General features: G+C 63.3%; 51 protein-coding genes (1 of these 51 cut by a window edge). 25 read left to right on the plus strand and 26 right to left on the minus strand.

Annotation, left to right across the window (positions count from 1 at the left end; all coding sequences use genetic code 11):
* From AC1Z32_RS02610 to AC1Z32_RS02650, 9 genes are all read left to right on the plus strand, one after another.
* Positions 1-65, plus strand: the 3' portion of a protein-coding gene (locus tag AC1Z32_RS02610) for a DUF4381 domain-containing protein (protein ID WP_483477144.1). Its footprint begins 451 nt before the window's first position; 65 of the gene's 516 nt are visible here — the last part of the coding sequence; its start codon lies off the left edge, out of view; it ends in the stop codon at positions 63-65.
* Positions 52-1,071 (plus strand): vWA domain-containing protein, encoded by a 1,020-nt coding sequence (locus AC1Z32_RS02615; protein WP_483477145.1) that lies wholly within the window; start codon positions 52-54, stop codon positions 1,069-1,071. Before AC1Z32_RS02610 ends, AC1Z32_RS02615 begins: the two co-directional genes overlap by 14 nt.
* A 1-nt stretch (position 1,072) precedes the next feature.
* Positions 1,073-2,662, plus strand: a complete 1,590-nt coding sequence (locus AC1Z32_RS02620) for a vWA domain-containing protein (protein ID WP_483477146.1) — start codon at positions 1,073-1,075, stop codon at positions 2,660-2,662.
* The gene (locus AC1Z32_RS02625) at positions 2,659-3,972 is read left to right on the plus strand and encodes a hypothetical protein (protein WP_483477147.1); all 1,314 of its coding nucleotides are present in this window, start codon (positions 2,659-2,661) and stop codon (positions 3,970-3,972) included. The genes AC1Z32_RS02620 and AC1Z32_RS02625 overlap by 4 nt, the downstream gene beginning before the upstream one ends.
* Positions 3,973-4,010: 38 nt before the next feature.
* Positions 4,011-5,096 (plus strand): linear amide C-N hydrolase, encoded by a 1,086-nt coding sequence (locus AC1Z32_RS02630; protein WP_483477148.1) that lies wholly within the window; start codon positions 4,011-4,013, stop codon positions 5,094-5,096.
* Positions 5,097-5,204: 108 nt separating this feature from the next.
* Positions 5,205-5,891, plus strand: a complete 687-nt coding sequence (locus tag AC1Z32_RS02635; RefSeq protein WP_483477149.1) for a DUF3348 domain-containing protein — start codon at positions 5,205-5,207, stop codon at positions 5,889-5,891.
* A gap of 10 nt (positions 5,892-5,901) precedes the next feature.
* Positions 5,902-8,148 (plus strand): DUF802 domain-containing protein, encoded by a 2,247-nt coding sequence (locus AC1Z32_RS02640; protein ID WP_483477150.1) that lies wholly within the window; start codon positions 5,902-5,904, stop codon positions 8,146-8,148.
* Positions 8,145-8,792 carry an OmpA family protein gene (locus tag AC1Z32_RS02645; RefSeq protein WP_483477151.1) on the plus strand — a complete coding sequence of 216 codons (648 nt, stop codon included), beginning with the start codon at positions 8,145-8,147 and terminating at the stop codon, positions 8,790-8,792. The genes AC1Z32_RS02640 and AC1Z32_RS02645 overlap by 4 nt, the downstream gene beginning before the upstream one ends.
* Entirely contained in the window at positions 8,785-9,366 is a 582-nt protein-coding gene (locus tag AC1Z32_RS02650) for a DUF2894 domain-containing protein (protein ID WP_483477152.1), read from the plus strand. Before AC1Z32_RS02645 ends, AC1Z32_RS02650 begins: the two co-directional genes overlap by 8 nt.
* A gap of 46 nt (positions 9,367-9,412) precedes the next feature.
* On the opposite strand, the gene AC1Z32_RS02655 is transcribed toward AC1Z32_RS02650, so the two are convergent.
* From AC1Z32_RS02655 to AC1Z32_RS02690, 8 genes are all read right to left on the minus strand, one after another.
* Positions 9,413-10,411, minus strand: a complete 999-nt coding sequence (locus AC1Z32_RS02655) for a transketolase family protein (RefSeq protein WP_483477153.1) — start codon at positions 10,409-10,411, stop codon at positions 9,413-9,415.
* Entirely contained in the window at positions 10,408-11,250 is an 843-nt protein-coding gene (locus tag AC1Z32_RS02660; RefSeq protein ID WP_483477154.1) for a transketolase, read from the minus strand. Before AC1Z32_RS02660 ends, AC1Z32_RS02655 begins: the two co-directional genes overlap by 4 nt.
* Positions 11,251-11,276: 26 nt before the next feature.
* Entirely contained in the window at positions 11,277-12,605 is a 1,329-nt protein-coding gene (locus tag AC1Z32_RS02665; protein ID WP_483477155.1) for an MFS transporter, read from the minus strand.
* Between the two features lie 64 nt (positions 12,606-12,669).
* Complete coding sequence (locus AC1Z32_RS02670) at positions 12,670-13,419, minus strand: SDR family NAD(P)-dependent oxidoreductase (protein ID WP_483477156.1); 750 nt, start codon at positions 13,417-13,419, stop codon at positions 12,670-12,672.
* A gap of 95 nt (positions 13,420-13,514) precedes the next feature.
* Complete coding sequence (locus AC1Z32_RS02675; RefSeq protein WP_483477157.1) at positions 13,515-14,408, minus strand: LysR substrate-binding domain-containing protein; 894 nt, start codon at positions 14,406-14,408, stop codon at positions 13,515-13,517.
* A gap of 6 nt (positions 14,409-14,414) precedes the next feature.
* On the minus strand, positions 14,415-15,002 hold the full coding sequence (locus tag AC1Z32_RS02680; protein ID WP_483477158.1) for a peroxidase-related enzyme: 588 nt from the start codon (positions 15,000-15,002) through the stop codon (positions 14,415-14,417).
* Positions 15,003-15,050: 48 nt separating this feature from the next.
* Positions 15,051-17,660 (minus strand): PAS domain-containing hybrid sensor histidine kinase/response regulator, encoded by a 2,610-nt coding sequence (locus tag AC1Z32_RS02685; RefSeq protein WP_483477159.1) that lies wholly within the window; start codon positions 17,658-17,660, stop codon positions 15,051-15,053.
* 212 nt (positions 17,661-17,872) lie between these two features.
* Positions 17,873-18,058 carry a hypothetical protein gene (locus tag AC1Z32_RS02690; RefSeq protein WP_483477160.1) on the minus strand — a complete coding sequence of 62 codons (186 nt, stop codon included), beginning with the start codon at positions 18,056-18,058 and terminating at the stop codon, positions 17,873-17,875.
* 231 nt (positions 18,059-18,289) lie between these two features.
* Between AC1Z32_RS02690 and AC1Z32_RS02695 the strand changes: the two genes are divergently transcribed.
* Positions 18,290-19,387 (plus strand): aldose epimerase family protein, encoded by a 1,098-nt coding sequence (locus AC1Z32_RS02695; protein ID WP_483477161.1) that lies wholly within the window; start codon positions 18,290-18,292, stop codon positions 19,385-19,387.
* Between the two features lie 2 nt (positions 19,388-19,389).
* Here AC1Z32_RS02695 and AC1Z32_RS02700 read toward each other — a convergent pair whose 3' ends face one another.
* The 5 genes from AC1Z32_RS02700 to AC1Z32_RS02720 all read right to left on the minus strand — a co-directional run bounded on the left by AC1Z32_RS02700 (position 19,390) and on the right by AC1Z32_RS02720 (position 25,263).
* Positions 19,390-20,562 carry a serine hydrolase domain-containing protein gene (locus AC1Z32_RS02700; RefSeq protein ID WP_483477162.1) on the minus strand — a complete coding sequence of 391 codons (1,173 nt, stop codon included), beginning with the start codon at positions 20,560-20,562 and terminating at the stop codon, positions 19,390-19,392.
* Positions 20,563-20,564: 2 nt separating this feature from the next.
* Complete coding sequence (locus AC1Z32_RS02705) at positions 20,565-21,740, minus strand: serine hydrolase domain-containing protein (RefSeq protein ID WP_483477163.1); 1,176 nt, start codon at positions 21,738-21,740, stop codon at positions 20,565-20,567.
* 11 nt (positions 21,741-21,751) lie between these two features.
* Positions 21,752-23,158 (minus strand): dihydropyrimidinase, encoded by a 1,407-nt coding sequence (gene hydA, locus AC1Z32_RS02710; protein WP_483477164.1) that lies wholly within the window; start codon positions 23,156-23,158, stop codon positions 21,752-21,754.
* 11 nt (positions 23,159-23,169) lie between these two features.
* Entirely contained in the window at positions 23,170-23,898 is a 729-nt protein-coding gene (locus tag AC1Z32_RS02715) for a maleate cis-trans isomerase family protein (RefSeq protein WP_483477165.1), read from the minus strand.
* A gap of 66 nt (positions 23,899-23,964) precedes the next feature.
* Positions 23,965-25,263 carry an MFS transporter gene (locus tag AC1Z32_RS02720; RefSeq protein WP_483477166.1) on the minus strand — a complete coding sequence of 433 codons (1,299 nt, stop codon included), beginning with the start codon at positions 25,261-25,263 and terminating at the stop codon, positions 23,965-23,967.
* A 216-nt stretch (positions 25,264-25,479) separates the two neighbouring features.
* Between AC1Z32_RS02720 and AC1Z32_RS02725 the strand changes: the two genes are divergently transcribed.
* Positions 25,480-26,166 (plus strand): GntR family transcriptional regulator, encoded by a 687-nt coding sequence (locus tag AC1Z32_RS02725; protein ID WP_483477167.1) that lies wholly within the window; start codon positions 25,480-25,482, stop codon positions 26,164-26,166.
* Positions 26,167-26,430: 264 nt separating this feature from the next.
* On the opposite strand, the gene AC1Z32_RS02730 is transcribed toward AC1Z32_RS02725, so the two are convergent.
* A complete protein-coding gene (locus AC1Z32_RS02730) occupies positions 26,431-26,721 on the minus strand; it encodes a hypothetical protein (RefSeq protein WP_483477168.1) in 291 nt (96 codons plus the stop codon).
* A 270-nt stretch (positions 26,722-26,991) separates the two neighbouring features.
* Here AC1Z32_RS02730 and AC1Z32_RS02735 point away from each other — a divergent pair, with 270 nt between their 5' ends.
* A complete protein-coding gene (locus AC1Z32_RS02735) occupies positions 26,992-28,044 on the plus strand; it encodes a helix-turn-helix domain-containing protein (protein WP_483477169.1) in 1,053 nt (350 codons plus the stop codon).
* Here AC1Z32_RS02735 and AC1Z32_RS02740 read toward each other — a convergent pair.
* A complete protein-coding gene (locus AC1Z32_RS02740) occupies positions 27,995-29,284 on the minus strand; it encodes an MFS transporter (RefSeq protein WP_483477170.1) in 1,290 nt (429 codons plus the stop codon). The two genes, AC1Z32_RS02735 and AC1Z32_RS02740, sit on opposite strands and share 50 nt — an antisense overlap.
* A 190-nt stretch (positions 29,285-29,474) precedes the next feature.
* On the opposite strand from AC1Z32_RS02740, the gene AC1Z32_RS02745 reads away from it, so the two are divergent.
* The 6 genes from AC1Z32_RS02745 to AC1Z32_RS02770 all read left to right on the plus strand — a co-directional run bounded on the left by AC1Z32_RS02745 (position 29,475) and on the right by AC1Z32_RS02770 (position 33,960).
* On the plus strand, positions 29,475-30,356 hold the full coding sequence (locus AC1Z32_RS02745; protein ID WP_483477171.1) for an RNA polymerase sigma-70 factor: 882 nt from the start codon (positions 29,475-29,477) through the stop codon (positions 30,354-30,356).
* A gap of 127 nt (positions 30,357-30,483) precedes the next feature.
* On the plus strand, positions 30,484-30,963 hold the full coding sequence (locus tag AC1Z32_RS02750) for a carboxymuconolactone decarboxylase family protein (protein ID WP_483477172.1): 480 nt from the start codon (positions 30,484-30,486) through the stop codon (positions 30,961-30,963).
* 38 nt (positions 30,964-31,001) lie between these two features.
* Complete coding sequence (locus AC1Z32_RS02755) at positions 31,002-31,409, plus strand: cupin domain-containing protein (RefSeq protein ID WP_483477173.1); 408 nt, start codon at positions 31,002-31,004, stop codon at positions 31,407-31,409.
* Between the two features lie 99 nt (positions 31,410-31,508).
* Positions 31,509-32,516 carry a LysR family transcriptional regulator gene (locus AC1Z32_RS02760; protein ID WP_483477174.1) on the plus strand — a complete coding sequence of 336 codons (1,008 nt, stop codon included), beginning with the start codon at positions 31,509-31,511 and terminating at the stop codon, positions 32,514-32,516.
* A gap of 123 nt (positions 32,517-32,639) precedes the next feature.
* A complete protein-coding gene (locus AC1Z32_RS02765; RefSeq protein WP_483477175.1) occupies positions 32,640-33,401 on the plus strand; it encodes an SDR family oxidoreductase in 762 nt (253 codons plus the stop codon).
* 37 nt (positions 33,402-33,438) lie between these two features.
* Positions 33,439-33,960, plus strand: a complete 522-nt coding sequence (locus AC1Z32_RS02770) for an Ohr family peroxiredoxin (protein WP_483477176.1) — start codon at positions 33,439-33,441, stop codon at positions 33,958-33,960.
* A 7-nt stretch (positions 33,961-33,967) separates the two neighbouring features.
* Here AC1Z32_RS02770 and AC1Z32_RS02775 read toward each other — a convergent pair whose 3' ends face one another.
* The 4 genes from AC1Z32_RS02775 to AC1Z32_RS02790 all read right to left on the minus strand — a co-directional run bounded on the left by AC1Z32_RS02775 (position 33,968) and on the right by AC1Z32_RS02790 (position 38,389).
* The gene (locus AC1Z32_RS02775) at positions 33,968-35,335 is read right to left on the minus strand and encodes an MFS transporter (protein WP_483477177.1); all 1,368 of its coding nucleotides are present in this window, start codon (positions 35,333-35,335) and stop codon (positions 33,968-33,970) included.
* A gap of 76 nt (positions 35,336-35,411) precedes the next feature.
* A complete protein-coding gene (locus AC1Z32_RS02780; RefSeq protein WP_061122847.1) occupies positions 35,412-35,747 on the minus strand; it encodes an NIPSNAP family protein in 336 nt (111 codons plus the stop codon).
* Positions 35,744-37,489, minus strand: coding sequence for an FAD-dependent oxidoreductase (locus tag AC1Z32_RS02785; RefSeq protein WP_483477178.1), 1,746 nt, complete (start codon positions 37,487-37,489; stop codon positions 35,744-35,746). Before AC1Z32_RS02785 ends, AC1Z32_RS02780 begins: the two co-directional genes overlap by 4 nt.
* A 60-nt stretch (positions 37,490-37,549) precedes the next feature.
* On the minus strand, positions 37,550-38,389 hold the full coding sequence (locus tag AC1Z32_RS02790) for an SDR family NAD(P)-dependent oxidoreductase (protein WP_483477179.1): 840 nt from the start codon (positions 38,387-38,389) through the stop codon (positions 37,550-37,552).
* A 136-nt stretch (positions 38,390-38,525) separates the two neighbouring features.
* Here AC1Z32_RS02790 and AC1Z32_RS02795 point away from each other — a divergent pair, with 136 nt between their 5' ends.
* Together AC1Z32_RS02795 and treA are read left to right on the plus strand one after the other, a co-directional pair.
* Positions 38,526-39,419, plus strand: a complete 894-nt coding sequence (locus AC1Z32_RS02795) for a helix-turn-helix domain-containing protein (RefSeq protein ID WP_483477180.1) — start codon at positions 38,526-38,528, stop codon at positions 39,417-39,419.
* A 134-nt stretch (positions 39,420-39,553) separates the two neighbouring features.
* Positions 39,554-41,203: an alpha,alpha-trehalase TreA gene (gene treA, locus AC1Z32_RS02800; RefSeq protein WP_483477181.1), complete on the plus strand. Its 1,650-nt coding sequence runs from the start codon at positions 39,554-39,556 to the stop codon at positions 41,201-41,203.
* A gap of 65 nt (positions 41,204-41,268) precedes the next feature.
* Here the strand turns inward: treA and AC1Z32_RS02805 are convergent, their stop codons facing one another.
* Together AC1Z32_RS02805 and AC1Z32_RS02810 are read right to left on the minus strand one after the other, a co-directional pair.
* A complete protein-coding gene (locus AC1Z32_RS02805; protein ID WP_483477182.1) occupies positions 41,269-41,505 on the minus strand; it encodes a tautomerase family protein in 237 nt (78 codons plus the stop codon).
* A 69-nt stretch (positions 41,506-41,574) separates the two neighbouring features.
* A complete protein-coding gene (locus AC1Z32_RS02810; protein WP_483477183.1) occupies positions 41,575-42,285 on the minus strand; it encodes an SDR family NAD(P)-dependent oxidoreductase in 711 nt (236 codons plus the stop codon).
* A gap of 182 nt (positions 42,286-42,467) precedes the next feature.
* On the opposite strand from AC1Z32_RS02810, the gene AC1Z32_RS02815 reads away from it, so the two are divergent.
* Positions 42,468-43,190: a haloacid dehalogenase type II gene (locus AC1Z32_RS02815; protein ID WP_483477184.1), complete on the plus strand. Its 723-nt coding sequence runs from the start codon at positions 42,468-42,470 to the stop codon at positions 43,188-43,190.
* A gap of 29 nt (positions 43,191-43,219) precedes the next feature.
* Here the strand turns inward: AC1Z32_RS02815 and AC1Z32_RS02820 are convergent, their stop codons facing one another.
* Positions 43,220-43,513: a DUF1330 domain-containing protein gene (locus AC1Z32_RS02820; protein ID WP_483477185.1), complete on the minus strand. Its 294-nt coding sequence runs from the start codon at positions 43,511-43,513 to the stop codon at positions 43,220-43,222.
* A 280-nt stretch (positions 43,514-43,793) separates the two neighbouring features.
* Between AC1Z32_RS02820 and AC1Z32_RS02825 the strand changes: the two genes are divergently transcribed.
* On the plus strand, positions 43,794-44,093 hold the full coding sequence (locus AC1Z32_RS02825; RefSeq protein WP_483477186.1) for a DUF4148 domain-containing protein: 300 nt from the start codon (positions 43,794-43,796) through the stop codon (positions 44,091-44,093).
* A 47-nt stretch (positions 44,094-44,140) separates the two neighbouring features.
* Here the strand turns inward: AC1Z32_RS02825 and AC1Z32_RS02830 are convergent, their stop codons facing one another.
* Positions 44,141-45,022: an isocitrate lyase/PEP mutase family protein gene (locus AC1Z32_RS02830; protein ID WP_483477187.1), complete on the minus strand. Its 882-nt coding sequence runs from the start codon at positions 45,020-45,022 to the stop codon at positions 44,141-44,143.
* A 227-nt stretch (positions 45,023-45,249) separates the two neighbouring features.
* On the opposite strand from AC1Z32_RS02830, the gene AC1Z32_RS02835 reads away from it, so the two are divergent.
* Both AC1Z32_RS02835 and AC1Z32_RS02840 read left to right on the plus strand, forming a co-directional pair.
* Complete coding sequence (locus AC1Z32_RS02835; RefSeq protein WP_483478190.1) at positions 45,250-46,377, plus strand: alpha/beta fold hydrolase; 1,128 nt, start codon at positions 45,250-45,252, stop codon at positions 46,375-46,377.
* 194 nt (positions 46,378-46,571) lie between these two features.
* Positions 46,572-47,768, plus strand: a complete 1,197-nt coding sequence (locus AC1Z32_RS02840; RefSeq protein WP_483477188.1) for an acyltransferase family protein — start codon at positions 46,572-46,574, stop codon at positions 47,766-47,768.
* Here AC1Z32_RS02840 and AC1Z32_RS02845 read toward each other — a convergent pair.
* Positions 47,747-49,105, minus strand: a complete 1,359-nt coding sequence (locus AC1Z32_RS02845; protein ID WP_483477189.1) for an MATE family efflux transporter — start codon at positions 49,103-49,105, stop codon at positions 47,747-47,749. The genes AC1Z32_RS02840 and AC1Z32_RS02845 overlap by 22 nt on opposite strands.
* 356 nt (positions 49,106-49,461) lie before the next feature.
* Positions 49,462-50,835, minus strand: coding sequence for a sigma-54 dependent transcriptional regulator (locus AC1Z32_RS02850; protein WP_483477190.1), 1,374 nt, complete (start codon positions 50,833-50,835; stop codon positions 49,462-49,464).
* A 408-nt stretch (positions 50,836-51,243) separates the two neighbouring features.
* Between AC1Z32_RS02850 and AC1Z32_RS02855 the strand changes: the two genes are divergently transcribed.
* Positions 51,244-52,158, plus strand: coding sequence for a response regulator (locus AC1Z32_RS02855; protein ID WP_483477191.1), 915 nt, complete (start codon positions 51,244-51,246; stop codon positions 52,156-52,158).
* Between the two features lie 19 nt (positions 52,159-52,177).
* Here the strand turns inward: AC1Z32_RS02855 and AC1Z32_RS02860 are convergent, their stop codons facing one another.
* Positions 52,178-56,137, minus strand: coding sequence for a response regulator (locus AC1Z32_RS02860; RefSeq protein ID WP_483477192.1), 3,960 nt, complete (start codon positions 56,135-56,137; stop codon positions 52,178-52,180).
* Between the last annotated feature and the right edge of the window lie 115 nt (positions 56,138-56,252).

Consider the following 56,252-nt stretch of genomic DNA (forward strand, 5'->3'; position numbering starts at 1 on the left):
AGAAAGCAGAGCGCCTCGCGCGGGCCGCACGCGACTGGATCGAGCATCATCATGTGGAAGCTTGAATTCCCGTGGATGTTCCTGCTCTTGCCGCTGCCCGCGCTCGTGTGGTGGCTCGTGCCCGCATATCGCACGACGGCCTCGGCGGTGCGCATGCCGTTCTTTCAGGAAATGGCGCAAGCGGCCGGAGAAAAACCCGCGCCCGGCGGTGTGCGTCTGCGCAGCAACTGGCTTCAACGCGTGCTGATGCCCTTGCTCTGGGGGCTCCTGCTGATCGCGGCGGCGCGTCCCGTCTTCGTCGAAGCACCCGTCACGCGCGACATGCCCGCGCGCGATCTGCTGCTCGCGATCGATCTGTCTCAGTCGATGAGCGAGCGCGATTTCATCGACACCGCAACGAACGAACGCATGGATCGCCTGAGCGCGGTGAAGCGCGTGGTTGCGGATTTCATCGCGAAGCGCAAGGGCGACCGCATCGGTCTCGTCGTGTTCGGCGATGCCGCGTATCCGCAAGCGCCCCTCACGCTCGATCACGACAGCGTGCTGATGCTGCTCGACGCTATGCGTATCGGCATGGCGGGGCCGCGCACGGCGATAGGCGATGCGGTCGGTCTCGCCGTCAAGCTGATGGAGAACACGCCCGCGCAGGAGAAGGTGCTCGTGCTGCTCACCGACGGCAACGACACCGCGAGCGCGATTCCGCCCGAGCAGGCGGCGCGGATCGCGAAGCGGCATGGCATCGTCGTGCATACGATCGGCATCGGCGATCCGGACACGCAAGGCGAGGACAAGGTCGATCTCGACGCGCTCGCGCGCATCGCCAAGACGACGGGCGGCAGCGCGTTTCATGCGCTCGGACGCGAGCAGGATCTCGCCGCGGTGTACGCGGATATCGACAAGATGACGCCCGAGAAGATCAAGCGCGAGATTTACCGTCCGCAGCGCGAGTTCTATTGGGTGCCGCTCGCGCTCGCCGTGTCGATACTCACGCTGTATCACATCCTCGCGTATCTCATCGCGATGTTGCGCGCGCCGCGCCGCGCGGCGCCAATGGACGAGGCGGAGGCCTGACATGGCCATCGATCTCACCGCGTTCCATTTTCTGCGGCCCATGTGGCTTCTTCTGCTGATTCCCGCCGTGCTGCTGCCCTTCGTCTGGCTGCGCCGCAACGACGTGCGCGCGCGCTGGCGCAATATCATCGCGCCGGACTTGCTGGATCATCTGATCGTCGGCGAGAAGACGCGGCGCCGCGTGCAGCCGGTGCATGCGCTGTCCGCGCTGATCGCGCTCGGCGCGATATCGGTTGCGGGACCGACATGGCAGCAGGAGCGCCCGCCCTTCGATCAGGACAAGGCGCCGCTCGTCGTCGTGCTGGAACTCGCGCGTTCGATGGATGCGGCGGATATCGCGCCGACGCGCATCGAACGTGCGAAGCAGAAGGTGCTCGATCTCGCCGCGGCGAGAAAGGGCGCGCGCACGGGGCTTGTCGTGTTTGCATCGAGTGCGCATCTCGTCGTGCCGCCGACGGAAGATCCCGCCATGCTCGAACTCTATGTGCCCGCGCTCGCGCCCGAGTTGATGCCGCGCGATGGCAAGAACGCAGCGGCTGGCCTCGCGATTGCCGAACGCATGCTGCAAAAGAACGAAGCGGCGGGCACGATCGTTTTCATGAGCGACGGCTTCGACGATAGCGGCACCGATGCGTTTTTGCGTATCGCGAAGGCGTCGAAGCATCAGCTGCTATGGCTCGCGGTGGGCACGGAGAACGGCGGTCCGATACGCAAATCGAACGGCGAGCTTGCGATGGACGATGCGGGCCGTCCTCTCACGGGCACCTTCGATGCCGCGTCGATCCGCAAGGTCACGCAGGCGGCGTCGATTCCGCTCGCGAGCATGCGCGCCGATGACGACGACATCGAATGGGTGCAGCGCCGCGCGCAGGTCTATCTGGAAGCGGCGCAGGAAACGAAGATCGTGCCGCGCTGGAAAGAGAGCGGTTATTGGCTCGTGCTGTCGATACTCGTGATCGCGCTGTATTGCTTCAGGCGCGGATGGACGGTGAAATGGCTGCCCGTCGTATTGATTGCGCTTGCGACTACCGGTGCGCCCAGCCTGGCGCGCGCGGCTTCGTTCGAATGGCGCGATCTCTTCGCGACGCACGATCAACAAGGCCGATGGAGCTTCGAGCACGGCGATTACAAGCGCGCCGCGCAACGCTTCGACGATCCGATGTGGAAAGGCCGCGCACAATATCTCGCGGGCGACTATGCCGATGCGCTCGAAACATTCTCGCGCATGAATACGGCGCAGGCGTACTTCTATATCGGCAATACACTCGCGCATCTGAAGGACTATGAAGGCGCGGTGAAGGCGTATGACAACGCGCTCGCCCGTCGCGCCGATTTCGCCGATGCGCGCGCGAACCGCGATCTGGTGCAGAAGCTTGTCAAGGACGAGAAGGACGAGAGCGACGAATCCACGACGCTGAAGCCCGATCAGATCGACGTGCAAAAGAAGAAGGGCAAGGAGGGCAAGCGAGTGCTCGTAGAGGGGCTGCGCCCTTCGGAAGAAGCATGGATGCGCAACCTGAACACATCGCCGGCGGCGTTCCTGCATCAGCGGTTCGCGCAGGAGGCGGGAGGCGGGGGAGGCGGACCATGATGCGCCGCTTCGCCGCGACGCTCTGCGTGTGGCTCGCATGCTCGTTCGCATGGGCCGACGACGCGCCACGCACGATGCTGCGCGCGCATCTCGAACCATCGGGGCCGGTCGTGGCGGGCAGCGCGGTGAAGCTCATCGTCGATGCGCTGACGACGACCTGGTTCACCGCCGCGCCCGACTGGCCGCTCTTCGAGATGCGCGATGCATTCGTCACGCTGCCCGATGAAAACGCGCTGAACGTCAACGACACGATCGACGGCGTGCGATGGTTCGGCGTGAGCCGCGTGTATCGCATCGTTCCGCGCACGTCGGGCGCGTTCGATGTGCCATCGTTTTCGATCACACTGCATCCGGGCGGCATGAACACGCCCGTGGCGCTGCAGACGCCGCCGCTCAGGTTCACCGCGACGCTGCCGCCGGGCGCAGAAGGCATGACCTCGTTCTTTCCCGCGCCCAAGGTCACGGCAACGCAGCGCATCGAGCCCGGCGACGGCAAGCTCGAAGTGGGCGGCACGGTGACGCGCATCGTCACGCAGCGCGCAGATGCGACCGAGTCGATGCTGATCGCGCCGGTTCCGTTCGGTGATATCGAGGGCTTGCGCCGCTATCCGAAGCCGCCCGCAACCCGTAATATCTCCGACGATCGCACCGGGCTCGTCGCGGGCGAGCGGACCGACACGGTCACGTATGTCGTGAACAGGCGCGGGCGCTATGAACTGCCGCCGATCGACATCGAATGGTGGAACACGGCGACGCATCGGCGCGAAACGATTCGTCTGCCCGCCGTGCACTTCAACGCGCGGGCGGCTCATGAAAAACCGCTGTGGGAGATTCCCGCCGATGCGCTCGCGGGCGCGGCGCGCCACACGGTGATCTTCCTGAACGCGCGGGACATCGTGTATGCGTGCATCGTGCTGGCTTGCGTTGGAGCGGGCGTTTGGTTCTATCCGCGCGTCAGGATGGGGCTCGAACGGTTGTCGCGCTGGTGGATCGCGGAGCGCAGGAAGCGGGCGGAGGGCGAGTTCGCCGCGTGGCGCGCGTTGAAGCAAGCCATCGATTCAGGCGTGATGAAGCGCGTGGTTCCGGCGCTCTATCGATGGATGGATGCGAACCCGCGCTTCGCGCATCCCGCGCGCCTCGATGAACTCGGTCATGAAGCGGACCCCGCGCTGAAGGAACTCGCGAAAGCGGTCGAATCGCACTACGAAGGCGCGGACAGCGGCGTGCACGTGACGCTGCATCGCCGGGCGCGATGGACGCGTTCACGCCGCACGCGAGGCCCGGCTCTTCCGCCGCTCAATGAAGGATGATGCAGGCATTTCAATCATCGACGAGAGGGAATACGGCCATGACCCGACTGACTCAGAAGCTCGCGTGCATCGTCGCGCTCGCATTGCTGTCCACGTCGCTTGCGCTGGCTTGCACGCGTGCGCTTTATGTCGGCGACAAAGGCCTCGTCATCACGGGCCGCTCGATGGACTGGTCCGAGGACATGCGCTCGAATCTCTGGGTGATGCCCGCGGGCATCGAACGCGATGGCAACGCGGGGCCGCGCTCGATCAAATGGAAATCGAAGTACGGGAGCGTCGTGGTGTCGGGTTACGAGATCGGCACGGTGGATGGCATGAACGAGCGCGGGCTCGTCGCCAATGCGCTCTATCTCGCGGAGACCGACTACGGCAAGCCCGACCCGAAGCGCGATCCGATGTCGATCAGCCTGTGGGCGCAATACGCGCTCGACAACTTCGCGACCGTCGGGCAAGCCGTCTACGTGCTTTCGCGCGAGCCGTTCCAGATCATCGCGCCGCCTTTGCCCAACGGCAAACCGCTCACGATTCATCTTTCGCTTTCCGATGCGCGCGGCGATTCGGCCATTTTCGAGTACATCAACGGCAAGCTCATCATTCATCAGGGCAAGAAGTACAAGGTCATGACGAACTCGCCGATCTACGACGAGCAGCTCGCGATCGATACGTATTGGAAGAGCGTTGGCGGCATGGGCTTTTTGCCGGGCACGAATCGCGCGGCGGACCGCTTCGTGCGCGCTTCGTTTCTGCTCGATGCGATTCCGAAGCAGGCCGACGCGAACTACATGGCAGGCGTGCCGCAGAAGTCGTATGCGTTTCAGGCGGTGGCGAGCGTGATGAGCGTCATGCGTTCGGTGAGCGTGCCGCTCGGCATCAGCGCGCCGGAGCAGCCGAATCTTTCATCGACGATATGGCGCACGGTGTCCGATCAGCAGAACCTGATCTATTACTTCGATTCGGCCACGCGGCCGGATACGTTCTGGGTGTCGCTGAAGAAGCTCAACCTGAATCCGGGCGCGCCGGTGATGAAGCTCACGATCGATGCGGGACAGGTCTTTTCGGGCGAGGCGGCGGGCAGCTTCGTCGCGGCGCCCGCGTTCGCTTTCATGCCCGCGAAAGCGCCTTGACGGGCGCGCTCGCCGCCGCGTCGCCATGACTCGGCACGAAACGAGGCAGCCACTTCGTCGACGAAGGTAAAATACTGTCCTTTTGCCCCCGGTGATCCTGTGCAAGGCATGAAGCGCACGGCATTCAGCGGCCCGGCGCTCGTTCGCCTGCTGGCACATTTTGCCGATCTCGACGTTCAAGAACCCGCTCAATCGCTTTCGGACCGCCTGAGCCAATGGCTCGGCTGGACCGATGCGATCGCGCTGTCCACCGCGCTCGCGACCGATCCGCCCGCCGCATTCGGCGCGCGATCCGTTGCGCGCGGCGTGGAAGAGGAGTGCGCGCGCGTGCGGTCCTCGCTCGCGGGCGCCTTCGCGCGCGAGGAAGCGGCCGCGCGCCGCAGGCATCGCGCGGCGGTGCAGCCGTCGCCGGATGAGGCGCCGCCCGACTACGCGGACTTTCGCCAGCGCTATGTGTCGCTGCAGCAGGCGATGGAGTCCGATATCGGTGCGCTGCGGGCTCGCTTGCGGGCGATGCTCGCGGCGAAGTCGCAGGACATGGCGCGCCTCGCCGTCGTCGATGCCGTCATGGAACAGGCATTGAGCGCGCGCGAGCGCACGCAGCTCGCCAACGTGCCCGCATTGCTCGGCAAGCACTTCGAGCGCTTGAAGAGCGCCCACGCTTCGCAGGAAGCATCGACGCCCAGCGCATGGCTCGATGTGTTTCGCAAGGACCTGCAAAGCGTGCTGCTCGCCGAACTGGATATTCGTTTTCAACCGATCGAAGGCTTGCTCGCGGCTCTTCGCACCCGCTAACTGGCTCGCTATGCCCAGAAATCTTTTGAACATTGCTGTCTTTTCGATTGGCCTCGCCGCGGTTCTCGGCATTGGCATCGCGTATATCGCGTCGAATGCGATCGCGTTCGCCGTCACGCTCGTGATCGCCGCATGCTATCTCGCGGGCGCGGCCGAACTGCGCCGCTATCAGCAGATCACCGTCACGCTGGAGCAGGCCGTCGCGCAACTGACGAGCGCGCCGCGCAGTCTGGCTTCGTGGCTCGATACGCTGCATCCGAGCCTGCGCAATGCGGTGCGGCTGCGCGTCGAAGGCGAGCGCGCGGCTCTGCCGGGGCCGGCGCTCGCGCCGTATCTCGTCGGCCTGCTCGTGCTGCTCGGCATGCTCGGCACGCTGCTCGGCATGGTCGCGACCTTGCGCGGCACCGGCACCGCATTGCAGAGCGCATCGGATCTGACGGCGATCCGCGCGTCGCTCGCCGCGCCGGTCACGGGCCTCGGCTTCGCGTTCGGCACGTCGATCGCGGGCGTCGCAACTTCCGCGATGCTCGGCCTCTTGTCCGCGCTATGCCGCCGCGAACGCGTGCAGGTCACGCAGCAACTCGACATGAAGATCGCGACGACGCTGCGCGCTTTCACGCAGGCGCATCAGCGCGAGGAAACCTTCAAGCTGCTGCAACTTCAGACAGAGCTGATGCCAAAGCTCGTCGACCGTCTTCAGTCGATGACGCTCGCGATCGAGCAGCAGAGCATCGCGGCGAGCGAACGGCAGATTGCGAGTCAGGATGCGTTTCATGCGAAGGCGGAGACCTCGTACCGGCGGCTTGCGACATCGGTGGAGCTATCGTTGAAGCAGAGCGTCGCCGATAGCGCGCGTGCCGCGAGCGCCGCGCTGCAGCCCGTCATGCAGGCGACGATGGACGGCATCGCGCGCGAAGTCACGGCGTTGCATGGCAGCGTGGAACAGGCCGTCGCGCGTCAGCTCGAAGGATTGTCGAGCGGCTTCGAGACATCGTCGGCGAAGGTCGCGGAGATCTGGAACCAGTCGCTTGCGAAACACGCGCAGTCGAATGCAACGCTCGTCGACGAGATGAGCGGATCGCTCGACCGCTTAGCGCTGGCATTCGATCGGCGCGCGGCGCATCTCGTGGAAGGGGTGTCCGCGCAGATGGATCGCGTGTCGGGCGGGCTGGAGTCGTCGGTCGCGAAGCACGAGCAGTCGAGCGATGCGCTCGTCGCGCGCATGGATGCATCGCTGGAACGCTTCGCGCAGACGTTCGAAACGCGCTCGTCGAGCCTGGTCGATGACGTATCCGCGCGCCTCGAAACCGCGACGGGCAACCTGTCGCAAGCATGGCATGAAGCGCTCGCGCAGCACGCGCGCGCGAACGGGCATGCAGCCGAACAGAATCAGAATGCGTTGACCGCCGCCGCGGCCAGCTTCGGGCAACACGCGGCGTCGCTCGTGCAATCGGTCGATCGCTCGCACGCGGACCTGCGCGCGGAACTCGCTCAGCGCGGCGAGGAACGTCTCGCGGCATGGAGCAACGCGCTCGATACGATGGCCGCTTCGCTGGGCGATCAATGGCAGGAAACGAGCACGGTGGCCGCGAATCGTCAAAAGGACATTTGCGATGCGCTCGCGCAAGCCGCGCATGCCATGTCCGCGCAGTCGCAGGCGCATGCGAGCGCGACCATCGCGGAGATCGAGCGTCTCGTGCAGGCCGCATCCGAAGCGCCGAAGGCCGCGGCTGAAGTGGTCGCCGAGATGCGTCAGAAGCTCTCCGATTCGATGGTCCGCGATACCGCGATGCTCGAAGAGCGCAGCCGTCTGCTCGCCACGGTCGAGACCTTGCTCGATGCGGTGAATCTCGCATCGAACGAGCAGCGCGCCGCGATCGACGCTCTCGTCGATACCTCGGCCACATTGCTCGAACGCGTCGGCACGCAGTTCACCGGCACCGTGGAAGCCGAAGCCGGCAAGCTCGGTGCGATGGCCGCGCAAGTGACGACGAGCGCTGTCGAAATGGCGAGCCTGTCGGATGCGTTCGGCGCCGCCGTGCAGTCCTTCGGCGCGTCGAACGACAAGCTCGTCGCGCATCTCGAACGCATCGAGAGCGCGCTCGACAAATCGCTCGCGCGCAGCGACGAGCAACTCGCGTACTACGTCGCGCAGGCGAAGGAAGTGATCGACCTGAGCATGATGTCGCAGAAGCAGATCGTCGAGGACCTGCAGCATATCGCGGGTCAGCGCGTGGCCGGAGCGCGGGCGGCATGAACGAGGAAATCGACGGCGGCGCGGAACACGCCGCGCCGATCTGGGCCGCGTTCGCCGATCTGATGTCGGTGCTGCTGGGCGCGTTCGTGCTGATACTCGTCGGCGTGATCGGCGTGCAGTTGCAGCTCGAGAACAAGCTCGACGAAGAGGTGAAGCATCGGCAGCAGGAAACGCAGCGCCGCAAGACGCTGGAGCAGGCGCTCGCGGGGCCGCTCGCGTCGGGGCGCGTGACGCTCGTGAACGGGCGCATCGGCATTAGCGGCAATGTGCTCTTCGCGCTCAACTCGGATCAGTTGCAGCCGCAGGGCCGCGACGTGCTGAAGAGCCTCGCCGGGCCGCTCGACACCTACCTGCGCGCGCACGAGGAGATTCTCATGGTGAGCGGTTTCGCCGACGATCAGCAGGTGCACGAAGGCAACCGGCGCTTCGCGGACAACTGGGAGCTTTCGGCGAAACGCGCGTTGACGGTGATGCGCGCGCTGATCGATGCGGGCGTGCCGTCGTCGTCGGTGTTTGCCGCCGCGTTCGGCTCGGAGCAGCCCGTGAGTTCCAACGCCGATGAAGGCGGACGCGCGAAGAACCGGCGCGTCGAAATCTCGGCTGTGCCGCGGCCTTCGAACGGCGCGGTGAAGGCGCATGAGTAACGCGGCATCGGCACGCGCGATGCTCGACGCATGGCGTGCGAGCGGCGACGATCGCGCGAATCCCGTGCGCTTTCATCTCATCGATGCATTGGACCGGCGCGCGGCCGCGTATGAAGGCGAGGCGCGCCGCATGCTCGATGAACGTGTCACGCAATTGCTCGATGCGTATCAGCGCGATATCGAGCGTGCCGCTTCGACTAGCGCCGAAAACAAGGACGCTTCCGAATGCGGACCGCTCGCGATGCTCGTCGAAGACATCGCGAAGGCGTCTTCTTTGCACCGGTCATCGCATGCGGAGTTGCTCGATTACTTTCGCTCGGTGTGGTCGCGTGTCAGCGCGGAAAAGCAGTTGCGCGATTCGTTCGCGCAAGTGCCGAAGAACGCAGGGCCGCTCAATTCGAGCAGTCTCGTGCATCGGTCGCTGTCGCTGATGCGCGAGCTGTCGCCGGGCTATCTCGAGCAGTTCCTCGCCTATGCCGATGCGCTTTCGTGGATGGAAGAGATGAACGGTCCCGGCGTGATCGTCGCGAAAGAGGCCCCGGGCGCGAAGAAGAGTGGACGCAGGAAAAAATGATGAAGCGCCGCGCGATCGAAGTGAATGCGCGGCGCGAGTGAGTGCATTACGCGAGCCAGCCTTTGATCGTGTCCGCCATCACATTCGTCGAGATGCCGTAGCGATCGTGCAGCGTGGGCAATGCGCCCGCATCGAGGAATGCATCGGGCAGCGCGATCTGGCGATACGCAGGCGTCACGCCCGCCGTGAGCAAGGCGGTCGCGACTGCTTCGCCCAAGCCGCCGATCACCGTATGGTTTTCGGCCACCACCACGAGACGCCCCGAACGCTTTGCCTCGCGGATGATCGTTTCGGTGTCCAGCGGCTTGATCGTGGGCACGTGCAGCACGGCTACGTCGACGTTGTCGGCTTGCAGCGCCTTCGCGGTCTCGAGCGCGCGCATCGTCATAATGCCCGACGAGATGATCAGCACGTCGCGGCCATCGCGCACGAGCTTCGCCTTGCCGAGCTCGAACTGGTAGTCGTATTCGTCGAGCACGGCGGGCACGTTGCCGCGCAACAGACGCGCATACACCGGACCTTTGTGCGCGGAGATCGCGGGCACCATCTGCTCGATATCGAGCGCGTCGCACGGATCGATCACGGTCATGTTGGGCATCGCGCGCATCAGCGCAAGGTCTTCCGCCGCCTGATGGCTCGGGCCGTAACCCGTCGTGAGTCCCGGCAGCGCGGCGACGATTTTCACGTCGAGATTGTCTTCCGCGATCGTCTGATGGATGAAGTCATACGCGCGGCGCGTCGCGAACACCGCATACGTCGTGACGAACGGTTGCGCGCCTTCATGCGCGAAGCCCGCCGCCGCGCCCATCAGCAGCTGCTCGGCCATGCCCATCTGGTAGTAGCGCTCGGGAAATTCCTTCGCGAAGATATGCAGGTCCGTGTACTTGCCGAGATCGGCCGTCATGCCGATGATGTTCGTCTTCGTGCGCGCCTCTTCCACGAGCGCGTGGCCGAACGGTGCCGAACGCGTGAGCTGGCCTTCGCCTGCAATCGACGCGATCATCGCGGACGTCTTCAGGCGCGGCTTCTTCTCGATGGTGCTCATGCTTGTCTCCCTGCTTCGAGTGCTTCGAGCGCCAGTTGCCATTCATGGGCATCGACGCGGATGAAATGATTTTTCTCGCGCTGTTCGAGGAAGGGCACGCCGCAGCCCATCTTCGTATCGCACACGATGATGCGCGGCTTCGCTTCCTTCAGGTTGCGCGCGTTGTCGAAGGCTTCTTTCACGGCGTCGATATCGTTGCCGTCCACGCGCTGCACATACCAGCCGAATGCTTCGAGCTTGTCGACGAGCGGCTCGAAGGACATGATCTGCGTCGAAGGGCCATCGGCCTGCTGATTGTTCACGTCGACCATCGCGATCAGGTTGTCGAGCTTCCAGTGCGCGGCGGACATGAGACCTTCCCAGATCGAGCCTTCGTCGAGCTCGCCATCGGAGAAGAGCGTGTAGACGAAGGACTTCGAGCCTTTGCGCTTGAGGCCGAGGCAACGTCCCACCGCGATCGTAAGTCCTTGGCCGAGTGAGCCGCCTGACATTTCCATGCCGGGCGTGTAGCTCGCCATGCCGGACATCGGCAGGCGGCTGTCATCGCTGCCGTAGGTTTCGAGTTCTTCCTGCGGCAGGATGCCCGCTTCGAAAAGCGCGGCGTACAGCGCGATTGCATAGTGACCGTTCGACAGCAGGAAGCGGTCGCGGCCTTCCCATTCGGGATCTTCCGGGCGGTAGTTCATCGCGCCGAAGTAGGCAACCGCCAGCACATCGGCAATGTCGAGCGCCTGGCCGATATAGCCCTGGCCTTGCACTTCGCCCATCAGGAGGGCGTTGCGGCGGATGCGGTAGGCGCGCTCGGCGAGCGTCACCTCTTCGATGACGGGAGTACTCATGCGTTGTCTCCTTGAGTGAATTTGAATCAGCGGTTGACGGTCTTGGCGGGCACGAAGAACACGAGCACCGCGCCCAGCACGACAGCCACAGAGATGAAGATCAGGCCCGCGGTCGATTTGCCCGTGAAGTCGTTGAGCCAGCCGACGATCGCCGGCGAGAAGAAGCCCGCGAGATTGGCGAAGCAATTCACCGCCGCGATACCCGCCGCCGCCGACATGCCGCCGAGCACCGCGGTGGGCAGCGACCAGAATTGCGACGACGACGCGAGAATGCCCGCTGCCGCAATGCTCACGCAGACGATCGAGGCGCCCACGCCGCCGAGCAATGGCAAGGTGGCGAAGCCTGCTGCGGACACGAGCATCGGAATCGCGAGATGCAGGCGGCGTTCGCGGCGCTTGTCGGCACTCGCGCCGATCAGCGGCAGCGCGACGATGGCGCAGAGATACGGAATCGCGGTGAGAATGCCGACCCACAGCGGATCCGCGACGCCGGTGCGGCGGATGATCGTCGGCAGCCAGAACGTGAGTCCGTATTGACCCAGCACGACACAGAAGTAGATCGCGGCCATCAGCCACAGACGACGATCGCCGATGAACGCGCGGATCGACACGTGCTTGACCGTCTGCGCGTTGTCCTTTTCCACGTTGCGCTTGAGCAGTGCCTTTTCTTCGTCGCTGAGCCACTTCGCACCGGCGATGCCGTTGTCGAGATAGAAGAGGATCGCGACGCCGAGGAAGAGCGAGGGCAAGGCTTCGAGCATGAAGAGCCACTTCCATCCGGCGAGCCCGTGCACGCCCTGGAACGCATGCATGATGTAGCCGGAGAGCGGCCCGCCGACGATACCCGCGAGCGGAATCGCCATGAAGAAAAGCGAGAGCGCCTTGGCGCGGCGCGCGGCGGGGAACCAGTACGTGAGATAGAGGATCACGCCTGGCGCGAAGCCCGCTTCGGCGACGCCGAGCAGAAAGCGCAATACATAGAAGATGGTCGGCGACTTCACGAACACGAAGCTCGCGGAGATCACCGCCCACGTCAGCATGATGCGTGCGAGCCAGTTGCGCGCGCCCACTTTATGCAGAATCACGTTGCTGGGCACTTCGAACAGGAAGTAGCCGAGAAAGAAGATGCCTGCGCCGATGCCGTAGACGGTTTCGCTGAAGCGCAGATCGTTGAGCATCTGGAGCTTGGCGAAGCCGACGTTGACGCGATCCAGATACGCGCCGAGATAGCACAGCATCAGGAAGGGAATGAGGCGGCGCCCGACCTTGGCGTAGGTCTTGGATTCGAAGCTGCTTGCATCTTCCGACGATGCGAATACAGCACTTGCCGCCGGTGTGGCGAGTTTGGATTTCATCTGCGTCTCCAACCATGTTGCTGGCAAGGCGCCTCGGTTATTCCGAGTGCGCCGGTTCGTGCGATCAGTGAATCAGCATGCCGCCGTTCACATCGAGCGTGACGCCCGTGAGATACGACGAAAGATCGCTCGCGAGAAACAGGCATGCGTTCGCGATATCGGCTGCCTCGCCGAGCCGGCCGAGCGGAATGCCTTTGATGATGTCCGCGCGCATATCGGGCGTGAGCTTGTCGCCGGTGATATCGGTCTGGATGAGGCCCGGTGTGATCGAATTGACGCGGATGCCGTCGCCGCCGAACTCGCGCGCCATCGCCTTCGCGAGACCGAGCACGCCGGCTTTCGCCGCGCTGTAATGCGGCCCGCCGAAGATGCCGCCGCCACGCTGCGCCGACACCGACGACATGCACACGATACTTCCGCTCTTTTGCCTTTTCATCTGCGGAATCACGGCTTGCGACATGTTGAGCGTGCCGCGCAGGTTCACGCCGATGACGGCATCGAAGTTATCCGTGCCGATCTCCAGCGTCTTGATCGGCTGCGTGATGCCCGCGTTGTTGATGAGCACGTCGATGCGCCCGTACTTCTCGATCGTCGCGTTGGCGGCGGCGATGCACGCGGCCTTGTCGGTGACATCGCAGGCGAGGCCGAGATGACCTTCGCCCAGATCGTTCGCGGCGCTTTGGGCGTCGCCTTCCTTCAGATCCAGCACGACGATGCGTGCGCCCTGCGCGGCGAGCGCTTTGGCGGTTGCCTTGCCGATACCGCGCGCCGAAGCCGCGCCCGTGACGATCACTACCTGGTTCTCGAGCAACATCGTTGTCTCCGTGGATTTGTTTGGGTGTAGGCGAAGTTTCGTCGCCTTTGACCTGAGGATCAACGGAGTTTGGTTCAGGTATTGCTGAGAAATTTTCAGGTGTGGGTGCGACGCTCGATTTGCTCATCCATCCAGGCAAGAAACTTAGCCACCCGCGGCAGCCCCGCATTCTGACTCGGGTAAACCAGATGATGCGCCCCAACCTCAACCGCATACTCCTCGCCGAACACAGGCACTAAAGAACCCCGCTCCAGATGCACCGACGCGAGCATCGTGCTCTCCAGCGCGATCCCATGCCCCAGCGCCGCCGCTTCGAGCGACATATACGAGCGGTCGAACGAAAAATCGAACGCCTTGCGCTTCACCGCGACGCCGAACTTGCCGAACCACTGCTGCCATTGCACGAGCGGCGATTCGGAGAAGATCAGCCGCCGCTCCAGAAGATCGTCAGGCGATGACACCGGAAAGCGCTCGAGATAAGCGCGGGATGCAAGCGGCGCGATGGTTTCATGGCGCAGCGTCTTCACTTCGACATCGGTCCAATGTGCATAACCGTGACGCACATCGATATCGTAGTAACCGGACGTGAACGACACATTCTCATACGAGCACGCAAGGTTCATCTGAATGTCGCCGTTCGCTTCCTGAAACGCGGCGAGACGCGGCAACAGCCACATGAGCCCGAAGCTCGGGCTCGAATGAATCCGCAGTATCTCGACCGACGTTTCGCTCGACGCGCGCTCGGTCGCGCGATTCAGCTCAGCGAGCGCACCGGTCACATCGGAGAGATATTGCGTGCCGGTCGGCGTGAGCACGAGGCCGCGTCCGAGCCGCGTGAACAACGCACGCCCGACGATGCTCTCCAGATTCGCCAGTTGATGGCTGACGGCGGAAGGCGTGAGGCCGAGTTCGTCGGCGGCGCGATTGACGCTTTTCGTCCGCGCGACGCTTTCGAACGCAATGATGGCTTTCAGCGGAGGGAGGCGCATGGGTTCTTACTTCGGCTCCTTCGGCACACGCCCCATCAAAAAGAACTCGTCATTGGGTCGCATCGACATCACATTCGCCATGCGATTCGATAAGCCAAAGAACGCCGTGATCGCCGCGATGTCCCACACATCTTCATCGCTGAATCCATGCGCATGCAGTGCGGTGAAGTCATCGTCGTCCACGGTGCCCGACGCGCGGCACACCTTCAACGCAAAGTCGAGCATTGCTTTCTGACGCGGCGTGATATCCGCCTTGCGATGATTCACCGCCACCTGATCCGCGACGAGCGCGTTCTTTTCATAGATCCGCAAAATGGCCCCATGCGCGACGACGCAATAGAGGCAATCGTTCACCGCGCTCGTCGCAACGACGATCATCTCGCGCTCGCCCTTGGTCAGGCCGCCGTCCTTCAACATGAGCGCATCGTGATAGGCGAAGAATGCGCGGAACTCGTCGGGACGATGCGCGAGCGTGAGAAACACGTTCGGCACGAAGCCCGCCTTGTCCTGCACTTCGAGAATGCGCGCGCGGATATCGTCGGGCCATTCCCGCGGATCGGGAACGGGATAGCGGCTGATGGGCTTGTGCGTCATGACGTCCTCGAAGGCGTTGATCGAACGCCCATTGTAGAGCGAGGTTCGTCAGCGCGTGACTGTCAGCGAAGACAACAGCTTGAGCAGGCTGTCCACGTTTACCGGCTTCACGAAGTGGTAATCGAAACCCGCCGATTGCGCGCGCAGCCGGTCTTCTGCCTGCCCATAGCCCGTGATCGCGATCAGCAAAGGCGTCGTGTCGCCCTTGCGGCGCAGGCGTCGCGCAAGCGCGTAGCCGTCGATATCGGGCAGGCCGATATCGAGCAGCGCCACATCGGGCTTCAACAAGGGCGCGGCCTCCAACGCTTCGGACGACGAGTACGCGACGCGCGCGACATGTCCCTCCGACTCGCATAGCATCGCGAGCGAATCGGCGGCGTCGCGGTTATCGTCGACGACGAGTATGCGCAACGCGGCGCGCGTCTCGCGCACGCTCGTCTCCGAAAGGGCGAGCGCCGAATGCCGTTCGTGATGGGAGACGCGCGGCAGCCGCACGGTCACCGTCGTGCCGAGGCCCGGCCCCGGGCTTTGCACGGTGATCGTGCCTTTGTGCATCTCGACGAGCTTCTTCACGAGCGACAAGCCGATGCCGAGCCCGCCGTTCGAGCGGTCCAGCGTGCGCTCGCCTTGCGAGAAAAGCTCGAACACTTTCGGCAGGAGATCGGACGAAATGCCGGTGCCCGTATCGGCAATGACGATCGATACCCACGCATCGTCCGCCTGCACGCTCACGGAAATGCGCCCTTGCTCGGGCGTGTACTTGCTAGCATTGTTCAGCACGTTCACGAGAATCTGCGAGAGCCGCGTGGGATCGCCGCATACCCATGTGGTCGCGTCGGACACATCGACCTGAATGTTCTGCGAGCGCGACTCGACCATGCCCGCGATCGCTTCCACCGCGTGATACACCGCCGTGCCGACGAGTATCGGCTCGACTTGCAGCGCGATGCGCCCCTGCGTGATGCGCGAGACTTCGAGCAGATCATCGACGATGCGTGTCATGTGTTCCACTTGTCTGCCCATCAGATCGATGAGTTCGCGCAGATGCGTCTCGCCGTCCTGATCCTTTTGCAGAAGCGCGATGGCCGTGCGCAACGGCGCGAGCGGATTGCGCAGTTCATGCGCGAGCATCGCGAGGAATTCGTCCTTGCGGCGTCCGGCTTCGCGCAGCATCAGTTCCATATGCTTGCGCTCGGTGATGTCGATCACGCTGCCGATGATGCGCAACGGCTGGCCGTCCTTGCTGCGCTGGAGCAGCGCGTTGCCCTGCATCCATTGCTCGCCGTGCATGTTGCGCACGCGGAACTCGAAGGTGCCGTCGGGGTCCGCGCCTTGCGCGAGGCCGCGCACGTAGCGATCGAGTGCCGGACTGTCTTCCGGATGCACGCGTGCGAGCGCGGCCTCGTAACTGAGCGTCTCGGTGATCTGGCGCTCGCCGCCGGTTTCGAGAAAGAGCGTCCATGTCGCGAGTTCCAACGACGCGATGCGGATATGCGCGGCCTGCATCGCCACCGTCAGACGCAAGCTGCGCGCTTCGATCGCGGCCTGGGCCTCATAGCGCGGCGTGACGTCGGTCGTCGTGCCGAACCATTCCTGCAGGTTGCCTTTATCGTCGTAGAGCGGCGCGGCATGCGCCTCGACCATGCGATAAGCGCCGTCGCGCCGATACATGCGAAAGGTGAGCGTGCGCGCCGTGCCTTCGCGCAAGGCATCGAGCCATGCCCGATGCGTGCGCTCGCGATCGTCGGGATGGATGTAATCGAGCCAGCCCCAGCCGGACAATTCGTCGGGCGGCGTGCCCGTGAACTCCTCCCATTCCCCGCCCGATGGACGGATCTCGCCGTTCGCATCGGCGGACCAGACGAGCGCGCCCGTCGTCTCGACGAGCGCGCGATAGCGCCGCTCCGACAGGCTCAGACGTTCTTCGTCCGCGCGCTGCATGCTGATGTCGAAGCTCACGCCATAGACGCGCGCGAGCACGCCATGACGATCGAACTCGGGATGCCCGCGCATGCGCAGCCAGCGGCGTTGTCCCTGCTGGCCTTCGAGCACGAAGTCGAACTCGAACGGGCCGCCGTCGCGCAATGCTTCGGTGAGCTTGCGCTGGAAAGGCTCGCGATATTCCGGCGCGACACGGTCCCATACTTCCGAAAGCAGGACCGCTTCGGTGCCGGGCGGAAACGAGTAGAGCGCGGCGAGTTGCGCGGTCATGCGCACGACGCGCGTTTGCATGTCCCATTCCCACGCGCCCATGCGCGCGCCCGCGAACGCGGCCTGCAGACGCCGCTCGCTCGCCTCGTACATCGCCCATGCGTGACGGCACTCGTGTATGTCGATGGCTACGCCGACCGTATCGCCGATCTCTCCTTCTTCGTCGCGCCGCGCCTGCAGATGCAGCGTGTGCCAGCGAAAGGCGCCGTCGTTGCGCAGGAGACGCACGTCGACATTGCGCAGCAGCGTGCCGTCGCGCATTTGACGCAGCGCATCGAGAACAGGAGGGATGTCGTCCGGATGGACAAAAGCTTTCCAATGCCGCCCCACCAGCTCCGGAGACGGGACGCCAAGATACCGGCAAGCCCACGGATTCGCATACTGGATCACACCGTCGCGCGCCGCGCGCCACACGAACGACGGCAGAAAATGAGCAGGATCGTGCATGGGCGTCCTTGCTTCCTTATTCGGGCGAAACGCGTCGCCGGGCGCGGCATCGGAGTCTGCGATAGCTTGGGATACCATACAACAAAAGTGAAGCAATAACGCCGGCATGCGGCATTGCCGCTCGCCCCGTCAGCGAGCAGCATGTAATTTGTACGTTGTTAATCTGGCCTTTGGAATCCGCGTGGCGCGCGCACGTCACGCGGACCGGGCACTCATCCCGCTTCGCCGACGTCCTTCGGATTCGGCAACTCGTTCTCCTTGCCTCGGTGATCGCGCTTCGGCGGCGCGGGCTCGTTCTTCATCGCTTGCTGCTGCTCGTCGGACAAGCGGCGATCAGCCACGTTCGGATCCTCGGGCGTCTGCTTCGGCGGCGTTTGACGATCGGTCTGTTCGGTCATGAATGGCTCCTTGTCGTCTTCATCGATTGAGTGCGAACATCGGGCGCATCGCGCGTGCCCGGCCACGCGATCAGGCATAGGCGATGCTCGCGTCGCTTCTCGATCTCCCGGCCGCGACGCGATGCGCGCCGCAAAGCCGTATCGAACGATCATTCACTGATGCCGCTCATGTCATACACCAGGAAAGCCGTTGCCCTGGCGGCTTCGGCTGCTCTCGCTTGCGTAACGTCGATGCCGGGTCGCGCAACGGCGGCGTCCGTCGTTTCCGCACCGTATGGCGCGACGCAACAAGGACAGGCGGTCGCTCAATACACGCTGTCGAACGCGCGCGGGGTGACGATGAACTGCATCACGTACGGCGGCATCGTTACGCGTCTCGATGTGCCGGACCGGCGCGGGCGTCGCGCGGATATCGTGCTCGGCTTCAGCTCGCTCAGCGACTATGAGAAGCACAACGGCAAGATCCATTTCGGCGGGTTGATCGGACGATATGCGAACCGCATCGCGGATGGACGCTTCGAGCTCGAAGGGCGCAGCTACAAGCTGCCCGTCAATGAGCCGCCGAACACGTTGCACGGCGGCCCGCGCGGTTTCGACGAAAAGGTCTGGACCGTGGTCAGGACGTTTCAGGGCGCGCAGGGCGCGGGCGTGCAGCTTCGCTATGTGAGTCCAGACGGCGAGAACGGCTTTCCCGGCACACTCACCGTCGATGTGACTTACACGCTCACCGACGATAACGAAGTGCGCATCGACTATCGCGCGAAGACGGACAAGCCGACCGTCGTGAACCTCACGAATCACAGCTACTTCAATCTCGCGGGCGAGGGCAGCGGTAGTGTCGAAGCGCAGCTCATCATGATCGCGGGATCGAGCTACACGCCGACACGTCCCGATTCGATTCCGACCGGCGAGATCGTGAGTGTGGAAAACACGCCGCTGGATTTGCGCGCCCTGACGCCGATCGGCGCACGGCTGCGTTCGTCGCATCCGCAAGTGCGTTACGCACATGGCTACGATCACAACTGGAAGCTCAACAAGAACGGCCCGCGTAACGGCGAGCCGAGCTTCGCGGCGCGCGCCTACGATCCGTCGAGCGGACGCGTGCTCGATGTCTACACGACGCAGCCGGGCCTTCAGTTCTACACGGGCAACGGTCTGGACGGCAGCGTCATCGGCATGTCGGGCGCGGCGTACCGGCAGACGGATGGCTTCGCGCTCGAAGCCGAACATTTCCCGGATTCGCCGAATCGTCCAACGTTCCCGTCGACCGAGCTCAAGCCCGGCGACGAGTATCACGAGGTCACTGTCTGGAAGATCGGCGTGCGTTGAGTTCAGAGCTTCGGCAGATCAGTCGGGTCCACTTGCGTGCCGGGCACGCCTGACGTATGCGCGCTGACTGCGAGTTCATGCTGCAAGGCGTCGCGACGCTCCTTCGCTGGCCGCGCATGCTGCGCATTGTCGAGCGCGGGAATCACGTAGTCGTTCACCATCTGCCTGAACGTCTGGAGATTCTTCGCATCGCGCAAGCCGCCATCGACGGACATCACGCTCGTCATCACGATCACCGTCTTGCGCTCGGGCAGCACCGTGATGAATTGCCCCTTGAAGCCCATCGCGTCGAATTCCGGCTCGCGCTGCACAATGTTGTTGATCCACCAGTAGTAGCCGAAGTAAGGCGCAACACCGGGCGATGTCATCTGCGCGATCCATTGCTGCGGCACGACCTGGCGTCCTTGCCAGCGGCCATGATCGAGCACGAGCATGCCGATCTTCGCCATGTCGACGGCGCGCAGCCGCAGGCCCCATCCGGCGGAGACGAGACCCGAACGGTCCGCGCGCTCCCATACCGCGTGCTTCATGCCGAGCGGGCCGAAGAGATTCGCCTGCGCATAGCGTTCCACAGGCTCGTGCGCGGCGGCGCTCAGCATCGCGGCGGCGAGGATCGGATTGATGTCGGTGTATTCGAACTGCGAGCCGGGCGCGGCCTTGGGATTCGTTTTTGCGGCAAGCTTCAGGCGATCGGGCGCGGCGTAATAGATCGGATCGTCCTTCGGCTTGAAGTCGTAATGCAGGCCGCTCGACATCGAGAGCACATGTTTCAGCTCGACGTTGCGCTTGTCGGCGAAATCGGCGCGCAAGTCGGGCCGCCACGAAGCGAGCGTCGCGACGGAATCGTCGAGGCTCACCTTGCCCTGACCGATGAGCATGCCCGCGACCATCGACGTCACGGACTTCGTGACCGAATACAACTCGTAGTTCGAATCGCGCGATGCGCCCGCGCCGTAGCGCTCGAAAATCAGCTTGCCGTCTTTCACGACGAGCAGGCTGTAGACATCGAGCTTCTGCTCGCGAATCCATTGCGAGAGCCGCACGAGTTCGCGCGAATCGACACCCGCTTCTTCCGGCGATGCCTGCGTGAGACCGGCTTCGTGCAGCGGTGCAGCGGCATGCGCGCTCGCGAGCGATAACGCGACGATGGCCGTGAGCAGCAGAGGTTTCTTCATGATCAGGTCTCGGGTGCGTCGTTGAATGCGGCCGCGGTTCCCGGCACGCCCTGTGTCTTGTTGCTGCGTTCGAGTTCTTCCTTCAGTGCCTCGGTCTTCGCAGCCGTTGCGACGGGGCGCGTGGCCGGCGTCAGCGCGGGCAGGATGAAGTCATTCACCATGTGGCGGTACTGGTTGAGATAGGTGGCGTCGCGCAGGCCGCCATCGGTCGGCAACAGGCTCGTCATCACGACGACCGCATGCTGTTTCGGCAGCACCGTGATGAATTGCCCCTTGAAGCCCATCGCGCCGAATTCCGGCTGGCCCTTCTCGACGACGTGCTGAATCCAGCAGTAATAGCCGTAATCGGCGGCGGCGGGCGAGGGCGTGCTCATTTGTTTGATCCACGCCTGCGGCACGATTTGCTTGCCTTGCCAGCGGCCGTTGTCGAGCATCAGCATGCCGATCTTGGCCATATCGACCGCGCGCAGACGCAAGCCCCAGCCGCCCGCGACAGCGCCGGTCTCATCCACGCCGGTCCAGCGGTAATGCGACATGCCGAGCGGCCCGAACAGCTTCTTCTGCGCGAAGCGATCCTCGCGTTCGTGCGCGGCCACGCTCACCGCCGTGCCGACCAGCACCGGATTCACGTCGATGTAATCGAAGTCCGCGCCCGGCGCTTTCGCGGCGCGCGCCGTCACCGCGACGCGCAGACGATCCGGCGCGCCGTAGTAGAGCGGATCCGTGCCTTCGCGCGTCTGATAGCTGAGACCGCTCGACATCGACATAAGATGGCGAAGCTCGATGTTCTGCTTGTCCGCGAGTTGCGCGGCGAGATCGGGCCGCGCTTTCGCAATGAGCGGCGCGACCTTCGTCGACGGATTCAGCTTGCCTTCGCCTTCGAGCACACCGACGAGCAAGGACGTGATCGTCTTCGTGACCGAATACAGCTCGTAGTTGTTGTCGCGCGTGAGGCCGTCGCCATAGCGCTCGAACACGATCTTCCCGTCCTTCACCACGACGAGGCTGCGCACATCCATCTTGTCCGCGCGGATCCATTCCGACATGCGCACGAGCGGCGCCGAATCGACGCCGACGGATTCGGGCACGGCGCCCGGCATGTCCTTCCATGCGTCGCCCGCTGCATGCGCGGTGACGCAAACGAGCGCCGCCGCCATTGAAGTCGCTATGAGCTTCATCGCTTGCACCTTCATTCGAGGTTGGGTTTGCCCGCGGGCAGGAAGTGTCCGCGTCCGGCCTTCACGTTCAGGAGCCTGCCGTCTTCGACGAGCAGCTCGCCGCGCGAAAAGCAGTGACGCGGCCATCCCGTCACTTCGATACCTTCATAAGGCGTGTAATCGACCGCGTGATGCAGCGAAGCATTGGCGATCGTCACGCGCTTGTCCGGGTCCCACACGACGATGTCCGCGTCCGCTCCGACCGCGATCGTGCCTTTCCTCGGATACAGGCCATAGAGCTTCGCGGGCGCGAGCGACGTGAACTCGACAAACTGATGCAGCGAGATGCGTCCTTCCTTAACGCCCTTGAAAAGCAGAGGCAAGCGCGTTTCGAGCCCTGGAATGCCGTTCGGAATGTGATCGAACGAGACTTCCTTGCCGCCCGGCTTCTTGCCTTGAGGGTCGTCGTAAGAGAAGGGCGCGTGATCGGACGACACGAGCGAGAACACGCCCTGACGCAAGGCTTTCCACACTGCGTTCTGATTCGCGGGATCGCGCGGCGGCGGACTGCATACGCACTTCGCGCCTTCGTACTCGCCGTGGCCGAGATCGTCGGCGGTCAAGTACATATATTGCGGGCATGTTTCCGCGAGAATCGGCAGGCCGCGCGACTGTCCCCAGCGAATCTGCTCGATCGCATCCGCGCCCGATACGTGCACGATGAGAATCGGCACGTCGACGAGCTCGGCGAATGCGATCGCGCGATGCGTCGCTTCACGCTCGACGACAGCGGGCCGCGCGAGCGCATGCGCGTGCGGCGCATGCAGGCCTTTGCCCAGCAATCGTTCGGTGAGCCAGCCGATGCAGTCCGAGTTCTCAGCATGCACCATCACGAGCGCACCGTGCTCGCGCGCGACGGTGAGCACGTCGAGCATTTGACGGTCGTTGAGCTTGAGATCGTCGTAGGTCATATAGACCTTGAACGACGTGTAGCCGTTCTCGATGAGACACGGCAATTCTTCGGCGAGCACATGCGGCGTCGGATCGGCGACGATCAGGTGAAAGCCGTAATCGATCAGCGCGCGTCCTTCGGCGCGGCTGTGATAGTCGTCCACGGCGGCCTGCAGCGATTGGCCCTTCGCCTGCGCGGCGAACGGAATCACCGTGGTCGTGCCGCCGCACAAGGCGGAACGCGTGCCGCTGAGAAAATCGTCGGCCATGCGCAGGCCGTCGGGCATCGGCTGATCGAGATGACAGTGGCCGTCGACGCCGCCCGGCAACACCAGCATTCCGCTCGCATCAAGCTCGCGCGGCGCGCTCGGCAGGCCGTGCCCGAGCATCGCCACGCGGCCTTCGCGAATGCCGATGTCGCACGAAAACCGGTCCGACGCGGTGACGACGTCGGCGTGACGAATCACGAAGTCGAGATCGTTCGACATGGCATATCCCTTTAGATGACTTCGCTGAAGAGACGTCCCCAGCCCTTCACGCTGCGCGTGTCGTAATCGGCGAGCTGCAGCGATTTCCATACGACGGTTGCGATCGTGTCGTAGATGGGAATGCCGGTTTCTTCTTCGAGCTCGGGCACGAGATGCGCCGCGTTCAGGTTCGTGCAGAAGATGGAGATGGCGCGCGGCTTGTCCTTCGCCACTTCGCGCACCATGCGGCGGATTTCGTCGGCCTCGACCTCGGAGAACGAGAAGTTGACCTTCAGGTTCAGATGCCGCTCCGCAATGCAGTTCAGCCCTTCGCTGCGATAGTTCGCGATGATCTTCTCCTGCACGTCGTCGAGATACGGCGTGACGAGACCGAACTCGCGCGCATCGGTCTTCTTCAGGATTTCGTTCAGCGCGAGAACGGACGTGGTCGCGGGAATGCCGGTCGCTTCCGTGATGCGCCGGCACAGACGCTCGTCGGCCTCGAAGCCGAGCCAGCCCGACGATGTGCCGTTCCATGCGATCACGTCCACTTTCGCATCGGCGAGCAGTTGCGCGGCTTGCAGGATCTTCGAATCGTCGAACTGGCCGAGCGCCTGGTCGGAGAGCGAGATCTCCGTCACCGGAAAGCGCGCGAAATGCGCGGACACGCCTGGCAGATTCGCAACCATCGCGCTCGTCAGCGGTTCGAGCGAGGTGTTGGACGAAGGCGTGAGCATGCCGAGCAGGGTACGTTTTTTCATCGTGATGTCTCTTGTGTGAATTGAGCGAAGCGTTGCTGCATCAATACTTGTTGCTGGTGATCCCGCTCAGACGGGAATCTTCTTTTCGTAGTCGATGGCGCTGGAGCACACGAGCAGGCCGATGCCAGCCGCCGCGAAGAACATCAGCGCGAGGAAGTAGGAGTGCGTGAGCTGCACGATCGCGCCGACGATGATCGGCACCGCAATGCCGCCGATATTGCCGCCGAGATTCATGAAGCCGCCGAGAAAGCCGATCTTGTTGCGCGTGCCGAGCGACGACGGAATGCACCAGTAAAGGCCGCACCAGCGCAGGAAGAAGAGCGTCGTGGAGAGCAGGGCGACGACGGCGACCGCGTTCGTCACATACGCCACCGAGAAGATCGACACCGTCGCAATGACAGCCGCGATGCCGAAGAGCGTGCGCATCACGACATTGGGACGTCCGCCCGCGGCCTTCCACTTGTCCGCGATCCATCCGCCGATCAGCTCGCCAATGAAGCCGCTGAAGAAGATGATGAAGCTCGATCCGCCCATCTGCTTGATGTCGAAGCCGTGAACCATGTGCAGGTAGTTGGGCATCCACGTGAGCAGACCGTAGAACACGCTGTTGAAGCACATCCAGCCGAAGAACATGCACCACACCGAGCGGTACTTGAAGAAATCGCGCGTGCGGCCCGAGAGCGACGACGGTTCCGCGGCGGCGTCGCGGGCGTGCGATTCCTCGATGTAAGCCGCTTCGAGCTCGTTCACGCCGGGATGCTCGCGTGGTGTATTGCGTACATAAAACCAGGCGAGGATGCCCGCGAGCACCGTGCCGACGCCCGCCACGGCGAATGCAAGCCGCCATGAGCCGAGGATCGCGATGAGGCCGGTGATGAGGATCGCGCCCAGCGCCGCGCCGAGCGGGGCGCCGCCGTCGAGCAGCGTCGCGCCGCGGCCGCGCTCGGTCTGCGTCATCCAGATGGCGTTGAGCTTGCCGCCCGCCGGGTAGATCGGCGCTTCGGATGCACCGAGGCCGAGGCGCGTGAGCAGCAGGCCCGGCGCGTTTGTGCAGACGGCCGCGATCGCCTGGAAGAAGCCCCAGAACACGGTCGCGGAAGCGATCACGATGCGAGGCTTGAAGCGGTCGGCAAGCATGCCGCCGGGAATCTGCATGACCGCGTAGGTCCAGAAGAACGAGGAGAGAATCAGTCCCTCCATCGCCGGGCCGATATCGAACTCCTTGGAAATGAGCGGCATCGCGACCGACAGCGACGCGCGGTCGATGTAGTTGATCGCGATGAGGCTCAGCATGACGACGAAAATCTTCCAGCGAACGGTGGATTTGCCCACCGTCAATGCGGCAACACCGGATGTTGAAGACATGAACGGGCTCCTGGATAGGCGGGTGTTTTCGTGACGTCGCGCAACGTTGGACAGAGTATAGGATTAGAAATTTATAATTACAAACAGTGTAAGCGCTTGGTTTTATTGAAATTTAGCCCGCACGTTCGCGGTGCAGGGTTTTCACCAAGTTCGTGATAAGCTTGCACTGCGATGAACCAGACCACCAAAAGCCCTCTCCTTTTGCGCACCCGCGGCATGGCCGCGGAGATCGCCGCGCGCCTGCGCGACATGATCGACGAGGGCGAACTGCCGCCCGGCGCGCGCATCGACGAAAAAGAGCTGAGCACCGCGTTCGACGTCTCCAAGACGCCGTTGCGCGAGGCGCTGAAGGTGCTCGTGTCGGAGGGGCGCGTGACACACCGTCAGTACATCGGTTATCGCGTCGCGGAGATCGATCTCGACGATCTCGCCGCCACGTTCGAGCTGCTGCATGGCCTCGAAGCGATGGCCGGCGAACTGCTGCAAAAGCGCATCACGAATGCGGAAATCGCGTCGATCGCGGCGAAGCATCGGCGCATGGTGGAGTGTCACGACGCCGGCAAGCGTGTCGAGTACTTCAAGCTGAATCAGCAGATTCACCAGATGATCGTCGATGCCGCCGAGAACCCCGTGCTCGCGGGCGTGTATTCGACGTTGATGGCGAAGGTGCATCGGGCACGCGGCGCGGCCAACGCCGACACGTTGCGCTGGGCCGAATCCGCCAGCGAGCACGAAGCCATTCTGGCCGCGCTCGAAGACCCCGCGCACGAAGGGTTGCCGAAGATATTGCGCGAGCATTCGGAGAACACGGCGCGCGAAGTGCTCGCCGTGCTGGTGCGCGCGAAGGGCGATGCGTCCGGTGCACGCATGGCCGATCTTACGCGCGAAGAAGCCTCGGGCTGATCCCGCTTACCTCAGCACGCTCCACATCGAAGAAGAGCTTTCGCGTCCCGCGCATGGCCTCGCGACATCCTTGCGAAGCATGTGCGGAACGCGACGCCCCGTCGTAATAGCACTTCTCGACGCGACGGTTAGAAACAGCCGCGCGTCGATGGTGCTCTCTCAGGCTGGCCTTGCAATGGTTTTATTTCCAGCGGTTGGCATTTTGCGTTTTGCATTCTGAATGCCTTCTTGTGTTTCGCATGCCGCATGCACGTCCGTCGATGACTACGCGGCGGCCTTGCTCGGGCCGGCGCCGGCGTGTTCGCGTGCGAGAAGCTCGAAAAGCCGCAGCACGCGCGCACGTTGCGTAGACACGAGATCGCTTTCGTCGCCGAGCGCGGCGAGCCGCCGCTTCCAGTAGTCGCGGTCGAGACAGGAGAACGCCTTCGAATCCCCTGATAGCGAGAGCGAGCGGATCATGTGCTCGAGATGATCGAGCTGTGCGTCGGCGACGCGGGCCGGCTTGAGCGCCGCCTGTGTCGCACGCGTGACTTGCAAGTCTTTCGACTTTCCCATATTGACGCCCCGAAACGTCTTTTCCTTTCGCTTGCGGCTGTATTTATAGTGTCGATCAGCCGTTAACGCCTGTGGAAGGAGACAGCAATGTGACGGCGGGATGACGACAGGAATCGCCGACCTGAACCGTCCGCGACGCCGCACACGCTGCTCCTCGTTCAGCACGATATACCTGCATTCGCAATTCGCTTTACCATGCGTCTCATTTGCTGGCCGCGCATCGTGCGCTCGCCATCGATCGAAAGGACGATTTGACCGACATCCGTTCTCATGCCCGCTGATACCGATCCGCCCGCCTTGTCCACGCGCTTCTCGACGCAGGCGTTCGCGCGCGAGCGACAACTGCTCGCATGGCGCGATCGCGTCGGGCATGTGGTCGATGTCGTGCCGGACAAGGAGCAGATCGCGCGCGGCTTTGCGGGCAGCATCGACTTGCATGCGGCGGCCGGTCTCGTATTCACGGAGGCGCGCACCGAAGCGCTGGTGCTGGAGCGCTCGATCGCGCGCGTCTCGACCGACACGCGCCGCGATTTCGCGTTTCATGTCTATGCGGAAGGCGAGACCGGCAATGTCAGCGGCCTGAGCGTGAAGCGCAGCTCGCCCGGGTCGGTGCGCGGCATCGTGGCGCTGGATTTGAATCAGCGCTTTCGCATCGAGCGCCCGGCGTGCCGCGTGCTGACGATGTTCGTGCCGCGCTCGATCGTGGCCTCACAGATCGGTGACTGCGATGCGTTGCACGGCCGCGTGGTGCCCGAGGACGCGCCGCTCGCGCGCTTCCTGTTCGAGCATTTCGACGCCACCGCGCGCGAGTTGCCCGCGCTCGAAAGGCCCGATGCGATCGACGCCCTCGATGCCGGCGCGCAGCTCCTGCTCGCCGCATTCGCAGAGAAGCCGCATGCATTGCACGATTCGCGGGCCGCGCTGCAATCAGCCGTAAAGGCTCAGGTGAAGCGTTATGTCGAGACGCACCTGCATGAAGGCGATCTCACGCCGATGAAAATCGTCGAAGCGCTCGGCCTCAAGCGCGCGACGATCTATCGCTGGTTCGAGCCTGAAGGCGGCCTCGGCGCGTACATCCGGCATCGCCGCTTGCGCGAGGCTGCCGATGAGCTCGCGCGGTTCCCGAACCTGCAGATCGCGGATATCGCCTTCGGTCTCGGCTTCAAGAGCGCGTCGGACTTCACGCGCGCGTTTCGCCGTGCGTTCGATGTGAGTCCGCTCGAAACGCGTCTGCGCGCCCTCGACCTGCTGCGCGCGATGAACGACGATCCCGTCATGCGCACGCGCGCCGCGCACTCGAGGGGCGCTCGGGAAAGCGGCTGAGCGCGAAGAGCGTGACGCCGTTCGCGGCCAGCAGATACCATGCGGGCGTCATCGCGTTGCCGGTCGCGCCGATGAGCCATGCGACGGCGAGCGGAGAGAAGCCCCCGAAGATGACGACGCCGAAGGTGTAGATCACCGCGAGGCTCGCCGCGCGCCGATGCTTCGGAAAGGCTTCGAGCATAAGCACTGAGCCCGCGCCCGCGTTGTTCAGCGCGATCGCGACATAGAGCAGGATGATGACGAGCGCGAGCGCATCGGGCGCGCCTTGCGTAAGCGCGTAAAAGGCCGGATAGGCCGTCGCGAGCGCGGCCACGAGCGACGCGTATTGCAGCGTCTTGCGGCTCGTCAGCCTATCCGCCGCGAGCGCGACGAGCGGCGTGACGATGAGAATCACGAGGCCGGAAAGCGACGCTATCGCCAGGCTGATCGTCGCGGGCCGATGCAGCGTATGCGTGAGATAACTCGGCATGTACAGCACGGCGATGTAGATGCTGGACGAGGGCGCGGCCATCATCAGGATGCCGCATGCGAGCGCGCGTCCATGCTCGCGCAGCACGATCGCGAGCGGCGCGCGCGCGGGCCGCGCCGTCGATGCGGAAGCTTCGCCCGGCATGCGGCGCAGGAACCAGCCGAGCGGCGCGATCAGCCCGCCGATGACGAAGGGCACGCGCCATCCCCATTGCGCGAGCTGCTCGGGCGACAGCAACGCGGACGTGCATGCGCCGATGAGCGCCGCGACGCACGCAGCCGCGCCCTGGCTCGCGCCGCGCCAGCTCACGATGTAGCAGCGCCGTTCGTAGGGCACGGATTCCATCAGCAACGCGGATGCGGGCCCGATCTCGCCGCCCGCCGCGAGTCCTTGCAAGAGCCGCGCGCACACGATCAGCACGGTCGCGCTCGCGCCGATCGCTGCATGCGTTGGCAGACACGCAATCAGCCACGTGCCCGCCGCCATCAGGCCGATGGACAGCCGCATGCCGGCCTCGCGTCCGTGCCTGTCGGCATGACGTCCGATCAGCACCGCGCCTATCGGGCGCATCACGAAGCCCGCGCCGAAGGTCGCGAGCGAAAGCAATAGCGACGAAGCCGCGTCGTGCGCGGGAAAGAACAATCGTCCGATGATCGCGGCAGAGAAGCCGTACACGGTGAAGTCGTAGGCGACGAAGCCGTTGCTGATCACCGTCGCCACGATGATGCGGGTCAGCTTCGCAGACGTGTTTCGATGTTCGGTTTTGGTCATGAATGAACGGAGATTGATGCATTCGAATCCGGCCATCGAGGTTAACGGCGGCATTTTCAGGATCTTTTGGTCTTCGTCGCGATCATGCAGCAATACGCGCGCACGCGTGCGCGCGTAATATACGTTCAGCTTTTGCACAGCTTTCGAATCGATGTCTTCCCGGTCTGTTTACGAACGAGGATTCGCTTTCATGGATGACGCCACGCGCGAATTCGATCGCCTGCGCCCGCGCTTGCAGGGCATCGCATATCGCATGCTCGGATCGGTGGCCGAAGCGGAAGACATCGTGCAGGATGTGTGGCTGCGCTGGCATGCGTCGGCGCGCGATGCCATCGAGAACGCGGAGGCATGGCTCGTTGCGGTGACGACACGCCATTCGATCGATCGTCTGCGCGCCGCGAAAGTGCAGCGCGAACATTACGCGGGCATCTGGCTGCCCGAGCCGCACATCACCGAGCCGCCCGAGACGCCGGAAGAAGTCACGGAGCGCGCCGACGATGTCTCCGTCGCGTTCCTGATGCTGCTCGAACGCCTGACGCCCGAGGCACGGGCGGCGTTCCTGCTGCGCGAAGTCTTCGACGCGGATTATCCGGAGGTCGCGAACATCATCGGCAAGACGGAAGCCGCGTGCCGTCAGCTCGTGAGCCGCGCGAAAGCGCAATTGCGCGAGGAACGCCCGCGCCGTTCGGTGCCGCGCGAGATTCATCGGCGCCTGCTGCACGCATTCGCGCGCGCGGTTGAACACGGGGACTTCGCCGCGATTCACGCGATGCTCGCGGACGACGCGATGCTCGTCGGTGACGGCGGCGGACGCGTGCCGAGTTTCCCGCAGCCGCTCTTGGGCGGCAAGCGCATCGCGCAACTCTTCTATGCGGCATTCCTGCGGCATGGCAAAGGCGTGCGTCTTCACCTCGTCATGCTCAACCAGCAATGGGCGCTCTTGCGCTTCATCGACGGCAAGCTCGAATCCGCGCAGACGTATGACATCGAAGACGAACGCATCGTGGCCATTCAGGTGCAGCGCAACCCGGAGAAGCTCGAACGTATTGCGGCCCTTTACGGCGGCGCGTGATTGGTGCAAATGAGGCAACAGCGTGCGGACGTTCGCGCGTCTACCGCGACCAGCCGCGCAAACCTACGATGACATCCATGCCGAACACGAATCGTCGGCGGCACCTTCAACCAGGCACGGAGTCATCATGACGCAACGAATCAACTATGTTCAACAATCGCCCCAACTGTTCAAGAAGTTCTACGAGTTCAGCCAGGCGGTGAAGGAGTGCTCGATCGAGCAGACGACGCGCGATCTCGTGACGCTGCGCGCGTCGCAGATGAACGGCTGCGCCTTTTGCGTGGACATGCATGTGAAGGAAGCGAAGATCCACGGCGAGCGCGAGCTGCGCACGCATCACGTCGCGATCTGGCGCGAGTCGACGCTCTTTTCGTCGCGCGAGCGTGCCGCACTGGCATGGACCGAGGTGCTCACGCGCCTGCCCGAGCATGGCGTGCCCGACGAACTCTATGCGCGTGTGCGCGAGCAGTTCTCGGAGAAGGAACTGTCCGACCTCACCTACGTCATCATGGAAATCAACGGTTGGAATCGAGCGAATGTTGCGTTCCAGACGGTGCCGGGCTCGTCCGACAAGGCGTTCGGCCTCGACAAGGCGAACCTGTCGTAAGGCGCTCGCGCCGTCATTCGATCATCGGAGGACCGATCATGCAAAGCATCAAACGCGTGGGACTGGCGCTCGTCGTCGGATGCGCGGCGCTCGTCGCGAACACGGCGCAGGCGGCGCCCGAGGCCATCGTCAAGGAGCTCATGACGAAGCCACTGCCCGAATATCCGGGCAAGGAAGCGCTGATGATCAGCGTGGAGTATCCGCCGGGCGCCGTCGATCCGGTGCATCGTCACGATGCGCATGCCTTCGTCTATGTGCTCGAAGGCACGATCGTCATGCAGCTCAAGGGCGGCCAGGCCGTGACGCTCAAGCCTGGGGATACGTTCTATGAAGGCCCCGACGATATCCACACCGTGGGCCGCAACGCGAGCAAGACGAAGCGCGCGAAGTTCATCGTGCTGCTCTTGAAGGACAAGGGCAAACCGGTTCTGACGCCGGTGCAATAAGGCAGGGAGGCCGCACGCGAAAAGTTTTCGGCATTCGCGTGTCACAAACCGCGCGGCGCGAACGTCTTGTGGGATAGAGCCACTACGTTTCGTGCCGCCATGCCATCAGACCTTGCGTTTCATTCCGACGATTCGCTCGCGTATAGCTTCGCGACGAGTTATGCGGGCGTCGTCTCCTTTCTGGCCGTCGCCAACGAGGGCAGTTTCGCGAAAGCGAGCGATCGCCTCGGCATCGGCCGCTCCGCCGTCAGCCGCAACGTGCAGAAGCTCGAAGCTCAGCTCGACGCGCGTCTTTTTCTTCGCACCACGCGCAGCACGTCGCTGACGCGCGAGGGCGAACTCTTCTACAAGAATTGCCAGCCCGGCGTGGAGCGCATCGTGCAGGCGATCGAGGATATGCGCGAGCTGCGCAACGGGCCGCCCCGCGGACACTTGCGCATCGCATCGGCACCGGGCTTCGGCCGCAAGATCGTCGCGCCGCTTCTTTCCGGCTTCAATGCGCGCTATCCCGACATCGCGCTGGAACTGCTGCTCAACGACCGTCCATGTGATTTCATCGCTGAGCGTGTCGATGTCGCGTTTCGCGACGGCCACATGGAAGACAGCGAAGTGGTCGCGAAGCAATTGATCCCGATGCAGATGATCGTGTGCGCGTCGCCGGAGTATGCGCGCGAGCACGGCTTGCCGCGCCATATTGATGACCTGGAGAAACATCGCTGCATCAATTTCCGCACGTCGGCGGGGCGCATCGCCGATTGGGAGTTCAAGGTCGATGGCTTGACGCAGAAGCGCTCGCCCGCTGCGCGCCAGACGTTCAACGACATCGACCTGATGCTGCAAGCCGTGCTCGACGGCCAGGGCATCGCGCAACTGCCCGCGTATCTCGTGTGCGAACCGCTCAAGGCCGGGCGCCTCTTCATGTGTCTCGCGCAGCACGCGCCCGATGACGGCGGCCACTATCTCTGCTATCTCAGCCGCAAGCATTTGCCCGCGCGCGTGCGCGTATTCGTCGACTACATGACGGAGCACACGCGCGCGCTCGATCTGCATTGTCTGTCGACGATCATCACGAATACGAGCGCGCCGCTGCTCGTGCCGGCCGATTGATGCATCGAAGGCAACACCGCGCGTCCGTTGGCGGCCCTACCGGATGCATGCGCGCACGCCTACGATGTGTCACGTATTCAGCGCGTTCGTGCAGTTCAACCCGAAACCTGAGAGAGGATAAACATGAAGATCGTAGTGATCGGCGGCAGCGGACTCATCGGCAGCAAGGTCGTGAAAAACTTGCGTGCGCGCGGGCATGAAGTGATCGCCGCATCGCCGGCATCGGGCGTCGATACGATGACGGGCAAGGGCCTCAAGGAAGCGCTGCAGGATGCGCGCGTGGTGGTCGACGTCGCCAACTCGCCTTCGTTCGAAGACAAGGCGGTGCTCGAATTCTTCGAGACGTCGGGACGCAATCTCTTCGCGGCGGAGAAAGCGGCGGGGGTTGCGCATCATGTGGCGTTGTCGGTCGTCGGCACGGATCGCCTCGCGCAAAGCGGCTATTTCCGCGGCAAGATCGCGCAAGAGAAGCTCATTCGCGCATCGGGCGTGCCATACACGATCGTCCAGTCGACGCAGTTCTTCGAGTTCCTCGGCGGCATTGCAAAGGCAAGCGCCAACGAGAACGCGGTGCATCTGTCGGGCGCATACATTCAGCCGATCGCATCCGACGATGTCGCGAGCGCTGTCGCGGATCATGCCGTCAACGCGCCCGTGAACGGTGTGGTGGAAATCGCGGGCCCGGAGAAGTCGCGCCTCTCCGATCTGATGCAGCGCTATTTCGCGGCGACGGGCGATACACGCAAGGTCATCGCGGATGAGAGCGCGCTGTACTTCGGCGCGCAGCTCGCGGCGGACACGCTGCTGCCTGGCGGCGGAGCGCATCTCGGCGCGGTGAACTTCGATGCGTGGTTCAGGCAGAGCCAGACGCAGGCGGCGCATTGAGCGATCATGTAGTCATCGCTTGCAGAAGAGGCCGCTCATGGTGCCGATCGATCCACCGCCCGTCAGCCTGCTCGACAAGTATCAAGGGCAGGACGTGCAACCGCTTTATAGAACCACCGTCACGGTCACGGGCGGCGACGCGGGCCATGGCCGTGCCTCGGGCGTGGCCCGCTCCGATGACGGCAATCTCGACCTGAATCTGCGCATGCCGCAAGCACTCGGTGGTCCCGGCGGCGGCACGAACCCGGAGCAGTTGTTCGCCGCAGGCTATGCCGCGTGCTTTCATGGCGCGCTGGTCTTGCTGGCGGCGCGCGCGGGCATCGCGGTGGAGGGCGCGAGCGTGTCGGTCACGGTGGAGTTCGCACGCGATCCGATGGACGGCCTCTTCGTGCTCACCGCGCACACGCGCGTCCAGATGCCTGGCGTTGCACGCGCGGTGGCGGAGGAGCTCGTACGCAACACGGAACGCTTCTGCCCGTATACGAAGATGGCGCGCAAGGGCATCGTCAATATAGTTGCGCTTGCAACCAGTCGCGATGCCCCTGCTAGCCCCGAGTGAATCGCGCTTACACGGTCTGATTCGCGCTATCGGCAAGAGGCGCCGTGTCGCGACGGCTCAGCGCGCCCAGTGCGAACGCGGCGACGAACGCGGGCACTGCCAGCAGCGTGAACACCGCGCCGAACTGCATTCCCATGCTCATCAGCAAGCCGCCCGTCATCGCGCCGGCGACCGCCCCCATGCGACCGATGCCGAGCATCCATGCGACGCCCGTCGCGCGGCTTCGCGTCGGGTAGAACGAGGCCGCGAGCGCCGACATCGAGGTGACCGCGCTCGTCACCGCAGTGCCCGTCAGAAAGATGAGCACGGCGAGCCATAACTGATCGGTCACGCCGCGCCCGATCGTCAGCACGAGCGCCGCCGCGAGCACGTATGCGCAGGCGTTGACGCGTCGCGGATTGGCCTTGTCCATCACCCAGCCGAGACACAGATTGCCGAGAATGCCGCCGAGCGGAAAGAGCGACGTGGTGAGCGCGGCGCGTTCCGCCGAGAAGCCCGCGTCCTTGAAGAGCGTGGGCAGCCAGTTCGTCAGCAGATAGAAGATCATCAGGCCCATGAAGTACGCGAGCCACAGCATCGACGTGCCGAAGCGATAAGGCCGCGAAACGATGAGCCCGAGCGAGGACTTGTCCGCGCCGCTCGCGCGCGTATCGGCGGTGGTGAAGGTGACGGGCGCGCCTTCGGCGAGACGCGCATCGTTCGAGATGCGTCGCAAGACGCGCGCGATCTTTTCCGCAGGACGCTTTCTGACGACCATGAATTGCGCGGACTCGGGCAGCAGAACGAGCAGCAGCACCGTGAGCACGATCGGACCTATACCGCCCGCAACGAGCACGCTTTGCCAGCCGAAGTGCGGAATGAGCCAGGCGGCACACAGTCCGCCTATGGAAAGGCCGACGGAGAAGCCGCAGAACATCGCATTGACGGCCATAGCGCGAATGCGGGCGGGCGCGTACTCTGACATCAGCGTGACAGCGTTGGGCATCGCCGCACCGAGGCCGAGGCCGGTGAGAAAGCGCCATGCGGTCAACGATTCGACCGAACTTGCTTGCGCCGATGCGAGACTCCACACGCCGAAGAAGAACACCGACAGCGCGAGCACCGCCTTGCGTCCGATGCGATCGGCGGCCGGTCCCGCCACGAGCGCGCCGATGCCGAGGCCGACGAGCGCCGCGCTCATCACCGGTCCCAATGCGGCGCGCGTGATGCCCCAGTCGCCGATCAGCGACGGCGCGATGAAGCCGACCGCAGCCGTGTCGAAACCATCGGCCGCGACGACGAGAAAGCACAGGATCAGGATGATCCATTGATAAGGCGAGAAGCGCTCGCCGTCGATGAAGCTCTGGACCTCGATGGTCCGAAGGTTCTTTTCCATGCCGGTATGTCTCCATTCATTCACGGTTATCGATTCGATGGATGCGGCCTTCGTCGTGCCGCTATGCCGCGCGCGATCAACGCACGGCGGGTGAAAGACTCCTGAATTCGACGCGCCTGATGATGCGGCTCTCTTGCGCGACGATCAGATGCGCCGACGCTTGCAGATAGGCGGGCCATTCGGGATCGTTATCGCGGGCGGTGCGGCGCTGGTCGTAATCCGCGATGCTCTCGTAGCCCCACAGATGCACGACCTGATTCAACGCGCCGATATCGCTCATATAGAAACCGACGGGCGCGCCGAGATACTTGAGCTGGATCGGCATCGCGAGGCGATCGAATACATCGATGAATTCGGCCATGCCGCGCGGCTTTATCGTGTAGATGCGGTGATCGATGAAAGGCTTGCTCATGCTGCGCTCCTCAATTCGCTGATCTTCGCGCCCGCGTCGATGCGGCCCGCGAGGTGCAATCCGGTGACATAACCGAATGTCATGATTGGGCCGAGCGTGATGCCCGCGCCGGGATAGTTGCCGCCCATGACGCTCGCGCGATCGTTGCCGACAGCGTAGAGGCCGGGAATCGGCTCGCTGCCCTCGAGGACCTGGCCGAGCGGGTTCGTCGCAATGCCGTCGAAGGTGCCGAGATCGCCCATCACCACCTTGAGCGCGTAGTACGGACCATCGCCGATAGGCGCGACGCACGGGTTCGGCTTGTGCGCGGCATCGCCGAGATAGCGGTTGAATGAAGTCGTGCCGCGGCCGAATGCGGTGTCCTCGCCTTGCGCCGCGTTGCGGTTGTATTCGCGCACGGTCTCTTCGAGCGCGGCAGCGTCGATGCCTGCGCGCTGCGCCAGTTCGGTCAGCGTGCGGCCCTTGATCAGATAGCCGCTTTTCAGATGCGAGCCGAGCGGTATCGGCGCGGGCTTCGCGAAGCCGAGACCGTATTTGCGGATCGTCGCGTGATCGCAGATGAGCCACATCGCCGTTTCTTTCTCCTGGCGGCAGGCTTCGATCATCGCGGCGCCGACATCGTGATACGAGTTCGATTCGTTGGTGAAGCGCACGCCGCCACGCGTCACGCCGATCACGCCAGGCTTGTAGCGATCGAGCAGATGCGGAAACACGCCGTATTGGCCGTCTTTCAGCGGCACGCGCGAGACCGGCATCCACGCGGCCGGCTGCGGATAGCGGATATCGACACGGCCTCCCACACGTTCGGCCATGCGCGCGCCATCGCCCGTATTGCCAGCGGGCACCGGCGATACATGCTCGCCGCCGCGACGCACATGCGGATACGCCTTCGCGATGCGCGCGACATCGTGCGAAAACCCGCCGCAGGCAAGCACCACACCACGGCGCGCGGTGATGTGCGTCTCGCGTCCATCAGTCATCACGATCGCGCCGGTCACGCGTCCCTTTACCGTGATGAGTTCCTTTGCGCCGGTGCGCGTGTGAATCGGAATGCCGAGATCGAGCGCGGATTTCGCAAGACGCGCGGCGAGGGCATTACCGCTCGTGATCTGAACGCCGCGTCGATAGAGCGCGAGTTCTTTCAGATGACTCGCGAGTCGCTTGGCGACATACCACGCCGACGCAAGCGATTTCGTCGCGTTGAAGAAGTGCTTCAGATCCGCGCTCGACGAATTGAACATCATGCCGATGAACGTGATCGTCTTGAGCGGAGGACGCAGGCGCGCGATATCCTTGCCGAGCTCGCGCGCATCGAATGGCTTCGCGACGACGGAGCGACCCACGTCGACGCCGCCCGGCGCATCGGGATGATAGTCGGGGTAGAGCGTGGGCAGGAACCGGACCGATGTCTCGCGCTCGAAGAAATCGATCATGCGAGGGCCGTTGTCGAGGAACGCATCGACGGCGGCTTCATCGTACATCGCGCCGGTCTCGCCGCGCATGTATTGAACAGCGGCTTCGCGCGTATCCTGAATGCCCGCGTCCTTCGCATGACGATTGCCGGGTATCCACAGCACGCCGCCCGAAAATGCGGTCGTGCCGCCGAAGTACGCTTCTTTCTCGACGACGATCACGTCGAGGCCTTGCTTCTTCGCTGTAATGGCCGTGGAAAGGCCGCCGGCGCCAGAGCCGATCACGAGAACGTCGCAAGCGAGATCGGACGACCGCGTTACGGTAGTCATGGTGATGTCCTTTGATTGGAGCCGGGCGCTTTGCGCACCCGTGAGATGAAAGGCCGTGTTTCAGGCGGCGCGCGGCGCTTCGAAGCCGGGGCGCGGGACGAGATCCATCAACATGCATTCGAAGCCGCCATCGACGGCAAGCTCCGCGCCATTCACATACGCCGCGCGACGGCTCGCGAGAAAGGCCACGACTTCCGCGATATCGCGCGGCTCGCCGATGCGCCGGCTCGCGGTCATCGCGCTGCGGCGCGCTTCGACATCGCCCTGTTCATAGAATGCCTTGGATAGCGGCGTGCGGATCATGCCAGGACACACCGTATTGCTGCGCACGCCGCGCGCGCCCCATTCGGCGGCGATCTGACGCGAGAGCATCGCGATGCCGGCCTTGCTCGGGCTATACGCGCCGCTCCAAGTCTGCGGATGATGCGCCGCCACCGATGCGATGTGCACGATGCTGCCCGTGCCGCGCGCGAGCATGCCGCGCCCGAAGGCTTGCGCGCACAACATATAGCCCGTGAGATTGACTGCGAGCATCGCGTTCCATGCATCGAGACCGATATCTTCGATACCGCCCGCGCGCAGCAGACCCGCGTTGTTGACGAGCACGTCGGCATGGCCGAATTTACGTTCGACGTGATCGCGTGCGTGATTCACACTCGCCGCATCGCCGATATCGCATGCGATAGCGATCGCATCCACGCCGCGCGCACGCAGCGCTTCGGCGGCTTCGTTGCAGCCTGCTTCATCGCGATCGAGCAATGCGATGCGCGCGCCCGCATCGGCGAATGTGCCTGCAATGGCGCGGCCGATACCGCCTGCCGCACCCGTCACCACACATACGTTCGATTCGAGGCCGAGCCAATGCGGCGCGGTGTGATCCCGCGCAAGCTGATTAGTCATCCTTGTCTCCTGAGTCCGTTCGATGAGAAGGCGCGATAGCCTTCGCCGTGAAAAAAAGTATATTCACGGCCTCTCACGAAAAATTGGACAAAGGCGGCAGACGACAGGACAATTTGTGCATCAGGAGATGCGCGACATGAGGAAAATCCCTAACTACAACTTGTACGGAGAATCGGCGCGTCCGCCGTGGTATGACGCGTTCAACTTCGAATGGATCGTCGAGCGCAGCGCGCCGAACGACTGGCATATCGACGCGCATCGGCACGACGCGCTCTTGCAATTTCTGTACATTCGCGGCGGCGGCGGGGAGGTGCTGATCGAGAACCGCATGATCGAGATCGTGCCGCCATGCGTCATCATGCTGCCCGCGCAAACGGTGCATGGTTTCAACTTCGCGCCGGACGTCGACGGTCTCGTCGTGACCGTCGCGCAGCGGTCGATAGAAGCGCTTGCATCCATCGCAGCGCCAGGCCTCATTCCAGTGTTGCAGCGCGCGGGCGTTTCTCGCGTGAGTGCGCAGTCCTTGAAGGAAAGCGCGTTCATGCCGATCGTCGAATTGCTGGAAAAGGAATTTCGGGCGACGGATCGCGGCCACATGGCGGCGGGCATGTCGCTCCTGATTGCACTTTTCGTGCATGTGGCGCGCTTGTGCGAGAGTGCATCCGCACCGAGCGTTGCATCGACCGAAAGGCGTGCGCAACAGATCAAACGCTTCAGGGAACTGGTGGCCAGGCATTTCCGCGAACACCGCCCGGTGGAGTTCTATGCGCAAAAGCTCGGCACGACCGTCACGCAACTCGGACGCATTTGCCGCGAAGAGATATCGAGCTCGCCGCTCGCCATGATCAACGAGCATCTCGTGCGCGAGGCACAGCGCGATCTCGTGTATTCGAACATGTCGGTCAAGCAGATCGCGCATGGGCTCGGCTTTGCCGATATCGCTTATTTCAGCCGCTATTTCCGCAAGCAGACGGGCGTCACGCCCACGCAGTTTCAGGCCGAAGCGCACAAGGCGCTGGCTATCCAATAGAACGGCGTGCGTAACGTTCGAGGGTTGCCACGCGCCTGCAAGCGTGCGATGCTTCGCCGTGCTCTGAATAACAAGAACGAAGCGCGGGCCCGAGCGAGACCAGTCCGGTTCAATCACCCTTCGAAGGAGTGAGCATGATCGCACTGTCATCGCATCGAGCGGCGCATGAGGCGTCGCGGCGCGTCCAGTTCAAGGCACGCGGAATGCTAGGCGCCTGGCTCGTTCTGAGCGCGGCTGCCAGCGTCGCATATGCCGACGCGCAAACCGGTTATACGCTGCCGCCTCCGCCGAGCGAGTTGTACGGCGACTTGTTCGTTGCGGTGCAGACGCAAGGCGTCTATCCGGATCAGAAGACTTTCGTCGATGCAGTGCCCAAGATAGACCCCGCGCAGATCGTGCAGGCTTATCACCAGCAGATGGCGGTCCCCGGCTTTTCGCTCAAGACCTTCGTGGCGCAATACTTTACGCCGCCGACGGACCAGGTCATCACACCGCCGCCGAATCAGACCTTGCGCGAGCATATCGACTGGCTCTGGCCCGAGCTCACGCGTTTGACGACGACCGCGAACGTGCCGCCCAACAGCTCGCTGATTCCAATGCCCAAGCGATATGTCGTGCCAGGCGGACGCTTTCGCGAAGGTTACTACTGGGACACCTATTTCACGATGCTGGGTCTTCAGGAAGCGGGCCGCGAAGATCTCGTCGATGACATGCTCGATAACTTCGCGTATCTGATCGACACGATCGGCCATATCCCGAACGGCAATCGCACCTACTATGTGAGCCGCTCGCAGCCGCCGTTCTTCTCTTATATGGTCGAACTTGCCGCGCATAAGGAAGGCGGGCGCGTCTATCAGAAGTATTTGCCGCAATTGCGCCGCGAACATGATTACTGGATGCAGGGCGCGAATACGCTGCAGCCGGGCGGCGCGGTGCGCAACGTCGTGATGCTGCCGGACAAGACCGTGCTCAACCGCTATTGGGACGAGAGCGACACGCCGCGCGATGAATCGTATCTGGAAGATGTGAACACGGCGAAGCAGGTCACGGACCGTCCGGCCAGTGAGGTCTATCGCGATCTGCGCGCGGCGGCCGAAAGCGGCTGGGATTTCAGCTCGCGCTGGTTCGGCGACAACATGACGCTCGCGACGATACGCACGACATCGATCATTCCCGTCGATCTGAATAGCCTGATGTTCCACCTCGAAACGACGATCGCTATCGGCTGCGGCGAGGCGCGCGATTTCCGTTGCGTCGGCGAGTTCGTCGGACGCGCGGCCAAACGCGCGATCGGCATCAACCAATATCTCTGGAACAGGAACGGCTACTACGGCGACTACGACTGGAAGCTCGGGCAGCCGCGCAATAATCCATCGGCGGCGATGCTTTATCCGCTGTTCGCGAACGCAGCATGGCCCGATCGCGCGCACAAGACCGCCGAGACCGTCGAAGCGATGCTCCTGAAGCCGGGTGGCCTCGCGACGACGACCTATAACACGACGCAGCAATGGGACGCGCCGAACGGCTGGGCGCCGTTGCACTGGATCGCCGTGCAGGGCCTGCGCCGCTATGGGCGCAGCGATCTCGCACAACAGATCGGCACGCGCTTTCTTGCCGATGTGAACAATGTCTATAAGACGCAGCAGAAGCTCGTTGAGAAATACATCGTGGAAGGCGCGGGAACGGGTGGCGGCGGAGGCGGGGAGTATCCGTTGCAGGATGGCTTCGGATGGACCAACGGCGTCACGCTGAAGCTGCTGGATCGCTATCCGCAGGCGCAATGACGCATCGAAATAATGGCATCGCCGCGTGTCGAATTCGGCGATGCCATGGCCGTCAGAACGGCGCGTCAGCTTTCCCGGGCTTTCTTCTGCCGACGATATTCCGGCACCGGCAAGCCGCCCCAGCCCCAGTTCTCCAGTTCCACTTCCTGAATCACGACGAACGTGGATTCGAGCGGCTTGTTGAGGACGTCGCGCAACACCTCGCTCACGCCCTTGATGAGCTGCGCCTTTTCTTCGGCGGTGACGGCATTCGTGCCGGGCGTGTTGCCTTCGCGTGTCACCTGAATCGTAACGATCGGCATGGCGATCTCCTTGAAGTGAGAAAGAACGAAGCGCCCGCGAAGGGCGCATCGCAACCAGCGAACAATCGATCAATGTCCCGCGCTTTGACCGCCATCGACGTGCAGGATTTCGCCCGTCACGAACGGCGCGGAATCAAGATACAACACGGCGTTCGCGATGTCGCTCATTTCGCCCATGTGTCCCACCGGATGCAGCGCGCCGAGCGCTTCGTGCGTTTCGGGTGCGTGCATCGGCGATTTGATGATGCCGGGCGACACCGCGTTCGCGCGAATGCCAGACTTCGCATATTCGATCGCGAGCGACTTCGTCGCGGCATTCAGACCGCCCTTCGTGAGCGAGGCCAGCACCGACGGCACGCCGCTTACCGCATGATCGACAAGACTCGTCGTAATGTTGACGATATGCCCGCTCTTGTTCTTCTCCATCTGCTCGATGGCGAACTGCGTGATATGAAAGAAGCCATTGAGGTTCACGTTCAGGACCGCGGCATAGTCCTCTTGCGTATATTGCGTGAAGGGCTTGGCGATAAAGATGCCCGCGTTGTTGACGAGCGTATCGATACGGCCGAAGCGCGCGATGGCCGCTTCGACGGCACGCTGCGCGGTGGCGCGATCGCCGATATCGCCCGCGACAGCGACGATGTTCGGGTCGTCCGGCTGTTGGATCGAACGGGCGACCGCGACGACGCCATAGCCTTGCGCGCGAAACGCGTTGACGATTTCCGCGCCGATGCCTTGCGATGCGCCGGTGACGATAGCGACTTTCTGTGCGTTGCTCATGATGAACCTCGATGAATGATGTTTGGGCCTGTTGCGGATCGGACCGATGGCTCCGATGGGTCGTAATCTAGGCCTTTCGAGGTGGCTTGCGTACACACGCGGTGGACAATCAGTCTTGCGCGCGAGGAACAAATGCGTCGCGGGCGGATCGATCAGACGAATCAATCGACAGGAGAAAAGACGTGAGCTTGCCCGACGTGAAGGCCTTCGTATTCGATGTATTCGGCACCGTGGTGGACTGGCGCGGCGGCGTTGCGCGCGAGGCCGCGCCGTTCCTGCAGCGCCATGGCGCGGCGGGCGCGCAGCCCGAAGCCTTCGCCGATGCATGGCGCAGCCGCTACGTCCCGGCGATGCGCAAGGTTATCAGCGGCGAGCGGCCTTTCGTGAGGCTCGATGTATTGCATCGCGAGAATCTGGTGGACCTGCTGCCGGAGTTCGGCGTCGACCCGAAAAATGTTCCCGCCGAGGCGCTCGACGAACTGAATCTCGCGTGGCATCGCCTCGATCCGTGGCCGGATTCGGTTTCGGGTTTGCTGCGGCTCAAGGCGCGCCATATCATCGCGCCGCTTTCGAACGGCAATATCCGCTTGATGGTGGATATGGCGAAGCGCGCGGGCCTGCCTTGGGATGCGATTCTCGGCGCGGAGATCGCGCAGATTTACAAGCCCGATCCTCAGGCTTATCTGCGCACCGCCGAAGTGCTGATGCTCGCGCCGGACGAAGTGTGTCTCGTCGCCGCGCATAACGACGATCTCGCCGCGGCGAGAAAATGCGGGTTGCGCACCGCGTTCGTCGCGCGTCCGTATGAGCGCGGTCCCGGTCAGACGGTCGATCTGAAAGCCGAACGCGATTGGGATGTCATCGCGAACGACATGAACGAACTGGCCGATGCGGTGGGCGCCTGAGCGCCGCTGACATCGGCCGGTATCGAGCTTTAAGCGACGCCTTCGACGACGCGGAAATCGCGCACCACGGAATCGCCGAGCACTTCCAGTGCGTGCTGATACGTCGCGCTGTTATAAGCGGCGATGGCCGCATCGAGCGAATCGAATTCGATAACCACCGTGCGCTCGGCGACGCCTTCGTCCTGCGTCATCGCCGCGACGCCGCGCACGAGAGGACGGCCGCCGCCTTCGGCGATGGCCTGCGTCGCAATCTTCGCGTATTCCGCGGCCTGCTCGGGCTTCATGATCTTCTTGTACACGCTGACCCAATATCCTTTCGCCATCTTTATCTCCAGTGTTTAACGGGCGACTCGCGCCATGAGGCGAACGCACCGCGTGCCTTGCGCCGTTGCGTTCGTTTCGGCGGCCAGCATAGCAAATTCTTTCGCCCGAAGGCCCGCGCGGCTCGCGCTGGCCATGCTTCGACGATTCTCCGCGTTTCAGTGAAAGGTGCTTTCTTGCGCTAGGGGTTAACCCGGGAACATGGGCGTCATAGACTGCTGTCACTGCTTCGAACGTCACTGTTGTTCGAAGCCGGGCACCTCATAACACTGGAGTTTCATCATGAAGTCGATCATCCGCGCAGCCCTCGTTGCAACCGCTCTCGTCATTCCCGTCGCGTCGTTTGCGCAAAGCCAGATCACGCGCGCTCAGGTGCGCGCCGAGCTCGCCGAATTGCAGAGCGTCGGATATCACGTGGGCGACGGCGATCAGACGCACTATCCGGAAGCGATTCAGGCAGCCGAAGCCAAACTCGCCGCACGCAATGGCGCGACTGCATATGGCGGCAACGCCAACGGCACGTCGCAATCGGGCGCTGCGCGCGTGTCGCAATCCGACTGGAACGCGATGTACTCGCGTTAAGCGCGATGGCTCGAAGCGGCCGCGCATGGCCGCTTCGGGCGAAGCAATCAATCCGCCGCGTACTTGCGGTCGAGTTCGTCGAAGAGCGGCTTGTTCACGAGCCGTTGACGTTCGGCGAAGGGAGCGACCACAGCCGGGTCTTCATCGAGCCGTCCTTGCGACTTCAATGCGCCGAGCGCCGTCTGCATGCCGCGCACGGCGCTTTGCAATGCCGCATTCGCATACAGCACGAGGCTGAAGCCGAGGCGTTCCAGATCCGCCCGATCGGTGACCGGCGTCTTGCCGCCGATCACGATGTTGATGAGCTGAGGCGCATCGAGCAGCTTGGGCAGCGATGCGATCTGCTCCGGCGTTTCTATCGCTTCGACAAAGAGAATGTCCGCGCCCGCATCGACGAATGCGCGCGCACGTTCGATTGCCGCATCGAAGCCTTCCACCGCGCACGCATCGGTCCGCGCGATGATCTGAAAGTTCTCGTCGTCGCGCGCATCCACCGCCGCACGAATCTTGCCCACCATTTCATCGGTCGAGATCACGGCCTTGCCCGCGAAATGGCCGCATTTTTTCGGCATCACCTGATCTTCGAGCTGGATCGCATCGGCGCCCGCGCGCTCGAGCGTGCGCACGGTATGACGCACGTTGAGCGCATTGCCGAAGCCCGTATCCGCATCGACGATGAGCGGCAGGTCCACCGCATCGCGGATGCGCGACGTATGCTCCGCGACTTCCGCGAGCCCGATGAAGCCGAGGTCCGGCATGCCGAGCGACATGTTCGTCACGCCCGCGCCGGTGATGTAGATCGCCTCGAAGCCGAGATCGGCGGCGACGCGCGCGCTCATCGCGTTGAAGGCGCCGGGCAGGAGCAGGGCGCGCCGCGCGTTGACCCGTTCGCGAAACGCGGCACGGCGGCGGGAGGAAGAAGTGGTCATGGCTTCGGTTCCGGAAAGGAAAGTTCGTGTTCGGCGGCAACGTGGGCGCCAGCGTCTGCAATGCTAACGCGCGCGGCGCTTTGGCGCTCGCGCAGGATGCACTTCATGTGCGTTTTGCTATGCTCGATGGATAGACGCGTCGCAAGATGCGGTCACAGACCATTCAGGAGACGCGCATGAGTGAACCGTTAAATGATCTGCCTCTGCCCGACGGCGTTCGTGCGCGCATGATCGACAACGGCAATGGTCTTTCGATGCATGTGCTCGAGGCCGGATTCGACGCGCCCGAGCGGCCCTGCATCGTGCTCTTGCACGGCTTTCCTGAACTCGCTTATAGCTGGCGCAAGATCATGAAACCGCTTGCGGATGCGGGCTTTTATGTGATCGCGCCGGACCAGCGAGGTTATGGACGCACGATCGGCGGCACTGCCTTGTTCGACACCGATCTCGACGAATTCACCTTTCCGAATCTCGTGCGCGATGTACTGGGTCTCGTGTCGGCGTTGGGTTATCGCAGGGTTGCATCGGTGGTCGGTCACGACTTCGGATCGCCCGTGGCCGCCTGGTGCGCATTGATTCGCCCGGATGTGTTCGCGTCCGTCGTGATGATGAGCGCGCCGTTCGCCGGGCCGCCCGCATTTGCGTTCAATACCGCGAAGGACGATGCGAGGCTCGCGCGCGTGGAAACCGCTTCTTCGGTCATGATGGAGGCGGTGAGCGCGCTCGCATCGCTCGTTCCGCCGCGCAAGCACTATCAATGGTATTACTCGGGCGCGCAGGCCAATGACGATATGTGGCATGCGCCGCAAGGACTCGCCGCGTTTCTGCGCGCGTATTACCACGTGAAGAGCGCGGACTGGGCAGGGAATCATCCGCATCCGCTGGCATCGGTCACGGCGGAAGAACTCGCGATGCTGCCGACGTACTACGTGATGAACGCGGATGCGACGATGCCAGAGACCGTCGCCGAGCACATGCCGGGCGCCGATGAAGTCGCGGCATGCGCGTGGCTGCCCGATCATGAATTGAACATCTATGCGAGCGAGTATGCGCGCACGGGTTTTCAGGGTGGATTGAACTGGTATCGCTGCGGCACGGACGCGCGTCATGCGGCTGCGTTGCGAATGTGGTCGGGGCGCACGATCGACGTGCCCTCGTGCTTTATCGCGGGCGCGAGCGATTGGGGCTATTACCAGCGCCCGGGCGATCTGGAAGCCATGCGCGTCCTGGCCTGCACGGATTTTCGCGCGACGCATCTTATCGAAGGGGCGGGGCATTGGGTGCAGCAGGAGCAGCCGAGGACAGTGGCCAGCCGGATTCTGCGCTTTCTGAGGCAGGACGCGCCTGCTATTTAGAGAGCGCATTCGCGGAAACATTAACCGATCCGGGCAGATTCGAACATTAACGAAATTGTATCTGTCCGTGTATCAGGTTTCTTCTTGTAAGAGTCGCCGCTTTCCGGCGGATTCGAAGGAACTTTGGCGAAAACGCGTTTGTCCACGGGCCTCGCGGCCTTTGAAGGTCGACATGAACCGCGAGGAGAGCATCGATGGAGAAAGGACGTGTTGCCGCGCTCGACGCAGGGCGGGCGCTAGCGATCGTCGGGGTAGTCGCAGTACACCTGTCGTTCCAGTTTCCCAATCTGCCCGGCGCCGTGACGCTCGTCGCGCGCATGGGCCAATACGGCGTGCAGCTGTTTTTCGTGATCAGCGCAATCACGATCTTCATGACGCTCGAGATGGATCACGCGCGCTGCGCCGATGCGCGTCATGTCACGCTGCGTTTCTATATCAAGCGCTTCTTTCGCATCGCGCCGATGTATTACGCGGCGATCGCGGTCTATGGTCTCATCAGTTATGGCGCGACGCGCTCGGGCATCGAGCGCGCGTGGATTCTCGGCGCGCATGGCCCCATGGATGTGCTGCTCAACATGGTGTTCCTGCACGCGCTATCGCCGACGGCCATCAATAACGTCGTGCCGGGCGGATGGTCGATCGGCGTCGAAATGCTGTTCTATATGATTGCGCCGATGCTGTTTTTTCTGGCGATGAATCGCGCGCGGCTGTTGCTGGCTACGGTGCTGCTGCTTGGCTTGTCATTGGCCGCGATGTCGATGAGCGATTGCAACGGCACGCTCGACTGCAATGTCGCCAATAACACGTTCAGCTACTTCTGGCCGCCCGTGCAAGGGCCTTGCTTCATCGTCGGCATGTGGGCGTGGTATGCGTTCCGCTCGCATTTGCTCGGTGCTTCCGACGTGACGAAGCGCGTGACGTGGCTTTATTTTTCGCTTGCACTGGGCTTTGGATTGTTGACAGCCGCGCTCGGCGTATGGCTCGACAAGGCGCACGCGCTCGCACCCGTGTTCGCCGCGTGCAGCGCGGTGGCATTTCTCTTGTTCGTGTGTGCGCGTCACACCCGCAAACATCGCAATGCGACGCATGACGTGCCGCGCGCGACGGTCGTCCGGCGTTGCGCCGCCGCGCTCGGCCGCGAAAGTTATGGCATCTATCTCTGGCACTTCATCTGTGTCTATATGACGTTTCATTTCTTCGATCGTACATTCGGAGAGAAGAACGGAGAGAGTTCGCTCGCGCTGTTTGGCGCGACGCTGATTGCGGTGCTCGGCGTCTCTTATGCACTTTCGCGCGTGTCCGACCGGCTGATTCAAGGGCGTGCGACGCGTTTGTCGCGACGCCTGCTTGCATCGGTCGATCGGCGGTTTCATCTGACGCGCGATGCGTAGCCTTGCTCCGGAAACAGATCAAAGCGCCGGCCCCGCCTGCGATAGAGCATGATGCTCGCCGCAAGCGTCAACAGTTCCGTGACGGCCACGGTCATCCAGATGCCGCGCGGCCCGAACCATTCGCTCAGAAGCCAGAGCATCGTCAATAGCAGGAGCCAGCTGCGCAGCAGGGCGACGATCATCGATGCGAGCGGCGCCTCGATCGCCGTCAGGTATCCGCTGATCGCGACATTGATCGCGGCGGGCACGAACGCGAGCGCACACCACGGCAAGGCATCGCGCAAAAGCGCTTGCGCCGAAGGACTGCCGGGCACAAAGAGCGCGCCGAGCGGTTGCGCGAGCGTGAGTATCGCGAATGCGGCCGCGAGTGCGAAGCCCGCCGTAACCGTGATGCCGATGGAAAACGCGCGCGACACGGCGTGCGCATTGCCCGCGCCACGCTGAAAGCTCACGATGGGTTGCATGCTCTGCACGAGCGCGACCATGGTGACGGACGCGATCATCGTCATGTATTCGACGACCGCGAACGCGACGAGGCCCGTGTCGCCGAGCCAGCGCAACACCGCGTGATTGAACGCGAAGAGCGTGACGCTCGGCGCGATCTCACCGAGAAACTCGGACACGCCGTTATACGCCATGCGCCACGCATGATCGAGCCGCGCGAAGGCACGCGCAACGGGACGAACGTGTTGCGCCTTGACGAAGTGATAAGCCAGCATCGGAATGCAAGCGAGCGCCTGACTGATGCCCGATGCGAGCGCGGCGCCGCGCATGCCCCATTGCAGGTGACTCACCATCCACCATGTCAGCGCGACATCGGCAATGCCGCCCGCGATCAGACATGCGAGGCCGAACTTTGCCGCGCCTTCGATGCGCAAGAAAAGCTCGAGCGCATAGCACGCGGTCGGGAACAACACGAATGGCGCATAGGCATGCAGGAAGTCTCTGGCGAGGCGCGCGAGTTCGCCACGCGCGCCGGTCCATTGAACGAAGGTATCGGCGTGGAAATGAATCGCCAGCGCGAATGCGATGCCGCAAAAACCGAGCAGCCACAGCGCCTGCGTGAACGCATCGGCGGCATCGCGTTCGCGCCGTTCGCCGAGCAGGCGCGAAACGAGTGTCGATCCGCCCACGCCGATCATCACGCTGAACGCATACGGCAAATAAAGCAAAGGGACGAGCAGGTTCAATGCGGCAAGCGCATCGGCGCCGACATAGCGTCCGATGAATATGCCGCTGATGACGGAATGCATGCAGTACACCCATGCGGCGAGCACGGTGGGCACTGCGTAGTTCGAGTACTGACGAACGAGAGAGACGTTGCTGAACGAAACCATGACTGATAACCCGACGTTACTCGCTGGCACGCCAACACGCGCACGCGAATGGATTCGACGGGCGATGCAAGGTTATGGCATGGCGCAAAAGCGCGATATGAGCGCGCCGAAGCGATTCAGGCGGGCCGCATATGAATGAAACGAGACTGCATAGCGCGCGATCTGGCGGCGCGAGAAAACGCCAGCGGGCTACGAGAGGAATGCATGACGTGGCGAACGGCGCAACATGCGCGAATGCCGCTTCAGGCTTTCACGATGCATCGATTGCGATGCGGTGGTTGGAGTGACGAGCGCGACCAAAGGTTCCTTCAAGCGCTCTTAAGCGAATCATGATTCACGCACGAAATCATGAAACGCTAACCGCCCGATGCCTCCAATGGCCGGTCTGTTTTGGCTCGCAAGCCATACGCCGTCAGCATCCGATACAACGTGACGCGAGAGATGCCCAATTCATCGGCCGCTTCGCCGAGCCGTCCGCGATGCCGCAGAAGCGCTACTTCGATCGCCTGCCGCTCGGCCGCCTCGCGTGCCTGCGCGAGCGACATCGGCGCGGCTTCCGCATATTCGCCGAGTTCGAGATCGCTCGCGAGAATCTGCCGTCCTTCCGACATGACGATCGCGCGGCGCACGCGATTGATCAGTTCGCGCACGTTGCCGGGCCAGCCATAGTTATGCAGCGCGGCAATCGCGCAAGGCGCGAAGCCGCGAAGCCTGCGGCTTGCATCCTTTCTGAAGCGCTCGAGCATATGATTCGCGAGCAGTTCGATATCCTTGCCGCGCACACGCAGGGGCGGCTCGTCGATCTGCAATACGCACAGGCGATGGTACAAGTCCGCGCGAAAGCGTCCTTCAAGCATGGCGGTTTGCATATTGACGTGCGTCGCGGAGATGATGCGCACATCGACGGAAGTCGAGCCTTGTCCGCCGAGACGCTCGATCTTGCGCTCCTGAAGGAAGCGCAACAGGCTCGCCTGGCTTTCGAGCGGCAAGTCGCCGATTTCATCGAGAAAGAGCGTGCCGCCGTCGGCGGCTTCCACGCGGCCTATCTTGCGTTGATTCGCGCCCGTGAACGCGCCGCGCTCATAGCCGAAGAGTTCCGATTGCAGGAGATGCGCGGGAATCGCGCCGCAGTTGATTGCGACGAACGGTTGTTCGCGCCGCACCGAACGCTCGTGAATCGCAACGGCCGTGAGTTCCTTGCCGGTGCCCGATTCGCCGGAGATGAACACGGGCGCATCGGTCATCGCGACTTTGCGGATCGAGCGATACAGGGCCTGCATCGCGTCGCACGAGCCGACCATGCCGCCTTCCTTGCAATCGTCCTTGCGCGGATCGTTGCTGGCGGCGTCGCGAAGCGAAACCATGCCATACGCATGTCCTACCGCATCGACGATACGGTCCGCGGACGAGGGGACCGTCACGTAGTCGAAACAGAAATCGCGGATCAGACGGCAGATATCCGGGCTATCGACGTGTTCCGCATCGACTGTTGCAACCCAGCCGATCTGAAAAGTCGCGAGTAGCTCGGTGAGCGTGGCCGCATCCTTCGCGAAGCCGCGGCTCGTCAGATCGACGATGCCCGCGGCGGCACGCTTGCCGTGCCTCGCTGATTTGAGCGGCTTCGCCGGATCGATGCGCTCGATTGTCCAGCCGCGAGCATGCAGCCGCTCGGACAGATCTTCCGAGACCGCGCGCCCGGCGAAGTAGAGCGTTCTGGTTTCCCCGTACATGGCTTTTTTCCCGCTTCTTGTGTGTCGAACAAAGTATGCGCCCGGAAATGGCTAGGTAAGAAGCCTCGCAAACGATAAGCCGATTTTGAATGTTTACATTGATCTGCTGATTCCGATTAAGAACGCCAGAGAACTTTTTGCGGGACGTTCGTGCAGAAAATTGCTGAACGCACGTGCTTTATGCACAATCAGCCTTGCAACGTATAGGCTTGTGCAATCTTTCCGCGTCGGAAGGAGTTACTTATTCGGTTATGGATATGACTTGCGCATAACGTATCTACAGATTCAAAATTGGCAAGCGGTGAAATATCAGATAATTAATACCTTCATCCATTTTGAGTTTGCGACGCGCGCATCGCGCGCGTACAGTTCGTGAATGCTTATCGTATGATGAATACCCGTTCGAACATGGATAAAGCACAGAGCTCCACTTCAACGTATCAGCCGCGCTTGCTCCTCGTCGACGACGACCCGGCGATGATCCGCATCATCGGCGAGATGCTCGCGGAATTCCCCAATCAGCGCTTTGCCACCACCGGCGAGGCCGCGCTCGCGTTGGCGCGCGAAGCGACGCCGGATCTCATCCTGCTCGATGCCAATCTGCCCAACATGACGGGCTTCGATGTCTGCGAGATCCTCAAGCGCGACGCGAAGCTCGCACGCGTGCCGGTGATATTCGTCACGAGTCACGACGCGCCCGCGCTCGAAGTCGATGCGTTCCGCATGGGCGCGGCCGATTACGTGATCAAGCCGCTCGTGGCGTCGCGTTTGCAGGCGCGCGTGCGTGCGCAGCTTCGCTTCAGGCAACGCGTGATGCACGCTCACGCGGGCACGCGCGAACAAGACGCGCGGCCGGCAATATCGAATGCTTCGGACGTGCGCGTCCTCGGCATCCTCGCGGGCGAGACCGGGCAAGCGCACCGTCAGGCGCTCGAAGCCATTGGCGAACTGGACATGGTGACGGACTGCGAAGCCGCGCTGCGCCTTGCACCGGACGACGAGCCGGACGCGATCGTGCTCGATGCGGCTTGCTGCAACGAGTCTTGCGCCGCCGTGCACGCATTGCTCGCGCGTCATCCGGATGTGCCCGTCGTCGTGCTTGCCGATCGAAGCGACATCGAAACCGAACAATGCATGCTCGACGCGGGCGCGGCGGATGTCATCGCGAAGCCGGCTCGCCCCGCCGTGTTGCAGGCGCGCGTGCGTGGCGCGCTCGCTTCGGCGCGCATGGCGCGGGAAGAGTTGCGCGCGTTGCTGGAATCGCAGGGCGGTGCGAGCGTTCATCCGTTTCCGGTGTACGTTCGCGATGCCCGTCGCGGTTAAGCTGCCGCTTCCACTGCTCTCAGGCCCGCTCCAGCATGTCGCGCGCGAGCTTTGATGCGTCCGCGAAGTCGAGCGCACGCACGCGCACGAGGAATTGCTCGAAGTTCTCGCGATAGTCGTTCGGCGCATGCGGCGACAGGCTTTCGGATAGCGCGATCGCTTGCAGATTCGACGATTCCAGCAATTGGACGATCGCGCAAAGACGCGCGCGCCAGTCTTCGTCATCGAGAGGCGATGCGTTCGTTCGCGGCTTCGCAGCCGATTGCGGTGGCCCGAATTCATCGACGAGTTGGGCGACGCTCGACATAAGCAAACGCTGCATGCGCGGCAGCTTCGCGCGCGCCGCTTCGAGCACGTTAGCGTCATGCTCGAGCGTGCTCGACGTTTTCGCGAGCGCCGCCGCGCCGACCGTCCCCGCGCTGCCCTTGATGGCATGCAGCACCGATGCCGCGCCTTGCGCGTCGTGCGCAGCGAGTGCTGCTGCAAGCCGCGCCAGTTGCTTGTCAGTCTGCGCGCCGAAACCGTCGACGGCTTTGCGGATCAGATCGAGATTGCCCCCGAAGCGCGCGACGATCGAATCGCGCGGCTCGATGACGCATTCGGCGTCTTCACCCGGCGCGTCGGCGTTCCGCGTCTCCGTCGCTATCGGCTCGTGTCCCGTTTGCGCGCGCAGTACCGTAACGAGCCGCTCGACGTCGATCGGCTTGCCGACATGATCGTTCATGCCGGCCTGCAAACACACTTCGCGGTCCGCGCCCGATGCATTGGCCGTCATCGCGACGATGGGCAGCGCGGCGAAGCGGCTATCCGCGCGAATCAGGCGCGTCGCTTCGAGGCCATCGAGATCGGGCATCTGCACGTCCATCAGCACGGCGTCGAAAGGCGCTCTGGCGGCCAAGACCCGGTCGACACCCTCGCGTCCGCTTTCCGCGAGCGTGACGGCCGCGCCTTCCGCAAGCAACAGGCCTTCGGCGACCTGACGGTTGAGCGCGTTGTCCTCCACGACGAGCAATGACATTCCCGCGAGACGGCGTGCTTTCGTCTCAGGCTGCTGCGTCTGAAGAGGCGCCGGCTCGATGTGGCCGGGCAGCGCCGCACGGATCGCGGCAACGAGCTGTCCGGGCGTCACGGGCTTCGTCAAAAAGCCCGCGAAGGGCGCCGCGCCGTTCTCCTGCGATTCCCGCAACACTTCGCGTCCGAACGCAGTGACGAGCAGCACGAGAGGCGGCGCTGCGCGGCCCTTCATCGTGCTGATACGTTTCGCGGCGTCGAGGCCGTCTAGGCCGGGCATGCGCCAGTCGAGCAGGGCCACGTCATAAGGCGCGCCGTTGCGCGCCGCATCGCCGATGCGCTCGATCGCTTCGACACCGCTCGTCACGAGATCCGCATGCCAGCCGAGCGAGCGCACCGTGCGCGAAAGAATCTCGCCCGCGATCGCGTTGTCATCGGCGATGAGAATACGCGCGTCATGCTCGATGATCGGGCGTTCTTCATGCGCCGGCGCGCGAGCCGCATCCACACCGAGCCTGATATCGAACCAGAAGCGGCTGCCTTCGCCCACGCGGCTTTCGACTTCGAGCTGCCCGCCCATCATCGCGACGAGCCGCTTGCTGATCACGAGCCCGAGGCCGGAGCCGCCGTAGCGCCGCGACGTCGATGCTTCCGCCTGCGTGAAGCCCTCGAAGATGCGTTCGAGCTGTTCCCTGCTGATACCGATGCCGCTGTCGCTCACCGCGATGCGCACGCACACCGCGTCATCCGTTGCATTGCCCGGCGTATCCAGCCGATGCACGCTCACGACGATCTGCCCCGCCGATGTGAACTTGAGCGCATTGCCCGCGAGATTGATCAGCACCTGCTGAAGGCGGAAGCCATCGCCGACGAGTACGGCGGGCAAGGATGGATCGAGATCGAACAGCACTTCGACGTCTTTCGCGCCCTGATTGCCCGAAAGCACGATGCCCAGTTCCCCCATCAGCTTTTCCGGCTCGAACGGATGACTGTCGAGTTGCAGCTTGCCGGCCTCGATCTTCGAATAATCGAGGATGTCGTTGAGCAGGTTCAGGAGCGATTTTGCGGCGGTTTCGGCCTTGCTCACGTAGTCCTGCTGGCGGCTGTTGAGTGCGGTCAACTGCACGAGATGCAGCATGCCGAGCACCGCGTTCATCGGCGTGCGGATTTCATGGCTCATGTTCGCGAGGAACGACGACTTCGCGGCGCTTGCCGCGTCCGCCTGCTCCTTCGCATTGCGCAGATGAAATTCCAGCTCGTATTGATCGGTGATGTCGTAGTTCACGCCGGTCATCACGACGGGCGTGCCGTGCGCGTTGCGCTGCGTGCGCTGGCCGCTCTGTATGTGCCGCGTCGTGCCGTCCGGCAGGACGATGCGAAACGGCGGCAATTCCGCGGATTCGCCCGCGGCCGCGGCCCGCAGGCCCGCCATGATCGCGTCGTGGTCGTCGCGATGGATGCGCAGGCGCCAGTGCTCGAAATGCAGGCCGTTATCCAGCAGCGCGGGCGGGTACTGGTAGATCTCGAACATGCGCGCGTTCCAGTGCAGCTTGCCCGTGGCGAGATCCCACGACCAGATGCCCAGCTCGGCGATGTCCGCGGCGACCAGCAACTGATCGCGCGCATGGGCAAGCTCGCTGCGTTCCTTTCTCTGCCGCGAGATGTCCGTAATTACCGATACAAAATGCAAAGCGCCATCCAGCCGCATCGCGCCTGTCGAGACGTACGCCGGGAACGAGGTGCCGTCCTTGCGCTGCCCCGCGAGTTCGCAGTCGGCCGTGGTTACGCCGCTCTGCCACTTAAATTGCATTATGTATTCGTTATACGCATCAAGATGGGGCGGCGGCACCAGCATCCGGATGTTCTGTCCGATGACCTCGCTCGCCTTGTAGCCGAATACTTTCTCGCCTGCCGAATTGAACGAACGTACGGCGCCGCGCTCGTCCACGGTGATGATCGGGCTGATGGCCGTGTCGAGCACGGTCTGCGTCGTCGCGAGGCTGCGCTCGAGTTCCTGCTCGATTCTCGTACGCGCGGTGACCTGGCGCACGAGCCTCGAGCCGAACATCGCCAGGACGAACGCGAGCACGGCCGTCAAGCAGGCGTGCCAGAGCGTGTCGCGCCACCACGGCCCGAGGATCTCGTCGCGCGCGAGCGCCGCCGCGACGAAGAGCGGATAGTCCTGCAATTCACGCAGGCTGTTGAGGCGCGTAATGTGGTCCTGCGACGAGCTCGTCGTGAAGACGCCCGAGCCGCCCTGTTCGAGATGCGCGCGAAAGAGCGTCGTGTCGATCACGTTCTTGCCGACGAAACGGTCCTCGAACGGGCGGCGCACGACCATCACGCCCGAGTTCAGCACGAGCACCGCGGCGCCCGATTGCCCGAGATCGAGGCTGTCGTAGAAGCGCGAGAAGAAGTCGATGTCGATGGTCGCGAGCGCGACGCCCGCAAAGCTGCCGTCGGGCGCATCGATGCGGCGCGATATCGGCACGATCCATTTTCCCGTCGAGCGGCTGCGCACCGGCGGGCCGATGTGCGAGCCCTGATCGGTGTGCGTGCGGTGATAGTCGAAGTACTCGCGGTCGGAGTTATTGAAGCGCGATTCGAGTTGCGGCTGCGAATTGACGAGCCAGGCGCCGGTTTTGTCGTAGATGAAGAGTCCGTTCAACTGCGGCAATTGCCCGACGCGCGAAACGAGCGAGCGATGAATGCGCGCGAGCGACTCCGGCGACGTGCCGTCTTCCTCGACGCGCTCCACCATGCCGATGAGCGTCGTGTCGGCTTCCTTGAACGTATCGTTCGCATGCTGCGCCATCGCGCGCGCGAGATTCGACGTCGCCGTCGTCATTTCGTCGATCTGCACGCGGCGCGCGGCGGTGCTGCGCCATACGTCGGTGCCGATCAGGAGCACGCAGACGACGACGATGAACACCGTCATCCTGAATGTGAGCGAGTGGCGACTGAGCACGCCGTGGTCTCCCAATGAACGATTGCGGGGCGCCGGGCCGGCGCGAAGATCGAACGCTGCCGTATCTTATCGTGCCTTATCGTGCCGTCCGGACGTGGCCGTTTGCGCGGCTATC

The sequence above is a fragment of the Caballeronia sp. 11_S32 genome, from assembly GCF_056930355.1.

Bases quoted from the DNA above. Each gene is read 5' to 3' on its own strand.
- AC1Z32_RS02615 (WP_483477145.1), top strand. From the start codon at position 52: ATGTGGAAGCTTGAATTCCCGTGGATGTTCCTGCTCTTGCCGCTGCCC.
- AC1Z32_RS02620 (WP_483477146.1), top strand. From the start codon at position 1,073: ATGGCCATCGATCTCACCGCGTTCCATTTTCTGCGGCCCATGTGGCTT.
- AC1Z32_RS02625 (WP_483477147.1), top strand. From the start codon at position 2,659: ATGATGCGCCGCTTCGCCGCGACGCTCTGCGTGTGGCTCGCATGCTCG.
- AC1Z32_RS02630 (WP_483477148.1), top strand. From the start codon at position 4,011: ATGACCCGACTGACTCAGAAGCTCGCGTGCATCGTCGCGCTCGCATTG.
- AC1Z32_RS02635 (WP_483477149.1), top strand. From the start codon at position 5,205: ATGAAGCGCACGGCATTCAGCGGCCCGGCGCTCGTTCGCCTGCTGGCA.
- AC1Z32_RS02640 (WP_483477150.1), top strand. From the start codon at position 5,902: ATGCCCAGAAATCTTTTGAACATTGCTGTCTTTTCGATTGGCCTCGCC.
- AC1Z32_RS02645 (WP_483477151.1), top strand. From the start codon at position 8,145: ATGAACGAGGAAATCGACGGCGGCGCGGAACACGCCGCGCCGATCTGG.
- AC1Z32_RS02650 (WP_483477152.1), top strand. From the start codon at position 8,785: ATGAGTAACGCGGCATCGGCACGCGCGATGCTCGACGCATGGCGTGCG.
- AC1Z32_RS02655 (WP_483477153.1), bottom strand. From the start codon at position 10,411: ATGAGCACCATCGAGAAGAAGCCGCGCCTGAAGACGTCCGCGATGATC.
- AC1Z32_RS02660 (WP_483477154.1), bottom strand. From the start codon at position 11,250: ATGAGTACTCCCGTCATCGAAGAGGTGACGCTCGCCGAGCGCGCCTAC.
- AC1Z32_RS02665 (WP_483477155.1), bottom strand. From the start codon at position 12,605: ATGAAATCCAAACTCGCCACACCGGCGGCAAGTGCTGTATTCGCATCG.
- AC1Z32_RS02670 (WP_483477156.1), bottom strand. From the start codon at position 13,419: ATGTTGCTCGAGAACCAGGTAGTGATCGTCACGGGCGCGGCTTCGGCG.
- AC1Z32_RS02675 (WP_483477157.1), bottom strand. From the start codon at position 14,408: ATGCGCCTCCCTCCGCTGAAAGCCATCATTGCGTTCGAAAGCGTCGCG.
- AC1Z32_RS02680 (WP_483477158.1), bottom strand. From the start codon at position 15,002: ATGACGCACAAGCCCATCAGCCGCTATCCCGTTCCCGATCCGCGGGAA.
- AC1Z32_RS02685 (WP_483477159.1), bottom strand. From the start codon at position 17,660: ATGCACGATCCTGCTCATTTTCTGCCGTCGTTCGTGTGGCGCGCGGCG.
- AC1Z32_RS02690 (WP_483477160.1), bottom strand. From the start codon at position 18,058: ATGACCGAACAGACCGATCGTCAAACGCCGCCGAAGCAGACGCCCGAG.
- AC1Z32_RS02695 (WP_483477161.1), top strand. From the start codon at position 18,290: ATGCCGGGTCGCGCAACGGCGGCGTCCGTCGTTTCCGCACCGTATGGC.
- AC1Z32_RS02700 (WP_483477162.1), bottom strand. From the start codon at position 20,562: ATGAAGAAACCTCTGCTGCTCACGGCCATCGTCGCGTTATCGCTCGCG.
- AC1Z32_RS02705 (WP_483477163.1), bottom strand. From the start codon at position 21,740: ATGAAGCTCATAGCGACTTCAATGGCGGCGGCGCTCGTTTGCGTCACC.
- hydA (WP_483477164.1), bottom strand. From the start codon at position 23,158: ATGTCGAACGATCTCGACTTCGTGATTCGTCACGCCGACGTCGTCACC.
- AC1Z32_RS02715 (WP_483477165.1), bottom strand. From the start codon at position 23,898: ATGAAAAAACGTACCCTGCTCGGCATGCTCACGCCTTCGTCCAACACC.
- AC1Z32_RS02720 (WP_483477166.1), bottom strand. From the start codon at position 25,263: ATGTCTTCAACATCCGGTGTTGCCGCATTGACGGTGGGCAAATCCACC.
- AC1Z32_RS02725 (WP_483477167.1), top strand. From the start codon at position 25,480: ATGGCCGCGGAGATCGCCGCGCGCCTGCGCGACATGATCGACGAGGGC.
- AC1Z32_RS02730 (WP_483477168.1), bottom strand. From the start codon at position 26,721: ATGGGAAAGTCGAAAGACTTGCAAGTCACGCGTGCGACACAGGCGGCG.
- AC1Z32_RS02735 (WP_483477169.1), top strand. From the start codon at position 26,992: ATGCCCGCTGATACCGATCCGCCCGCCTTGTCCACGCGCTTCTCGACG.
- AC1Z32_RS02740 (WP_483477170.1), bottom strand. From the start codon at position 29,284: ATGACCAAAACCGAACATCGAAACACGTCTGCGAAGCTGACCCGCATC.
- AC1Z32_RS02745 (WP_483477171.1), top strand. From the start codon at position 29,475: ATGGATGACGCCACGCGCGAATTCGATCGCCTGCGCCCGCGCTTGCAG.
- AC1Z32_RS02750 (WP_483477172.1), top strand. From the start codon at position 30,484: ATGACGCAACGAATCAACTATGTTCAACAATCGCCCCAACTGTTCAAG.
- AC1Z32_RS02755 (WP_483477173.1), top strand. From the start codon at position 31,002: ATGCAAAGCATCAAACGCGTGGGACTGGCGCTCGTCGTCGGATGCGCG.
- AC1Z32_RS02760 (WP_483477174.1), top strand. From the start codon at position 31,509: ATGCCATCAGACCTTGCGTTTCATTCCGACGATTCGCTCGCGTATAGC.
- AC1Z32_RS02765 (WP_483477175.1), top strand. From the start codon at position 32,640: ATGAAGATCGTAGTGATCGGCGGCAGCGGACTCATCGGCAGCAAGGTC.
- AC1Z32_RS02770 (WP_483477176.1), top strand. From the start codon at position 33,439: ATGGTGCCGATCGATCCACCGCCCGTCAGCCTGCTCGACAAGTATCAA.
- AC1Z32_RS02775 (WP_483477177.1), bottom strand. From the start codon at position 35,335: ATGGAAAAGAACCTTCGGACCATCGAGGTCCAGAGCTTCATCGACGGC.
- AC1Z32_RS02780 (WP_061122847.1), bottom strand. From the start codon at position 35,747: ATGAGCAAGCCTTTCATCGATCACCGCATCTACACGATAAAGCCGCGC.
- AC1Z32_RS02785 (WP_483477178.1), bottom strand. From the start codon at position 37,489: ATGACTACCGTAACGCGGTCGTCCGATCTCGCTTGCGACGTTCTCGTG.
- AC1Z32_RS02790 (WP_483477179.1), bottom strand. From the start codon at position 38,389: ATGACTAATCAGCTTGCGCGGGATCACACCGCGCCGCATTGGCTCGGC.
- AC1Z32_RS02795 (WP_483477180.1), top strand. From the start codon at position 38,526: ATGAGGAAAATCCCTAACTACAACTTGTACGGAGAATCGGCGCGTCCG.
- treA (WP_483477181.1), top strand. From the start codon at position 39,554: ATGATCGCACTGTCATCGCATCGAGCGGCGCATGAGGCGTCGCGGCGC.
- AC1Z32_RS02805 (WP_483477182.1), bottom strand. From the start codon at position 41,505: ATGCCGATCGTTACGATTCAGGTGACACGCGAAGGCAACACGCCCGGC.
- AC1Z32_RS02810 (WP_483477183.1), bottom strand. From the start codon at position 42,285: ATGAGCAACGCACAGAAAGTCGCTATCGTCACCGGCGCATCGCAAGGC.
- AC1Z32_RS02820 (WP_483477185.1), bottom strand. From the start codon at position 43,513: ATGGCGAAAGGATATTGGGTCAGCGTGTACAAGAAGATCATGAAGCCC.
- AC1Z32_RS02825 (WP_483477186.1), top strand. From the start codon at position 43,794: ATGAAGTCGATCATCCGCGCAGCCCTCGTTGCAACCGCTCTCGTCATT.
- AC1Z32_RS02830 (WP_483477187.1), bottom strand. From the start codon at position 45,022: ATGACCACTTCTTCCTCCCGCCGCCGTGCCGCGTTTCGCGAACGGGTC.
- AC1Z32_RS02835 (WP_483478190.1), top strand. From the start codon at position 45,250: ATGATCGACAACGGCAATGGTCTTTCGATGCATGTGCTCGAGGCCGGA.
- AC1Z32_RS02840 (WP_483477188.1), top strand. From the start codon at position 46,572: ATGGAGAAAGGACGTGTTGCCGCGCTCGACGCAGGGCGGGCGCTAGCG.
- AC1Z32_RS02845 (WP_483477189.1), bottom strand. From the start codon at position 49,105: ATGGTTTCGTTCAGCAACGTCTCTCTCGTTCGTCAGTACTCGAACTAC.
- AC1Z32_RS02850 (WP_483477190.1), bottom strand. From the start codon at position 50,835: ATGTACGGGGAAACCAGAACGCTCTACTTCGCCGGGCGCGCGGTCTCG.
- AC1Z32_RS02855 (WP_483477191.1), top strand. From the start codon at position 51,244: ATGGATAAAGCACAGAGCTCCACTTCAACGTATCAGCCGCGCTTGCTC.